At 66.8% G+C, this 56,945-nt stretch carries 50 protein-coding genes (2 of these 50 cut by a window edge); 24 read left to right on the top strand and 26 right to left on the bottom strand.

Annotation, left to right across the window (positions count from 1 at the left end):
* Window positions 1-649: the 3' portion of a ChbG/HpnK family deacetylase gene (locus BLR29_RS21505; RefSeq protein ID WP_092139365.1), read on the top strand. 113 nt of this gene lie to the left of the window's left edge; only the last 649 of its 762 coding nucleotides appear in the window; the start codon falls outside the window, past its left edge; the stop codon is at window positions 647-649.
* Window positions 650-711: 62 nt separating this feature from the next.
* Here BLR29_RS21505 and BLR29_RS21500 read toward each other — a convergent pair whose 3' ends face one another.
* The 4 genes from BLR29_RS21500 to BLR29_RS21485 all read right to left on the bottom strand — a co-directional run bounded on the left by BLR29_RS21500 (window position 712) and on the right by BLR29_RS21485 (window position 5,132).
* Window positions 712-1,866 carry a glycosyltransferase family 4 protein gene (locus BLR29_RS21500; RefSeq protein ID WP_255371351.1) on the bottom strand — a complete coding sequence of 385 codons (1,155 nt, stop codon included), beginning with the start codon at window positions 1,864-1,866 and terminating at the stop codon, window positions 712-714.
* A gap of 38 nt (window positions 1,867-1,904) precedes the next feature.
* On the bottom strand, window positions 1,905-3,050 hold the full coding sequence (locus tag BLR29_RS21495) for a glycosyltransferase (protein WP_092139361.1): 1,146 nt from the start codon (window positions 3,048-3,050) through the stop codon (window positions 1,905-1,907).
* A gap of 37 nt (window positions 3,051-3,087) precedes the next feature.
* Entirely contained in the window at window positions 3,088-3,726 is a 639-nt protein-coding gene (locus tag BLR29_RS21490; RefSeq protein ID WP_092139359.1) for a putative colanic acid biosynthesis acetyltransferase, read from the bottom strand.
* A gap of 143 nt (window positions 3,727-3,869) precedes the next feature.
* Window positions 3,870-5,132 (bottom strand): glycosyltransferase WbuB, encoded by a 1,263-nt coding sequence (locus BLR29_RS21485; RefSeq protein ID WP_092139667.1) that lies wholly within the window; start codon window positions 5,130-5,132, stop codon window positions 3,870-3,872.
* 306 nt (window positions 5,133-5,438) lie between these two features.
* Here BLR29_RS21485 and BLR29_RS21480 point away from each other — a divergent pair, with 306 nt between their 5' ends.
* Window positions 5,439-6,857: a polysaccharide biosynthesis protein gene (locus BLR29_RS21480; protein ID WP_092139357.1), complete on the top strand. Its 1,419-nt coding sequence runs from the start codon at window positions 5,439-5,441 to the stop codon at window positions 6,855-6,857.
* Window positions 6,858-7,434: 577 nt separating this feature from the next.
* Here the strand turns inward: BLR29_RS21480 and BLR29_RS21475 are convergent.
* The 5 genes from BLR29_RS21475 to BLR29_RS21455 all read right to left on the bottom strand — a co-directional run bounded on the left by BLR29_RS21475 (window position 7,435) and on the right by BLR29_RS21455 (window position 13,568).
* Window positions 7,435-8,889, bottom strand: coding sequence for a hypothetical protein (locus BLR29_RS21475; protein ID WP_092139355.1), 1,455 nt, complete (start codon window positions 8,887-8,889; stop codon window positions 7,435-7,437).
* A 9-nt stretch (window positions 8,890-8,898) separates the two neighbouring features.
* Window positions 8,899-9,897, bottom strand: a complete 999-nt coding sequence (locus BLR29_RS21470) for a GDP-L-fucose synthase family protein (protein ID WP_092139353.1) — start codon at window positions 9,895-9,897, stop codon at window positions 8,899-8,901.
* Entirely contained in the window at window positions 9,890-11,098 is a 1,209-nt protein-coding gene (gene gmd / locus BLR29_RS21465; RefSeq protein WP_092139351.1) for a GDP-mannose 4,6-dehydratase, read from the bottom strand. The genes BLR29_RS21470 and gmd overlap by 8 nt, the downstream gene beginning before the upstream one ends.
* A gap of 263 nt (window positions 11,099-11,361) precedes the next feature.
* Entirely contained in the window at window positions 11,362-12,306 is a 945-nt protein-coding gene (locus BLR29_RS21460) for a helix-turn-helix transcriptional regulator (protein ID WP_092139349.1), read from the bottom strand.
* A 956-nt stretch (window positions 12,307-13,262) separates the two neighbouring features.
* Window positions 13,263-13,568: a hypothetical protein gene (locus tag BLR29_RS21455; protein ID WP_092139347.1), complete on the bottom strand. Its 306-nt coding sequence runs from the start codon at window positions 13,566-13,568 to the stop codon at window positions 13,263-13,265.
* 792 nt (window positions 13,569-14,360) lie between these two features.
* On the opposite strand from BLR29_RS21455, the gene BLR29_RS32520 reads away from it, so the two are divergent.
* From BLR29_RS32520 to BLR29_RS21445, 3 genes are all read left to right on the top strand, one after another.
* Window positions 14,361-14,501, top strand: coding sequence for a hypothetical protein (locus BLR29_RS32520; RefSeq protein WP_176861019.1), 141 nt, complete (start codon window positions 14,361-14,363; stop codon window positions 14,499-14,501).
* Window positions 14,502-14,549: 48 nt separating this feature from the next.
* A complete protein-coding gene (gene cynS, locus BLR29_RS21450) occupies window positions 14,550-14,993 on the top strand; it encodes a cyanase (RefSeq protein ID WP_092139345.1) in 444 nt (147 codons plus the stop codon).
* Between the two features lie 160 nt (window positions 14,994-15,153).
* Complete coding sequence (locus BLR29_RS21445; protein WP_255371350.1) at window positions 15,154-15,855, top strand: class I SAM-dependent methyltransferase; 702 nt, start codon at window positions 15,154-15,156, stop codon at window positions 15,853-15,855.
* Between the two features lie 60 nt (window positions 15,856-15,915).
* Here the strand turns inward: BLR29_RS21445 and BLR29_RS32515 are convergent, their stop codons facing one another.
* The gene (locus tag BLR29_RS32515; RefSeq protein WP_176861018.1) at window positions 15,916-16,080 is read right to left on the bottom strand and encodes a hypothetical protein; all 165 of its coding nucleotides are present in this window, start codon (window positions 16,078-16,080) and stop codon (window positions 15,916-15,918) included.
* Window positions 16,081-16,427: 347 nt separating this feature from the next.
* On the opposite strand from BLR29_RS32515, the gene BLR29_RS21440 reads away from it, so the two are divergent.
* On the top strand, window positions 16,428-17,180 hold the full coding sequence (locus BLR29_RS21440; RefSeq protein WP_092139343.1) for a phosphoribosyltransferase: 753 nt from the start codon (window positions 16,428-16,430) through the stop codon (window positions 17,178-17,180).
* On the opposite strand, the gene BLR29_RS21435 is transcribed toward BLR29_RS21440, so the two are convergent.
* From BLR29_RS21435 to BLR29_RS21420, 4 genes are all read right to left on the bottom strand, one after another.
* On the bottom strand, window positions 17,155-17,667 hold the full coding sequence (locus BLR29_RS21435) for a LeuD/DmdB family oxidoreductase small subunit (protein WP_092139341.1): 513 nt from the start codon (window positions 17,665-17,667) through the stop codon (window positions 17,155-17,157). The genes BLR29_RS21440 and BLR29_RS21435 overlap by 26 nt on opposite strands.
* A complete protein-coding gene (locus BLR29_RS21430) occupies window positions 17,664-18,983 on the bottom strand; it encodes a 3-isopropylmalate dehydratase large subunit (protein ID WP_092139339.1) in 1,320 nt (439 codons plus the stop codon). Before BLR29_RS21430 ends, BLR29_RS21435 begins: the two co-directional genes overlap by 4 nt.
* Window positions 18,980-20,020 carry a tripartite tricarboxylate transporter substrate binding protein gene (locus tag BLR29_RS21425; protein WP_092139337.1) on the bottom strand — a complete coding sequence of 347 codons (1,041 nt, stop codon included), beginning with the start codon at window positions 20,018-20,020 and terminating at the stop codon, window positions 18,980-18,982. Before BLR29_RS21425 ends, BLR29_RS21430 begins: the two co-directional genes overlap by 4 nt.
* A gap of 74 nt (window positions 20,021-20,094) precedes the next feature.
* Window positions 20,095-20,874, bottom strand: a complete 780-nt coding sequence (locus BLR29_RS21420; protein ID WP_092139335.1) for a GntR family transcriptional regulator — start codon at window positions 20,872-20,874, stop codon at window positions 20,095-20,097.
* Between the two features lie 707 nt (window positions 20,875-21,581).
* Between BLR29_RS21420 and BLR29_RS21415 the strand changes: the two genes are divergently transcribed.
* The 8 genes from BLR29_RS21415 (at window position 21,582) to BLR29_RS21380 (ending at window position 29,917) form a co-directional block, all read left to right on the top strand.
* Window positions 21,582-22,751 (top strand): hypothetical protein, encoded by a 1,170-nt coding sequence (locus BLR29_RS21415; protein WP_092139333.1) that lies wholly within the window; start codon window positions 21,582-21,584, stop codon window positions 22,749-22,751.
* Between the two features lie 184 nt (window positions 22,752-22,935).
* Window positions 22,936-23,370, top strand: coding sequence for a hypothetical protein (locus tag BLR29_RS21410; RefSeq protein ID WP_092139331.1), 435 nt, complete (start codon window positions 22,936-22,938; stop codon window positions 23,368-23,370).
* Window positions 23,367-24,062 carry a C39 family peptidase gene (locus tag BLR29_RS21405; protein ID WP_092139329.1) on the top strand — a complete coding sequence of 232 codons (696 nt, stop codon included), beginning with the start codon at window positions 23,367-23,369 and terminating at the stop codon, window positions 24,060-24,062. Before BLR29_RS21410 ends, BLR29_RS21405 begins: the two co-directional genes overlap by 4 nt.
* A 9-nt stretch (window positions 24,063-24,071) precedes the next feature.
* Complete coding sequence (locus tag BLR29_RS21400) at window positions 24,072-25,358, top strand: hypothetical protein (protein ID WP_143018494.1); 1,287 nt, start codon at window positions 24,072-24,074, stop codon at window positions 25,356-25,358.
* A gap of 78 nt (window positions 25,359-25,436) precedes the next feature.
* A complete protein-coding gene (locus BLR29_RS21395) occupies window positions 25,437-26,870 on the top strand; it encodes a coiled-coil domain-containing protein (RefSeq protein ID WP_092139325.1) in 1,434 nt (477 codons plus the stop codon).
* Between the two features lie 155 nt (window positions 26,871-27,025).
* A complete protein-coding gene (locus BLR29_RS21390; RefSeq protein ID WP_092139323.1) occupies window positions 27,026-27,538 on the top strand; it encodes a DUF1269 domain-containing protein in 513 nt (170 codons plus the stop codon).
* 308 nt (window positions 27,539-27,846) lie between these two features.
* Window positions 27,847-28,986 carry an ABC transporter substrate-binding protein gene (locus BLR29_RS21385; RefSeq protein ID WP_092139321.1) on the top strand — a complete coding sequence of 380 codons (1,140 nt, stop codon included), beginning with the start codon at window positions 27,847-27,849 and terminating at the stop codon, window positions 28,984-28,986.
* Window positions 28,987-29,131: 145 nt separating this feature from the next.
* Window positions 29,132-29,917 carry an SDR family oxidoreductase gene (locus BLR29_RS21380; protein WP_092139319.1) on the top strand — a complete coding sequence of 262 codons (786 nt, stop codon included), beginning with the start codon at window positions 29,132-29,134 and terminating at the stop codon, window positions 29,915-29,917.
* Between the two features lie 14 nt (window positions 29,918-29,931).
* On the opposite strand, the gene BLR29_RS21375 is transcribed toward BLR29_RS21380, so the two are convergent.
* Window positions 29,932-30,855, bottom strand: a complete 924-nt coding sequence (locus BLR29_RS21375) for a LysR family transcriptional regulator (RefSeq protein WP_092139317.1) — start codon at window positions 30,853-30,855, stop codon at window positions 29,932-29,934.
* A gap of 130 nt (window positions 30,856-30,985) precedes the next feature.
* On the opposite strand from BLR29_RS21375, the gene BLR29_RS21370 reads away from it, so the two are divergent.
* The 3 genes from BLR29_RS21370 to BLR29_RS21360 are packed head-to-tail and all read left to right on the top strand — an operon-like array spanning window position 30,986 to window position 33,739.
* A complete protein-coding gene (locus BLR29_RS21370; RefSeq protein ID WP_092139315.1) occupies window positions 30,986-32,347 on the top strand; it encodes an acyclic terpene utilization AtuA family protein in 1,362 nt (453 codons plus the stop codon).
* Between the two features lie 19 nt (window positions 32,348-32,366).
* Window positions 32,367-32,711, top strand: a complete 345-nt coding sequence (locus tag BLR29_RS21365; RefSeq protein ID WP_092139663.1) for an AtuA-related protein — start codon at window positions 32,367-32,369, stop codon at window positions 32,709-32,711.
* A gap of 50 nt (window positions 32,712-32,761) precedes the next feature.
* Window positions 32,762-33,739 carry a Bug family tripartite tricarboxylate transporter substrate binding protein gene (locus BLR29_RS21360; protein ID WP_092139313.1) on the top strand — a complete coding sequence of 326 codons (978 nt, stop codon included), beginning with the start codon at window positions 32,762-32,764 and terminating at the stop codon, window positions 33,737-33,739.
* 110 nt (window positions 33,740-33,849) lie between these two features.
* Here the strand turns inward: BLR29_RS21360 and BLR29_RS21355 are convergent, their stop codons facing one another.
* A complete protein-coding gene (locus tag BLR29_RS21355; RefSeq protein WP_092139311.1) occupies window positions 33,850-35,925 on the bottom strand; it encodes a ParB/Srx family N-terminal domain-containing protein in 2,076 nt (691 codons plus the stop codon).
* Window positions 35,926-36,152: 227 nt separating this feature from the next.
* Between BLR29_RS21355 and BLR29_RS21350 the strand changes: the two genes are divergently transcribed.
* Window positions 36,153-36,896 (top strand): NADPH-dependent F420 reductase, encoded by a 744-nt coding sequence (locus BLR29_RS21350; protein ID WP_176861017.1) that lies wholly within the window; start codon window positions 36,153-36,155, stop codon window positions 36,894-36,896.
* A 58-nt stretch (window positions 36,897-36,954) separates the two neighbouring features.
* Here the strand turns inward: BLR29_RS21350 and BLR29_RS21345 are convergent, their stop codons facing one another.
* Complete coding sequence (locus tag BLR29_RS21345; RefSeq protein WP_092139309.1) at window positions 36,955-37,344, bottom strand: GNAT family N-acetyltransferase; 390 nt, start codon at window positions 37,342-37,344, stop codon at window positions 36,955-36,957.
* 245 nt (window positions 37,345-37,589) lie between these two features.
* Between BLR29_RS21345 and BLR29_RS21340 the strand changes: the two genes are divergently transcribed.
* Together BLR29_RS21340 and BLR29_RS21335 are read left to right on the top strand one after the other, a co-directional pair.
* Complete coding sequence (locus BLR29_RS21340) at window positions 37,590-39,080, top strand: AMP nucleosidase (protein ID WP_092139307.1); 1,491 nt, start codon at window positions 37,590-37,592, stop codon at window positions 39,078-39,080.
* A gap of 161 nt (window positions 39,081-39,241) precedes the next feature.
* Window positions 39,242-39,961 (top strand): 2OG-Fe(II) oxygenase, encoded by a 720-nt coding sequence (locus BLR29_RS21335; protein WP_255371362.1) that lies wholly within the window; start codon window positions 39,242-39,244, stop codon window positions 39,959-39,961.
* A 178-nt stretch (window positions 39,962-40,139) separates the two neighbouring features.
* Here BLR29_RS21335 and BLR29_RS21330 read toward each other — a convergent pair whose 3' ends face one another.
* Together BLR29_RS21330 and leuA are read right to left on the bottom strand one after the other, a co-directional pair.
* Complete coding sequence (locus BLR29_RS21330) at window positions 40,140-40,871, bottom strand: OmpW/AlkL family protein (RefSeq protein ID WP_092139303.1); 732 nt, start codon at window positions 40,869-40,871, stop codon at window positions 40,140-40,142.
* Window positions 40,872-41,191: 320 nt separating this feature from the next.
* A complete protein-coding gene (gene leuA / locus BLR29_RS21325) occupies window positions 41,192-42,889 on the bottom strand; it encodes a 2-isopropylmalate synthase (protein WP_092139301.1) in 1,698 nt (565 codons plus the stop codon).
* A 524-nt stretch (window positions 42,890-43,413) separates the two neighbouring features.
* Here leuA and BLR29_RS21320 point away from each other — a divergent pair.
* Complete coding sequence (locus BLR29_RS21320; RefSeq protein ID WP_255371349.1) at window positions 43,414-44,781, top strand: hypothetical protein; 1,368 nt, start codon at window positions 43,414-43,416, stop codon at window positions 44,779-44,781.
* 288 nt (window positions 44,782-45,069) lie between these two features.
* On the opposite strand, the gene BLR29_RS21315 is transcribed toward BLR29_RS21320, so the two are convergent.
* From BLR29_RS21315 to BLR29_RS21300, 4 genes are all read right to left on the bottom strand, one after another.
* Entirely contained in the window at window positions 45,070-45,393 is a 324-nt protein-coding gene (locus tag BLR29_RS21315; RefSeq protein WP_092139299.1) for a DUF6587 family protein, read from the bottom strand.
* Between the two features lie 31 nt (window positions 45,394-45,424).
* Window positions 45,425-47,284, bottom strand: a complete 1,860-nt coding sequence (feoB, locus tag BLR29_RS21310) for a ferrous iron transport protein B (protein WP_092139297.1) — start codon at window positions 47,282-47,284, stop codon at window positions 45,425-45,427.
* A 38-nt stretch (window positions 47,285-47,322) separates the two neighbouring features.
* A complete protein-coding gene (locus tag BLR29_RS21305; protein ID WP_092139295.1) occupies window positions 47,323-47,625 on the bottom strand; it encodes a FeoA family protein in 303 nt (100 codons plus the stop codon).
* A gap of 401 nt (window positions 47,626-48,026) precedes the next feature.
* Window positions 48,027-48,920: a LysR family transcriptional regulator gene (locus BLR29_RS21300; RefSeq protein WP_092139294.1), complete on the bottom strand. Its 894-nt coding sequence runs from the start codon at window positions 48,918-48,920 to the stop codon at window positions 48,027-48,029.
* 124 nt (window positions 48,921-49,044) lie between these two features.
* Here BLR29_RS21300 and BLR29_RS21295 point away from each other — a divergent pair, with 124 nt between their 5' ends.
* From BLR29_RS21295 to BLR29_RS21285, 3 genes are all read left to right on the top strand, one after another.
* Window positions 49,045-50,856, top strand: coding sequence for an acyl-CoA dehydrogenase family protein (locus BLR29_RS21295; protein ID WP_092139292.1), 1,812 nt, complete (start codon window positions 49,045-49,047; stop codon window positions 50,854-50,856).
* 127 nt (window positions 50,857-50,983) lie between these two features.
* Entirely contained in the window at window positions 50,984-51,973 is a 990-nt protein-coding gene (locus BLR29_RS21290) for a Bug family tripartite tricarboxylate transporter substrate binding protein (RefSeq protein ID WP_092139290.1), read from the top strand.
* A 35-nt stretch (window positions 51,974-52,008) separates the two neighbouring features.
* Window positions 52,009-53,151 (top strand): CaiB/BaiF CoA transferase family protein, encoded by a 1,143-nt coding sequence (locus BLR29_RS21285; RefSeq protein WP_092139288.1) that lies wholly within the window; start codon window positions 52,009-52,011, stop codon window positions 53,149-53,151.
* On the opposite strand, the gene BLR29_RS21280 is transcribed toward BLR29_RS21285, so the two are convergent.
* The 3 genes from BLR29_RS21280 to BLR29_RS21270 form a co-directional block, all read right to left on the bottom strand.
* Window positions 53,152-54,852 carry a lactate permease LctP family transporter gene (locus BLR29_RS21280; RefSeq protein WP_092139287.1) on the bottom strand — a complete coding sequence of 567 codons (1,701 nt, stop codon included), beginning with the start codon at window positions 54,850-54,852 and terminating at the stop codon, window positions 53,152-53,154. It abuts the gene before it with no gap.
* 61 nt (window positions 54,853-54,913) lie between these two features.
* Window positions 54,914-56,359, bottom strand: coding sequence for a LutB/LldF family L-lactate oxidation iron-sulfur protein (locus BLR29_RS21275; protein WP_092139285.1), 1,446 nt, complete (start codon window positions 56,357-56,359; stop codon window positions 54,914-54,916).
* Window positions 56,356-56,945: the 3' portion of a LutC/YkgG family protein gene (locus BLR29_RS21270; RefSeq protein ID WP_092139283.1), read on the bottom strand. 124 nt of this gene lie beyond the right edge of the window; only the last 590 of its 714 coding nucleotides appear in the window; the start codon falls outside the window, past its right edge — the gene reads right to left on this strand; the stop codon is at window positions 56,356-56,358. Before BLR29_RS21270 ends, BLR29_RS21275 begins: the two co-directional genes overlap by 4 nt.

Genomic DNA, 56,945 nt, shown 5'->3' with positions numbered 1-56,945 from the left:
CATGCCGGCGACGGCAAGGGCCTGCCGTTTCGCGCGGGAAAACCGCGAGCGGTTCTCGTTCGGCCTGCACTTCAATATCGTCGAAGGATGGCGGCCGGCCGGCAAGTCGTCGACGCTGTGCCGCAAGGACGGGGAATTCTTTCCGCCCCGGATGCAGCGTGCCCGCGCGATGGCCGGCCTGATCGACGCCGCCGATATCCGGCGCGAGTTCCGCGAGCAGCTCGCCGAGCTGCGCGACCACGGCGTGGAGGTCACCCACGTGGATGGCCACGGGCATATGCACAAGTACCCCGCCATCATGCGCGTGGTCCGCGAGGAGATGGTGCGCGCGGGCATCACCCGTGTGCGGCGCCCGCAGAATTGCTACGCCGAGAAGCACAACGTGCGCGGTTTCCTGAATGAGCGGCTCCTGCGGCATTTCGGCGACCTGCGCAGCACCGATTACTACGTCGGCGTGGATGCACTGGAGCCCGGCTGGGCGCAGCAGCTTCCCGCCATCCTGCCCGAGGGCATCACCGAGATCTCGGTGCATCCCGGTTATACCGAGCCCTGGCGCAAGGTGGAGGGCGGCCCGCTGATGGAGCCGGCCGCGCTCGGCATGGCGCTGGAACAGGCGGGGATTGTCCTGCGGCGCTATCACGACATCTGACACGGCATCTGAAGGGTTGCGGCGCATGTGGCGCCGCGGCATCGCGTGCCGCGGCGTCATGCTCAAACGGTGGGGCTCTGGCTGATCAGCGCGATGGTTTGCGCCAGCGTGGCTTCCGCCTGGCCGCGATCGATATGGAACTGCGCCAGCAGCGCTTGCCGCTCGGCACCGGCACGCTCCCGGGCCAGATCGAGGTTCTGCAGATACGGAATGGCCAGCGCCGCGAAATCCGCATCGCGTGGCACCAGCAGGCCGCTGTGCGCGTCGATCATGGAGCCGATGCAGCCGCGATCGTGGGCCACGACTGGGATGCCATAGCTGTGCGCTTCCAGCACGATCAGCGGCGAGGCTTCGTTGTGGTACGTCGTGGGGAACAGCAGCACGTCGATATCGTGGAAGAACTGCTCCTTGTCCGTGCCGCTGACCGGGCCGAGATAGCGGACGCACGGCGTGCGGGCCAGTTCGGCATCGAACTCGGCGCGGATGTCGGCCGCCACGGGCCCGGCGATGCGCGCGCAAATCGGCATGCCGAGATCCTGCGCCTGCCGTACCACGGCAAAGAAGGTAAAGATGCCCTTGGCGGCGGTGATATTCGACAGGAAGCCGACCGTCAGCGCCTCGCCGACGCTATCCCGCTGGTGTGCCGTCGACGACAGGTCGATCAGGCTGAGGTTCGGCAGCACCTGCACGTTGGCCGACGGCAGGCGATAGATTCGGGCGAGCTCGGTGCGCATCATCTCGCACAGCACCAGATGCTTCGCACGCGGCGCGCACCGCATGATCAGGCGCGAGTACCAGGTTGGCCGGTTGATATACGCGAAGCTGTGATGGTGGAAATAGATATCCAGGCCGAACCATTGCGCGAGCGCCACGAAAGGCACGTCCAGCAGTTGCCCGAAGCCGCCCGATAGCCCGAGGTACAGCGTGTGCGGGCGATCCCGCACGCAAAGGCCGGCCATCCGCGCGAACTGGCGCAGACGGTTCCCCAGCGCGGCCACGGCGGCGCGCCTGCCGGTGCCACGCTTCGCCACGTCGAGCTCCACGACCCGCGTGCGCTCGCGAAGCAGTTCCAGCATGCGCTGGCAGGCGGCCGAAAAGCCATTGTGAGGCGGCGGCAGCGGTCCGAGAAAGACCACGGGCCTGGCCAGGCCCACGGACGCAGCGTCCGTGCCGCTGGCCGGTTGTTGTGCGGGGGTGCGCGTGGGTCCTGTATCCACTGGATTTTCCCGTTTGAGGCCGGAGGCGATGGGCATGGCTAAGCCTGGTTTTCTTCGAGAATCTTCACGCAGCCATCCATGATGGAGCGGCCTGCGCAGGCGGGGGTGTACTCGCCCGCCACGTGCAGGCAGTTGCGCATGGTGGCTTCCACATCGGAGAACGCGTCGACGGCGAGTGACAGCTTGTCGGCGAGGTCGCCGGCGTTGCGGGTGGCGAAGGTGAGCCCCGTGGCGCCTTCCTGCACCAGCTCGGGAATGCAGCCGCAGCAGTCGCTGACCACCACGGGGCAGCCGTAGCTGAGCGCTTCGTTGACGACCAGTCCCCACGCTTCGGTGTGGCTTGGCAGCACGAGGCAGGTGGCGCTGGCGTATTGCCGCGCGAGCTGTTCGATATCCATCGCGCCGAGGAACGTCGTGGCGCCTGCAATGCCCAGCGACTCCGCCAGCTGCGGCAGCCCTTCCGACTCCACGACGGGGCCCGCCAGCGCCAGCGTTGCCTGCGGATGCAGCCGGCGGACGCTGGCGAACGCGCGCAGCAGGTCCTCGATGCCCTTGGCGCGGCAGACCAGCCCGACGAACAGGAACCTCGGCGCGGCGGATGATGGCGCGCTGGCGAGGCGATGCCGCGCGGCGTCTTCCGCGCGGTAGGTATGGGGCAGCGCGGCGGCCTGGCAGCGGTCGATGATGCGGGCCGGGTCGGCGCCCATCGCCACGACGTACTCCGCGCTGCGTCGTCCGTAGACGAAGATGCCATCGCAGCGGCGGAAGAAGAAGCGCTTGAGGCGGCGCTTCATCGGATGATCGGCCTGGTCGCGCATGGTGGAATCGCAAAACACCCCGCGCCGCTTGCCCCGCAGCATGCAGGCCACCAGCATGGCCCAGAACTCCACGCGGTGATAGCCAGGGATCAGGATCAGACGGCTCTTCGAACGCCAGACTTCGTACGCCAGCCGGATCGAGATTTTCCACTGCGGGATGCGGTCGTAGGGCGCGTCGAACAGGATCTGGTAGGGATACTGGTGATAGCTGGTGTCAACGCTGCTGAAGGACGACCGTCCGTAGCCCGTGGCGGCGATATGGAAGAAGCGCACATCGCGGCCGATGCCACGCGCATGCGAGAAGGCCTCGCTGAACACGGCGCCCTTGTACTTGGCCCATAGCATGTTGTGATAGATGTCGATCATCGTCGTCAGCCCTTGCTGCAGTCGCGGTGCATGGGATCTAGATCGCGTGCGCGTCTTCCGCGAGCTCTTCGCGGCCCGGCGCCGATGCATCGGCATAGGACGCCTGCCGGGCTGCCTCGCGGCCGGGGACGTCGCGGAGACGGGGTTTCAGCGGCCGGCACGGGCTGCCCATGCAGACCATGCCGGCGGGCATGTCGCGGAAGACCGCGCTGCAGGCGCCAATGACGGCGCCCTCGCCGATGGTGACGCCCGGTGCGATGAAGGTGTGGCTGGCCACCCACGCTTCGTCCGCGACCCGAATGGGTCTGCCACGGATCAGGAAGTCGCTGCGCTGGTAGTCGTGATCGCCGGCGCACAGGTAGCAGTACTGCGAGACCACGGCGTTGTTGCCAATCACGATCTCGGCAAGGCTGTACAGCTCGGCGCCGTCGCCGATCCATGCGTGATCGCCGATGGTGACCTTCCACGGATACGTCACCTTGACGCTTGGCCGGATGACGACGCCGCGGCCGACGCGCGCGCCGAAGCAGCGCAGGAGCCAGCGCCGGAAGCCATTCGCGAACTGCGGCGAAGTCCGGAAGAACAGGCTCTGGACACACCACCAGCACTGCACGGCGATGGCGGAGCGGCCCCGGAAGCCGGGGGGCATCCTGAATGACGACAAGTCCTGGATCATGTCGGGTTCCTTTCCGTCTTTTCCCGAGGGATATGCGGAGAATCGTGCCGCCGCGCCACCGTGCGCACCGTACGCCAACCCACACAGGCCGGGCCCCCCGGTAGCGCGCGCCGGATGGGCTGGCGGGTGGGCTACTCCCCGGGCTACTCCCCGGCCAGGTCGGTCTCGGTGCGGGCGGCCGCATCGCGTGGGGCCGCCAGTTTCAGCAGGGTTTCCTCCAGCCGCAACAACACCGGTTCGCGGTCGAGATGGCGTTCGGCCCAGGCCTTGCCGATCTCGCCCAGGGCCCGCCGGCGTTCCGGGTCGTCGGCCAGTTCCGCGATGGCGTTGGCCACCGCGACGCTGTCGCCGGGGTCGACGACGATGCCGCAGGACGCCACCAGCCGCGCGAGCTCCGTGCCCTCCTGTGCGGTGGCGACGACCGGGCGCCCGCTGGCAAGCATGGCCGCGAGCTTGGAGGGCAGCACAAGATCCGCGGCGTCGGCGCGCTGCGGCATCAGGTGCAAGTCCGCGGTGGCCAGCAGCGAGGGGAAGTCCTTCACGGGCTGCAGCGGCAGGAAATGGACGCGGGCGAGGCCGGCACATCGCTCGCGCAACCCCTCCAGCCCGGCGCCGGCGCCGCAGATAATGAAGTGGAGGTTCTCGCGCGCCAGCAACAGGCGCGCCGCGTCCGCCAGGATCTCGATGCCCTGCTTGTTGCCGATGTTGCCGGAGTACAGGGCGACGATGGCATCCGCGGGGATGCCGAGCTGCTGGCGGAAGTCGGTATCGCTGCGCTGCGCCAGCCCGGCGAGGTCCACCCAGTTGGTGACCAGTGTCAGGCGCTTGTCGTCGGCACCCTTGCGCCTGGCCAGCGCCACCATCGGGATCGAGATGGACGAGACGTGGTCGAAGCGCTTCAGCAGCCACCGTTCGGCGGCCTCCGCCATGCGGCGCAGCAGGCGGCCCTTGAGCAGGCCAAGCTCGAACGCGGCATCGATCTCGTAGTCATGGATGTGGAGCCACGCGTTGGCGCCCGTGAGCCGCGCGAACGCCAGCACGGCGGGGCTGCAGAAGAGCGGCGGTTCCACCACGAAGACGACGTCGGGTCGCCAGGCCGCCTGCGCCACGAGCACCGGCAGGCTGGAGAGGGCGAACGACGCCAGGTGCACCACGCGCTTGAGCCCGGACGGGCGGCCCGGTACCCAGAGGGGCGCACGCATCACGCGGACCCCGTTGCGCATCTCCCGGCTGTAACCCCACGCGCGATAGCCTTCCTCCACCCGCCATGCAGGATAGTAGGGCGGTGCGGTAATCACCCGCACGTCATGTCCGCGCGCGGCCAGCCATTCGGCTTGCTCGCCCGTGTACTTGCCAATGCCGGTCAGCTCCGGAGCGTAGTTGAGGCAATAGAGCAGGATCTTCATCTTTCTCTTTTCATCCTGGCGCCGCATGGGCGCACGTTTCCGCCGGGCAGCCGCACGCTGGCCGCTGGGGCAGCAGTCGACTGAGAGGTCGAGGAGCAGTCTACGGCCCGGGTTCGTGACCGAATGTTCGTGCCCGCACGCAATCGCCCGGCCCGGAAACCTGTGCGCGAGCGAACAGAACCGGGCCGGCGGCGGACGTATGCTGCATTGCGGCGTAGTGACTGCGCCCTCCGCTCCGTCCGCGTTCCGATGCGTGCGAGGGGCGGGCCAATGCGGGGGCCGCCGATATCGGCGAAGGAGGCTTGCGTGAGTACTTTGAAGGGCGAGTTGCTTGGCAACGAGGCCGAAGACGTCGCCAATGCGGCCAGTGGCGGCGGCGGCGCGCCGGATGCCGGGGCGGCCGCGGTGCGGGCAGACCAGGGCGCAAGGGCCTTGCGGCTGGCGGTGGCGAGCTCGATGGTGTCGAAGGCGTGCAGCATGGCCTTCCAGGTGGTGAGCATCCCCCTGTTCGCGAAAGTCCTCGACGTGGAGGACTTCAGCGCCCTGATGGTGTACTACGGCATCTCCGCGTGGCTCTCGCTCGTGGCGATTGGGGTCTGGCCGACGATCACGTCCATTGCCGCCGACGATCGCAAGAAATCATTGTTGTCCGGCGTGCTGGCCGTCTCGCTCGTCGCGCTGTCCGCGGTATTCCTCGCCCTCATCGCGCTGGTGTTGCTGTCGCGGCCGGTGCTCGAGGGCAGCGGGATCAATCTGTTCTCCGCGAAATACTTCAACCTCTTCACGACGGCACTTGCGTGCTATGCCATGCTGACCGTGCTGTCGGTGGGCGAGGCCGTCAATCAGGGGCAGCACCGGCAGCATGTCAACAACCTGATCACGGCGGGCGGCAGCGTCCTGAACGTGGTGTTCATCGTGCTGGCCAGCTCCTACGCGCCAGCCGACGCGCAAGGGCATGTCAACGTCACGCTGCTGTTCCTGGCCAGCCAGCTCGGCTTCATCATCGTGCGACTGATCAACATCGTCTTCGTGGTGCTGCGCGTCGGCCGGCCGCAGGAATTGCCCGGCAAGGCGTTTGCCCGGGACCTGGCCCGCAACACGAAGTCGCTGGTGCTGGCGCAACTGGCGCTGGCATTCATCCAGCAGGGCACCGTGCTGCTTTGCTACGAGATGGGGCAGTCCCGCGACGCGGCGCTGCTGGCGCTGCTCTTTCGCGCCAACATGCTGCTGCACAGCCTGGTCTTCATGATCAACCAGCCGCTCTGGCCGATCATCCATCGCCATATGCTGGCTGGCGACTGGGCCTGGGTCACGCGCACTTACCGGAAGCTCGCCGCCGCCTACGTGACCTACGGGCTGCTGGCGATTGCGGGGGCGTCGGTGTTCGGCGCTGCTGCAGTATCGCTATGGACGGCCTCCGAGTATCCGATTTCCAACGGCATGGCGATGCTTGGCGCCGCCTACTTTGCCGTGCTGGTGACATCCGCTTCGAGCATGCCGGTGCTGATGGGCGCGCAGGCCTTCAGCAGCCTCGGCAATATCGGCCTGCTGGAATTCCTGGCCGCCGCCGTGGTGTGTGCCGGGCTGTACCTGGCCAATGCGGTCAGCTTCGCGCACATCGTGGCGGCGCTGATTGTGGCCAACGCCGCGACGGCGTTGTGGATGATGCCCGCACGGGCCATCGGGCTGCTGCGGCGCGGCGGCATGCTGCCGCACACCGCGTGACAGCGCGCTGAGGCGCCGGAGCTTTGTCGACGCGGGGCGCACGCCCCGGCGGCTTTCCGGCGCAAGCCTTGCACGTCGACGGGCAAAAGGCAGTCAGCGGATCGTCAGTCTTGCGAGGCGGCCTTGCGCGTCAATCCCGAGTGTCAATCCCGTTCCTCAATCCCGCTCCTCGATCCCGTTCCTTGATCCCGCGCGTCATGCGTTTCAGCAATGCGCAATCGGAACGCCTCGGTGCATAGGGGCATGTGCCCAGTGCGTCCCCTTGAGTTGAGTCTTTCCGAAGCACGTCGCACGCGCAGACCGTTTCGTGAAGCCGTCAGCGGATCGACAGGTGTGCTGGTGAGGTGAGCGAGTCAGGAGAGCGCCAGGAATCCCGCCGGAAAAGCGCGTAAGGAGCGCGCTTAAAGGACGCGCGAAAGGCAAACAGATCAGCGACAGGAAGGCGCGCAGGCAAGCGCAGAAGGGAAGTGCAGAAGGGAAGTGCAGAAAGGAAGTGCAGAAAGGAAGTGCAGAAAGGAAGTGCAGAAAGGAAGTGCAGAAAGGAAGCGACCGTGGCGGCATGCCGCCACGGTCCGGACTACAGCGGCTGGCGCGCGGGGGCGGCCCGTGGCATGCGGCGCACGCCCTGTGCATGCCGTGCGCGCCGCCGGCTCACGAACCAGTTGATCGTCAGGAAGGCCACCGCGGTGGCGGTGCCGTAGGCGATCGCGATCATCAGTGCGCCGCGCAGCAGGAAGACAAGGAAGACGGAGAAGTAGATGCCGGCGGGCTTGCCGACAGGGCTTGCCGAGACGCACAACCGGTCGAGGAAGCGCGTCAGCATGGCGAGGGCGACGGCGGCCATCGCCACGCCGGCCACCGAGAAATCGATATATCCCTCGGCGATCAGCGGTGCGGAGAGGTTGTCGAAGTCCAGCTTGTGAAACGCCATCAGGAACTGGCCGATCTCGATACCCGTCGCATGGGGTTTGGCTTCCCAGAGCAAATGCGGCACGAAGAAGAGCACGCTGCCGAGCAACTGCTCGCCGAGCCGCAGGCCGTCGCGATTCACCATCTCGATGACGGTATGGATGTTGGCCCAGGCGTCGTAATGCAGGTCCAGGAAGTGCGAGAAGTACAGCCACGGGTCGAGGACTTCGGTGACATTCCACGAAGCCAGGTCCGCGTGTGTGAACACCGACGCGAGCGGGAAGCACACACCGATGAGCAGCAGCAGCGTGGTGGCCTGACGGCGCGACGTGCGGGAGAACCAGGGCAGCGCCAGAAGCAGCAGGCTGAGGTAGACCGGCCCGATGGTGTTGCGTTTCTCGATCAGCGGATTCTGCGACACGAACACGCACACCAGGAAGAACACGGCCAGCAGCAGCCAGAGCGGCTGCCGGAACAGCTGCCGGCCTTTCACGTTGACCAGCATCAGCAGCATCGGCACCGGCAGGAAGCACAGGTACTTCTGCTGGATCAGGTACTGCGGCGTCGCTTCGATCATTTCGGACTGCGTGCGGATGTCGATCGCCTGTAGCGACAGCACCACGGCCACGCATGCCACGCCCACGAGCACCAGGGCGCGCGGGGTGGTCAGGCGGTGTTGCACGACGACCGCCGGCGGCGGCCCGCGGCGCGCGGCATATGCGGCATACGGCCCGCGCCGGTTCCGCCGGTCGCGGCGGGCACCGTAGCATCGTGTGCCGACGTAGACCAGCACGAACAGCGTGCACAGCAGGTTTGTCGCGACGGCGAAGCCTTCGTTCAGCGTCGAGGTGTTGACCAGTTCCAGGTCGAAGTACGCGCGCTGCACGGCCGGCGCGACGACCAGAAACAGGATCTCGAAGAGCAGGACGGAGGCGTCCGCCAGCGAAGGAAAACGCTCCCGCGTGTGGAGGCACCAGTGCATGATGACCACCGTCGCGAGGACGAGCGTCGAGATCAGCAGCAGCGGCGAGCCAACGAACGAAATCGCATGGCAGTAGCCGACGATCAGCAGCAGCGACGCGGCCAGCATCACGTCCCACACGAAGTTGCGCGACAGACCCATGATGATCTCCTAGGCGGGACTTTCCAGGGCGTGCGCCTCGCCGCAGGCTGCCAGCCGCCCCGACGCCAGCGCGTCCTGGTAGGCGAGCTGCAGGCCGGCCTGCAGGCCGATGACGGGCTTCCAGCCGGTTTCGCGGATCGCGGTGGAGTCCAGCTGCTTGCGCGGCGTGCCGTCCGGCCGGGTGGTATCGAACGAGATGCTGCCGCGAAAGCCGACTGCTTGCGCGATCAGCGTCGCGAGCTGGCGGATGGTGACTTCGTCGCCCGTGCCGACGTTGAAGAAGCCGGCCGGCGCCGTGTGCGTCCGGTACGTCAGCGTGGGCAACGCCATCACGTGCATGCAGGCCTGCGCCAGGTCGTCCGCGTAGAGGAACTCGCGCATCGGCGTGCCGGACCCCCAGATGGACACGTCTGACGCGCCGGCGATCCGCGCCTCGTGGAAGCGCCGGATCAGGGCGGGAATCACATGGCTGTTTTCAGGGTGATAGTTGTCGCCCGGCCCGTACAGGTTGGTGGGCATCACGCAGCGGTAGTCGGTGCCGTACTGGCGGTTGTAGCTCTCGCACAGCATCATCCCGGCGATCTTGGCGATGGCGTATGGCGCATTGGTGGGCTCCAGCGCGCCGCTCAGCAATGACGACTCGTGGATGGGCTGTGGCGCGAGCTTCGGATAGATGCAGCTGGAGCCGAGGAACAGCAACTGCTGCACGCCACTGCACCAGGCCTCGTGAATGACATTGGCCGCGATCATCAGGTTCTGCTGGATGAACTCGGCCGGATAGGTGTCGTTCGCATGGATGCCGCCCACGCGGGCCGCAGCCAGGTAGACCAGCGAGATCTTCTCCCTGGCGAAGAAGTCGCGCACCTGCTGCTGATTGCTCAGGTCGAGCTCGGCGTGGGTGCGCGTGACGATGTCGGCGTTGCCCCTGGCACGCAGGGCCCGCGTGATGGCCGAGCCCACCATGCCACGGTGCCCGGCGACGAAGATACGGGGAAGAGGTTTATTCATGATGGTTGTACGCACGGAAACCTGCCATTTTCACCAGGGCGTCACGCCGAGCCGAAGCGAAGTCCGCACGGACCATCTCGCTCACGAGTTCGGCAAAGCTGATGCGTGGCGTCCACCCGAGCCGCTCGCGTGCGCGCGTGGCGTCGCCGAGCAGTGTTTCGACCTCCGTTGGCCGGAAGTAGCGCGGATCGACGCGCACAATCACGTCGCCCGGCTTGCAGCGGCCCGATACTTCGCGATGGCTGCTATCCACATGGGCGATGACGCCCACTTCGTCCACGCCGGTGCCCTCGAATTCCACCGTGATGCCCAGCTCCAGCGCCGCGCGCTCGACGAACTCGCGCACGCTGTGCTGTTCGCCGGTGGCGATGACGAAGTCCTCCGCCTGCGTCTGCTGCAGCATCAGCCATTGCATCTCGACGTAGTCGCGCGCATGGCCCCAGTCACGCAGCGCGGACAGGTTGCCGAGATAGAGCGTGTCCTGCAGTCCGAGTGCGATGCGTGCGATGGCGCGAGTGATCTTGCGGGTGACGAAGGTCTCGCCGCGCACCGGGCTTTCGTGATTGAACAGGATGCCGTTGCACGCGTACATCCCGTAGGCCTCGCGGTAGTTCACCGTGATCCAGTACGCATACAGCTTGGCCGCTGCGTAGGGGCTGCGCGGGTAAAACGGCGTGGTTTCCTTTTGCGGGATCTCCTGCACCAAGCCGTACAGTTCTGACGTCGATGCCTGGTAGAAGCGCGTGGTGCGCTCCATGCCGAGAATCCGCATGGCTTCCAGCAGCCGCAGCGTGCCCACCGCATCGGTGTTGGCGGTGTACTCCGGCTCTTCGAACGACACCTGCACGTGGCTCTGTGCCGCGAGGTTGTAGATCTCGTCCGGCTGCGACTGCTGCACCACGCGCACGAGGCTCGCCGTGTCGGTCATGTCGCCGTGATGCAGGATCAGGCTTCGGTCCTTGGCCTGGGGGTCCTGGTAGAGGTGGTCGATACGCTCGGTGTTGAACAGCGAGCTGCGGCGCTTGATGCCATGAACCTCATAGCCCTTGTCCAGCAGGAACTCGCACAGATAGGACCCGTCCTGTCCCGTGATCCCGGTAATCAGCGCCCGCCGGGTACCGTTGCGGCCGCGCGGCGCCGGAGCGTCTGCCGCGCGGTTTGCAGGGGAATTTCCGAGGATTTCCAGGTCGTTTGCGCCCATGACAGTCACGTGTTGGTTACGGATGAATTGGACTGTATGGCGGGCGCATGGGGGGTACTGTCTGCTAGCCCACACTCGCGATGGCGGTCACCGGCAGGGGCACGGGGGGCAGATGCGGCGCGGCAACGCAGCAGCGTGGTTGCGCATCCGTGCTGTGTGGCGTCGTCGCAATGCAGCAACGCCGACGTGCCGACGCGGCAACGCCTAAATGACAACAGGGCGCCGGCCGGTCTGGCGGGCGCCCTGCTGCGGGACGGCTGGATTCAAAGCGTGATGCTGCTGCCTTCGTAGGGCGAATCGCCACGCCGGGCGAGGACTGGGGTGGTGTTGCCATCGCGCGCGATGCGTTCATCGCCACTGACCCACTCCAGCGTGGCGCCGCGTTGCAGGGCGGCGTAGACCGCCTCCCCCTTGTTGCGGACCTTGAGTCGCTGGTAGAGCGTGCAGGCGTGGCTCTTCACGGTCGCCACGGAGATATTGAGCATGCGGCTGACGGTCTTGATGGGATAGCCGCGGGCCAGCAGCACCAGCACTTCATACTGGCGCGGCGTGATCTTGAGCATCTCCGCTTCGTCGTAGCTCGGCTCCTCTTCGACCGGGGCGGCGGGCGCGGCCGTCACCATGGCGGAGGGCGCCATCGGCTGGCCGGGGCGCAGGCTGGTGAGATCGCGCACGGCCACGGCTGCGCGCATGGCGCTGGCACAGGCCGCAGGCGACAGCGATTCAGCCGGCATCGCCGCGGACAGCGGCAATGGCGCGGCCGAGGCCAGCGATGGTGTGGCCGGCATCGCCGAGCGTGATGCGGATGGCGTCGCGGTGCCTTCGCCGGAGAACATCAGGCCCTGCGCGCTCGAGATCGCCAGCCGGATAGCGGCCTCGATCACGGCCAGCGATGCGGACTTGGGCAGGCAGCCACAGATGCCGCGTGCGGCGTCCACGCTGGGCGCGTGCAGGGGCAGCATGTCCGCGAGCACCAGGATGCGTTGCGGTGCCAGGCGCTCACGCGCCAGTTCCAGCTGTTCCCAGCCGGCGGCCTCGTCTGGCGGCATGCCGAAGACCAGCAGGTCTGCGTTGCGGTGTGGTGATTCCAGTCGTCCGATGTCCGCGGGCGCAAGCGCCAATACGTGTCCGGAATCCTGGATGGTTTCGAGCATCTGCAAAAGCCCGAGCCGGAGCAGCGGATGCTCCTCGATCAGCAAGGCGTTCATTGTTCTTCACTCCCCGTTTGGCGGGCGAGTTGCGGGCGTTTTGCGTGCAGGGAATTTGTTGCGGCAGGGCGGACACCGGTAACGGCACCGCGAATACAGCCTTAACCCCCGTGCTTCCGTGTCAGTCGATGTCCATTGTAAGGATGGACTTGTCCGCGCGACCGGAAGTATGACCCGAACCCAATCCCAAAAAAATCTCGCTCCTAAATCGGCTTAAATTCATCTTATGGGCTGGTGGTTCTGAAAGCAAGCAGGCGACTTTGTGGCGGACGGGAGTTGGAATGAAGCGAAACTCATAATCCCTGACCGAAATAGTGCAGATGGTTGCCAATGTATGCGCGACGCCATCTGGCAAGGGGTGGCCAGCCAGTTTCAGTATTGCAACAAGGGGCTCCGCAAAAGTTTCACGGCTGCAACCATTTTGAATAAAACGCGCTGGATAAATAACGAAAATTCACCCGGTTGGGGGGTGTGGGATTAACGAAAACCGTGTCGGGTGACGCACGCATGAAACCATTACAAAATGACTGTCGGGCCATCGGAAGTCGCTCGACCATTCGAGGGGAGTCTCGTGGCCTAGTTCAAAAGGATGAGACCGGTATCCCACATCAGGATGAATAAAAAACGGGCTGTACCGCCCGGGTCGCACGCTCTGCAACCGACCATCGTCGGAGGCCGTTGCCATCCCGATAATGACTGCGGGCCGGACCACATGCCCGCGGTCCGGCCCGTTCTCAGCCATCGGTCGGCTTGCCAGCGCGAGACGTGACGTCCTCGGCCCGACAAGCGTGCACTGACTTAGAGGTCGCTTCAAAACGATCCTGGCGTCGTTGCGCGGCCTTGCCGTACCACTTGTACTGTCTGCGGCCGCGCGTCTAGCCAGGACCGCTTCGCTTCATTTTGAAGCAACCTCTTACTACATCCGGCCCTTTGTCCGGCCTCCAATCTGGTTGTCTTTAGCGAACCCAATAACCGGGGCGCTTGACCCAGCCGTGGGGGCCGTGGACCCACCTGTCGGGGACATAGCGATGTCCCGGACGTGCGGCCTGGTAGTAGCCGCCGCGCCAGGCATAGCCGGACCGTGCGCGATCATAGTGGCCAGGCACCCACGCCTGGCCCGGGCGCGGGGCCGGGCGGACTTCGTGGCGCGGCGGGGGCGGCGGGTTGTCGTAGTAGCCGTGGGCCTGGGCGGCCGGCGAGATCAGTCCGAAAGCACTGCCGGCGGCAAGAATGGCGGCGGCGAGCAACAGTTGGCGTTTCATGGGTTTTCTCCTTGTCATCCGGCTGGATCGGAAATGTCTGTTTGACTGTTTGTCTGTTTGTCGATGGCGCGCGCGTTCGGCTTAGTAGCGGTCGTGGTAGCGCTGGTAGTGCGGACCGCGCGGCGGCACCACGATGCAAGCGGAAAGCAGGGCGGTGGTGGTGGCCAGCAGGATGACCAGGGTGAGGGCGCGTTTCATGTGGGGCTCCGTTTCGGTTCGCGTTGAACACGGCTTGAATGTAGCGACGCGGCCCCGGCTCGCGTGGTTGCACTTGTAAGACCGTCTCTCACGCCCGCGCACGGCGGCAGGTCATTTTTCTGACCTCGCAGAGATCCCGCCAAGCCTTGTGCAGCAAGGCCTGGACGGAAAGTGACGTTGCCGCGCGCAGGCCCTTCCGGCGCGGTGCCGCGGGTAATGTGGCGTTACATCGGAAATGACTTGCGCAAAGATTTGCCAGGGCGGGGGCGCTGTCCGGGCCATTGCAAGCCGGTATCCGGGCGGGTGGCAGGGGCTGACGATGGTGGCCGGCGAGTGGCCGAGTGGAGGGCGCGGCGTCGTGTCATCGCAAAACCGGCCGCCAGCGTTCTCGCAGAAACGGGTACGCTATGGATGTTCGCGCAAGCGCTCCCCGTTCCCCGAGCCGGTGCGTCGGGCGCGCCCGGATCATGGTCGGCCGCCTCCGTCACGCCCCACGATGCGGCACGAAGTGCCACGGACAGGCCCCGAGCACCGCCTGGCCGATGGCACGAAGCTTGCGCCAAACCGTTCGCCGTATTCCCGAGGGAGGACGTCATGCCGGTCATGCTTATCGTGCTGGTCCTGCAGGCGCTGGAAGGCCTGAGTCCGCTAACGGTGCCGCAGTTTGCGCGCGCCCGGTTCGACGATGGCGGCGGTGACGCCGTGGCTCGCCTGGAACGCACGCAGTCGCCGTGAGCCGCTGTGCCGTCCTCTCCGGATCATCCAACGACGAACGGAGAGACCATGAACCGCAGTGACGTGACCGACCTCATTATCGAAGCCAAGGTGAGGCGAGGCATCTCTTGGGCCCAGGTGGCAGAGCGGGTCGGCAAGAGCAAGGAATGGACGACGGCCGCGTGCCTCGGCCAGATGGTGTTTGACGAAGCCGGCGCGCGCGCCGTGATGGAGATCTTCGACCTGCCCGCGGAGGCCGAGCCCTGGCTGCGCACCGTGCCATACAAGGGGTCCCTGCCGACGCAAGTGCCCACTGACCCGCTGATCTACCGCTTCTACGAGCTGATCAGCGTATATGGCACCACGTTCAAGGCATTGATCCACGAAGAGTTCGGCGACGGTATCATGAGCGCCATCGACTTCCGCATGGACCTGCAGCGCGAACCCGATCCCAACGGGGACCGCGTGCGCATCGAAATGTCCGGCAAGTTTTTGCCCTACAAGACGTACTGAAGGGCGCCGAGGTGGCCGGCATGCGGCCGGCCGCCTTGGAAATTTCCGCACACGGTGGCCTCATCGGCTGCGCCGTGCCGCAATGTGGAAAATCGCACAGATGCCGGGCTCCCGGCTCGCGACAATGCGCGTCACCGCTACCTCCCGGAGACGCGGCGCCATGTCTATCGACGACGCCAGGCAATGCCCCGATGCGTCCAGTCCGCTGGCGCGGTTTGCGCAGCGCAGCCGCATTGCGCTGGGTTTGGACATGGTGGCTGCACGCTGCCCCCAGGGCGGCACCGTCGTGGATGTTGGCGCGGGCCCGGGACAGTTTCTGCACTGGCTGGGCGAGGCGCGCCCGGACCTGACACTGGCCGGGCTGGATCCGGGCAAGGCGCCCGATTATCCGGAGATCCGCCACGTCTCCAGCATGTCGGAGCTGGCCAATGCCTCCGTCGACGTGCTGACGGCCTTCGAGGTCTGCGAACACCTGTACCCGAACGAGATCGCCGCGTTCCTGAACGATAGCGCCCGCATCCTGCGGCCTGGTGGGTCGCTGGTGATATCGGTGCCCGTCATGTACGGCATGGCGATCGTGCCGAGGCTGCTGGACGGCATGGTCAGCAACCGTTCGCTGCGCATGGACCATACGCCGGTCGAGGCGCTACGGGCGCTGCTCGGGCTGCCGGTGACGCGGCCCGACAACCCCAGGCAAACGCACAAGGGTTTCGATTTCCGCAAGCTGCGCGCCCATGTGTGTACTCGCTTTGCAGTCGAATTCGCCTGCAACAGCCCGCTGCCTCAGCTGCCGTGGTGGCTGAGTTCGCAATACTTCATGGTTTGCCGGACCCGCCCGGCGGTGCGCCATGCGCGCCGCTGAGACGGATGGTGGCGCCCGCCCGGGGCAGCCAAAGAATCAGCCAAAGAGTCGGCCGAAAAATCAGCCGAAAAACTCGTTGTAGTAGCGCGTGCAGGTGCCGGATTGGCTGAAGGTGTACGGCAGTTCGGCCATGGCGGCGGCGTCGAGCGAGCCGAAGGGAATATCGAGGTCCAGTTCGTGGTTGGCGGCCTCGTCGTTGGTGCGGGAGATATGTTGCGGATTCACGGTAACACTCACTCAGTCGATGGCGGGGCCTCTTGGGCTCCGGAAGGGTCGGTGGGCGGGGATCTCCGCCACGCAGTCATGCTACTCAAGCAAGCCGATCCGAACAGCGGGGCAAGCCAGAAAACACTGTTTCAGATTGGCCATCAATCGCCGTGGCCTATCGCCCTCATAGGGTCGAATACGCAACAATGACCCCATATTCCTCAGGGCCATGTGGGCGACGCGCGACGTTGCCGACAAAGCACCGCCACCCCGCCGCGACAGGACTATAGTGGCTGTGGACCCGCGCCACGCCAGTGGCCCCGACGGTCCCTTCCCTTCCCTGCATTCGTCTGCGGGAGCGCACCATGAGCCTGCCGCCTTGTTTTGCCGACCGCCGCGAGGCCGGCCAGTTTCTCGGCCGCCGTCTGGTCGAACTCGGATTTGCGCGATCGCACGACGGCGAGCCGCCGCTGGTGCTGGCCCTGCCGCGCGGTGGCGTACCCGTCGCCTATGAAGTGACGCGCGCACTCGATGGCACGCTCGATGTGCTGCTGGTGCGCAAGATCGGCGCGCCGGGCTATCCGGAACTGGCGTTGGGTGCGGTGGTGGAGGGCGATGCGGACGGCCGCGGACCGCATACCGTGGCCAATGACGATTCCTGGACGCGCCGCGCCGTGGAGTCCGGCGCCTTCGATGCGGAGCGCGGCCGGCAACTCAATGAGATCTGCCGGCGGCAGCAACGCTATCGTCAGGGTCGTCCGGTGACGGCCATGGCGGGCCGGCAGGTGATCGTGGTGGATGACGGCGTGGCCACCGGGGCGACCATGCGCGCCGCGCTGGATGCCGCGCGGATGGCCGGTGCCGCGCAGGTGGTGGCGGCCGTGCCGGTAGGTTCGGCGGAGGGCCTGGATACGCTGCGCGCCGTGGCGGACCAGATCGTGTGCCTGAACATACCGCCCAGCTTCGGCGCGGTGGGTGCTTTCTATCTCGATTTCACGCAGACCAGCGACGACGAGGCGATGTCCCTGCTGCGCGACGCCGCGTGTCCGCCGATGTCGGCTACCGCCGCGTGGCCGCGCTCCGGCGATCCACTCAGGGCCGGGCCATTCGCATCCTGAGGTGCGGGATCAACCCGCCAGCCCGCAGCAATGCACGCAGGAAGTCGGGCACGGGCTCGCACGCCACGCGCGATCCGTCCTGCAACCGTAGCTGCGCGGCCTCCAGGTCGAACACGGCGCGCGCGCCGTCGGCCAGTGCATCCGTGTGCGCGCAAACCAGTACCGGAAGTCCGAGGTTGATCGCGTTGCGATAGAACAGGCCCGCGAACGATGGCGCGATCACCGCCGCCACGCCAAGGTGGCGCAGCGCCTGCGCGGCCTGCTCGCGCGACGATCCCATGCCGAAGTTGCTGCCGCCGACGACGATGTCGCCCGGGCGGACGGCGGTCGGAAACTCGGGTCGCAGGTTCTCCAGGCAATGGCGCGCCAGCACGTCGATCGCGGCTTTCATATAGACGCCCGGCGCCATCGCATCGGTATCGACGTTGTCGCCAAATCGCCAGATGCGTCCGGCCGGCATGTTGCGGAAATCGGGGGCAGGGGTCATGCCAACAGCGTGCGGGGATCGGTGATGCGTCCGGTCACGGCACTGGCCGCCACCGTGAGCGGAGACGCCAGCCACACCGCGCTGCCGGCATCGCCCATGCGGCCGGCAAAGTTGCGCGCGGTGGAGGCAATGGCGCGGCTGCCGGCGGGGAAGCGCGAGGCGCCGTAGCCCGCGCACGCGTTGCAGGCGTTGGGCAGCAGTTCGGCGCCGGCGGCGACGAGCACTTCGAGCGTGCCTTCGCGCGCGGCCTGTTGCTGGTCGCGCAAGGAGGCGGGCGCCACGCGCAGCGACACGCCGGCAGCCACCTTGCGCCCGCGCAGCATGCGCGCGGCCATGCGCAGGTCTTCGAGCTTGGCGCCCGTGCAAGCGCCCAGGTAGGCGATGTCCACCGCCTGCCCGGCCGCGGCATCCACCGGCGCGCTGTTGGCGGGCGAGTGCGGGGCCGCCACCTGCGGCGCCAGCGTGCCGGCGTCGAAGCGATGGGTCTCCAGCACCTGCGCGTCGGCATCGCTGCGCCATTGGCGCGGATCGATGGCGGCCAGCGTGGCGGCATCCACGCCGGCATCGGCCAGCCACGCCATGGTGGTGGCGTCCGGCGCGATGAGCCCCGTCTGCGCACCCAGTTCCGCACTCATGTTGGTGAGCGTCATGCGCTCCTGCATCGGCAGCGCGGTGACCGCGGCGCCCGTGTATTCGATGGCTTCGTAGCGCCCCCCGGCCAGTCCCAGCGTGGCGCACAGGAACAGCATCATGTCCTTGGCGCATACCCCGTCGGCCAGCGTGCCCTGCCAGTCCAGCCGGATGGTTTGCGGCACGCGCAGCCAGATTTCGCCGGTGGCCAGCACGCCCGCCATCTCGGTGGCGCCGATGCCGAACATATAGGCGCCGAATGCGCCGCCGGTCGGACTGTGGCTGTCGCCGCCCACGATGAAGCGGCCCGGCAGCACGTGGCCGCGCTCGGGCAGCACGACGTGGCAGATGCCCTCGCCGTCGATGAAATGGGAGATGCCGGCATCGCGCACCCAGTCGCGCGTGAAGCGGACGATCGCCTCGGCATCGGGGTCCGCAGCCGGCACGAAGTGGTCCGTCACCACCACGAAACGCGAGGGATCCCAGACCTTTGCGCCGAGTTCGCGCAGCAGCGGCGCCACGCGCCGCGGGCCGCTGGAATCGTGCGACATCGCCAGGTCGACCTTGCACATCACTACCGTGCCCGGCGTGACATGCGCCACGCCGGCCGCGCGTGCCACGAGTTTCTGGGCGAGCGTCGCGGGCAGCTGAACAGGGTCGACGGCGTTGCCGCTGGACAGGGTCATTCGGGCTGCGCTCCGGAATATCTGACCACCGTCGCCCAGCGCTTGACGTCCTGCTTCACGAATGTGGCAAACGCTTCAGGCGGCATCGCGCTGGGCTGGGCCCCATCGTTTTCCAGCCGCTTGCGCACGGCGGGCGATTCCAGCCCGTGGCGCGCAGCCTGGAACAGCGCCTGGGTGATCTCCGGCGGCAGGTTGGCCGGGCCGAACAGGCCGAACCATGCGCTCGACTCGAAGCCCTTCACCGTGGCCCCGATCGGCAGTGCGCCCGGGAACTGCGGCAGCGGCGTGGGGCTGGTCACGCCCAGCACCTTGAGCTTGCCGGCCTTCACGTGCGGCGCCACGTTGATGGTGCTGGCGAACATCAGGTCGACCTGGCCCGCCAGCAGGTCCGTGATGGCCGGCGTGGTGCCCTTGTAGGGGATGTTGACGATGTAGGTGCCCGTCATCATCTTGAACATGTCGCCGGCCAGATGGACCGACGATCCGACCGATCCGATGCCGAAGTTCAGCTTGCCGGGTTCGGACTTGGCCAGACGGATCAGTTCGGGGATGTTGTTCGCGGGTAGTTTGGGCGTGGCCACCAGCACGCTGGGCACGGTGGCCACCAGCGTGATCGGGGTGAAATCCTGGATGGGATCGAACGGCAGCTTCTTGTAGAGCGTGGCGTTGATCGTATGGCTGGTGAAACTCATCAACAGCGTGGTGCCATCGGCGGGGCTCTTGGCAACCAGGTCCGCGGCGATGTTGCCACCGGCCCCGGGACGGTTCTCGACCAACACCGGTTGATCCAGCGCCTGCGACATTTCCTGCGCGATGGTACGTGCCAGCGTGTCGGTGGTCCCGCCGGCGGGCGCGCCGACCAGGATGCGGATCGGCTTGCCGCCCGCCACCGCGGCATGGGCGCCGGAGGGTGCGGACAACAAGGACACCAGGGACAGGACCACGGCGCCTGACACTCGGGTCAGGCAGGACATCAGCGCGCGGACGCGGGCAGGCTTGCGGGCGTGCAGGTGCGCACCCGGGCGAACAACTGGCATGACGTGGGCTCCTCGACAAGTGTGATCAGGAGTGCGCAGTATCGCCCGGATCGACCGGGAGGGGCAGTCCGACCCTAGTCGCGCAGGCCCGTGCGCGTTTCGTTTTCCACCCACACGTTGGCGCTGTCGCCGCCCATCGGGGACAGTTCCATGCGGTACTCGTAGCGGTCCGGCCGATACTGACCCATCAGGAACTGCACCGGGCGGCCCGCCTTGTCCAGCACCACGCGGCGCACCGCCAGCAGGGCACCGCCAACCGGCACGTCGAGCAGCGGCGCCACGACGACATCGGCCAGGCGCGCGGTCAGCACCTGCGTCGCGCGGCCCAGTTCCACGCCTGCGGATTCCAGCAGGCGGAGCATGGGCTTTTCCTCCAGGTCCTTGCGGGACAGCGGGCGGCCCAGGTCCGCGGGCAGGTACGCAGTGATGTGCGACAGCGGACGGTTGCGATAGTGGCGCACGCGGACAATCTTGATCACGGGATCGCCCACCTGCAGATTGAGGGCTTCGGCGACGTCGGGCGTGGCGTGGACCTCGTCGATCGAGATGACCTTGACCGCGGTCTTCTCACCCATGTCGATGATGTTGCCGAGCAGGCTGGCTGCACGTTCTTCCGACACGGCGGGCTTGACCGGATGGGGATTGACGAAGGTGCCCAGGCCGCGATGGCGGCGCACCAGTCCTTCCTGTACCAGGCGGTCAAACACGCGACGCATCGTCACGCGGGAGGCATGGAATTGCTTGGCAAGATCAATCTCGCCCGGCAGCGGGCCCTGGCCAAACCGGCCTTCCACGATCTGCTGGCGGAGGACCACGTAAATCTGGTGATACAGGGGAACGACGGCTTCACTCATGGCTTCCCTTGCGAATGCGCTGACAAGTCCTTGACGGGACTAATGTACTGTAGATCAGACATAGAGCCTAGCATGAAACGCATTGGGGGCGCTTGGTGCACCCCGGCCCGGAACATTTTGTTGCGAGACCGCACCGAGCGCTTTCTGTCCGCAAGAAAGGGGACGAATTCGGGGCGATTCATACCGCGCCGCGCGTCCGCGGCGCCAATAATGCACTTGCGCCCGCCTTCGTCATCGCACCCGCAACATGGTGCCGCAGAGACTGACCTGACAAGCAGCGCCCCCGATGAATGCGTGGTGGATGTGGCATGGCAGGATCGCTGTTTCACCGCCGTTACGGGTGTGGCGCCCTCCGGCCTGCTCCGGGATGAATGCTAACTCCTTGAAAATGCGGTGGATTTTGTTGGCGTGAAGCGGGGCGCACGACGGCAGGCCGGAACCCGTGTCACAGCCCTGTGACATGTCTACTGCGGTTCACAGCCTGCCGCTGCGTGACGCGCAGAAAACCCGCGGAAAAGTTCCCGTGTGATGGCTGGGCAGCCCTTGTATTTCAACGGCTTGTCTCCCGGAGAGGCGCTGCTGGCACCGATTATGCGGAAGAAGCGACTGGTTTGGCGGAGCCGCCGGACCGTCGCCTGAGTGCTAACCGATCTTCCGATCGCCGGCTCCCAGACGAAGACGCTGTGAAATCCTCCTGGGAGCTTTCTATGAATAAGACCCTTCTTGCGACAGCTGCAGTCCTGGCCTTCGGGTTCAGCGGTGTCGCACTAGCAAACCCATGCGGTGACGGGAAGGTTTCCTGTAACCAGAAATCAACTACTGGAGCCAATTCGCTGACTGCCACGGCAACCAACACCCAAACAACCACTGGGGGTCCGGCAGCGAACGAAATTACGGGCTATGCGAAGGTCTTCCAGAATTCGTTCAACACAAGCAAGGCTGTAGCAGTCAGCAAGCTTGAAGGCTCGGTCAGCCATATCAAGGTCTTTGGCCTTGGGAATTCCGCGAGCGCCTACGGCGTAGGCAATGGCGGTGATGGTGGCAAGGGCGGCTCGGCCTATGGCGGCAAGGCCATTGGCGGCGACGGCGCCAAGGGTGGCAGCGGCGGCGACGGCGCCAGGGGTGGCAGTGGCGGCGATGCTTATGCCAAGGCCTACTCTGACGATGCGAAGTCGGGCAAGGCTGTTGCTGGCGATGGTGGCAAGGGCGGCAGCGCCTACGCCTCTGGCGGCAAGGGCGGCTCGGCCTACACCGAAGCAGAAAAGGCAGCAGCGGGTAGCGCTGGTCTCGGCGGCAAGTCCTCGGCCAAGGGCGGCTGGGGTGGCGACACCTGGGCTGGCAACAAGTCCAAGGCGTTCAACGACGGCGCTGGTCCCGCATCGGCCACTGGCACGGCAACAGCCGGCGCCGGAGGCGCAGGCGGTGCAGGCACGTCCACGGGCGGTGCAGGCACAGGTGGCGCGGCCACAGCGACCAATACCGCAGGTGCTGCAACTGGCGGGGCCGGTGCTGCCGGGACTGCCACGGGTGGTGCGGGCGGAGCCGGCGGAGCCGCGAACAGCGGCGCGGCTACCAGCACGGCTAGCACTGGGCCGAATAACGCCGGTGCTGGCGGGGCTGGTGGGTCTGGCGCTGCAGGTGGCGCTGGCGGTAGCGGTGCTGCTGCAACTGGCGGTGCTGCAACGGCTGGCTATGGCGGCGCTGGCGGCGCTGGCGGCACGACGACTGTCGATGCTGGCACGTTCAACATGTCGAACACGATGACCGGCACCGCTCAAAGCGCGGCTGGTGTTCTGAACATCGTGCAGAACTCCGGCATGGCCTCACTGGCGCAACAGGCTGTCACCGTTCAGGCTAACGTGAACGTCGGCCACTAAGCCCTCGAAGGTGGCGCGTGGCGCGGGTGGGATGGCCCGCCCGCGCGCCGAGCTTCAACGGGTAGAAAAGTAGACGATACGTACGGGTATCCGCGGCTGCGCCAGGCCACTGGTGGATCTGTCACGCCGCGGGCTACCCGGACGCAAGCCATGTCAGTCGCCGTCCGCTGAAGGAGATCTCACCATGGGATCGGTCCGCACTACTGTCGGCATCCTGTCGACGGCTATTCTGTTCTGGCCGGGCGTGCATGCCCGTGCAGAACCCCAGCAGCCCTCCGGGCCACCAGTGATGGCCGCCGCGGCTGTATCCACACCGCAATCAGCCCAGGAGGAACCTGTGGCACGCAGCCATGCGGGTGGTGCGTTTGGCTCGCTTGGCAAGCCGGTTGGCGAAAGCAAGCTGGATTCGCTCCGAGGGGGCGCTGAAGTGGTGGTAAACGACATGCGTCTGCACGGGACGGTTGCCGACAACCGGGCAATCAATTCCCCGACCGGAGACAACATCATTACCGCCTCGTCGTTCGCCAATGCGATCGGCATCCCGACCGTGATCCAGAACACAGGTTCCAACGTGCTGATCCAGACCGGGACCATCGTCAACGTCCAGTTCGCGCCATGAGATTGCGACCGTTGACGGCCTTGCTGGCGTTGATCCTGTTATCCGCCGGCGCGCGCATCGCGTGTGCCGATAGCGCCATAGTGCCCGACAACACGGGCCACCTATACAGCGTCAAGGTAACGAGCTTCAAGGAGGCGCGCTTCAAGACCACGATACGGCAGCAATACGACTTCAGCTGCGGCTCAGCCGCCGTGGCGACCCTGCTGACTTATCAGTACGGCTATCCCGTCAGTGAACAGGTCGTGTTCCGGGACATGTATGTGCACGGCGACCAGCAGAAGATCCAGAACGAGGGATTTTCGCTGCTGGACATGAAGCGGTTCCTCGAGTCGCGCGGCTTCCTGGCCGACGGCTACGAACTGCCGCTGTCCAAGCTGGAAGAGGCGAAGGTGCCGGCCATCGTGCTGATCGTGGAAAACGGCTATCACCACTTCGTGGTGGTCAAGGGGATACAAGGCAATCGCGTGCTGGTGGGCGATCCCGCCATGGGTACACGCGCCCTGACGCGCGAGCATTTCGAACGCATCTGGGACAGCCAGCTGCTCTTCGTGATTCACAACCGGGAAGAGCAGGCACGATTCAATCAATATGCCGACTGGCGCGTATCGCCGAGTGGGCCTTACTGGATGGGAGTCAATCGGGACAGCTTGTTCTTCACCGTCATGCCACCGCATGGCGTTCCTGATTTCTAAGGAATAACAATGCGCAAGACATCCTTGAGGCCCCCGCAGACCTCGCGCGTTGCAAACCGGTCCGCTGCCACGGCAATGCTCGTGGGCGCCGGACTGGTCTGCGCGGCGGGTTCGGCCTGGGGCAGCGAGTTGTCAACGGAGGAGGCTGCCGGCGTCTCGGGTCTGACGCTGCCGCCAGCCGCTCGTGCCGGTCCGGATGAACGCCTGGCCCCCGTGACCGGGGGAACGGAGACAATGGCCGGGTGGAAGCCGGTCGACCAGGAAGACCTTGCTGCATTGCGGGGTGGCTTCGACGAGAACGCCTGCCCCGTGGTTGTCTCGGCAGTGCGTGCCCGCGTGACCGGGCAGGTGATGCCGTCCGCCAATGCCGGTGCCACCGTGCCTGCCGAATCGGTCGAAGCGGCCGAAGCGTCCAGCGCGCCGGCTGGCAAAGAAACTCCCGCCACCGATGCATACGTGCAGCAGGCGGGCGATGTCGGAGCGGAGACCGGTGCGCAGGCGCCGGCGGACTTGCGTTCCGATGCCACGGAGGCGGTGCCCACGGCCATCCGCCTCGATCAGGTGAGTGCCGTCACGCTGCCGGACCCCGATGTCATTGTCGCCAGTGCGGCGCCGGTCGCGCATGAGCGTCTTGCTGTCATGCGCGGCGGCTTCGATCCCTCGCTGACCCGGTCGACCGGGACGGCCAGCACAGCCATGCCGGTGGATGCCGTCGTCGCCGTGCAACCGGCAAGCGAGCTCGTACGGCCTGCCGCCAGTGCGGCCGCTGACATCCCTCCGGCAGCCCCTGGCGGTCGTGTCGGCCGTATGGCCGCATGGAAGCCCGTCGTCGAGGACCGGCTGGACGAGTTGCGCGGCGGTTTCGATGTGGGCGGATTGCAGGCTTCGTTCGGTATCGAACGCGCCGTGTATATCAACGGTGACCTGGTCGTGGCGACGAGGGTTATGATCCCCGACATCGGCAAGATCACGCCGGCGCAGGCAAGCCAGTTGTCGGCAGTGCTGGCCCCGTTGAATGTCAATGGGGCTGCGGGTGCTGCCGGCCAGTTGGCGAATAGTCCCGCGCTGGGCAACGGCAATGGCGCCCTTGTGGTGCAGAGCGGGATGAACAATGCGTTCGCCGCGGGTGCACAGGTGAATTCGGCACCGACAGTTATACAAAACTCGCTTAACGGCCAGACGATTCAAAGCCTGATGAAGCTGGACGCAGGGGTCAATACCTTGCAGTCGTATCGCTCGGCCGTGGCGACTTCCGCATTGAGCAATACGCTGCTGAATTCGGCCGGAAGGAGGTAGTGCCAGGGTGCCATGGCAGTAGAGCAGGTTGCGGGCTCCTGCAATACCAGTCCGCCGTCCCGGGGGGAGGAAGACGCCATGAAGAACACGTCGCTGCATGGATTCCGGCACGCTGCCGGTTGCTCGACGCTAGTGTTGTTGAGTGGGCTGACGCAGGCCCAGTCGCTGCCCGATGAAGGCCCCACGGCGGCGCGGCTGGATGCACTGAAGAAAGAACTCGCCGCGCAGGCCGCGGCACTTGAATCGATGAAGCGGGCGATGGCCGAGCAGGAAGCCACGATCCGCGAGCTGCGCAGCGTGGTCGGCGCCGAGGCGCTGGCCAGAAAGCGTGGCGGCCAGCGCCCGCCAGGCACCGGGCCCGCACCCGGAGAATCCGCGCCGGCCGTGGCGGCTGGCACCTCCGACGCTCCCAACGCTCCCAATTCCCCTGACGCCCCGCAGAACGCCCAGCAGGGCGCGCCCGAGCCGGGCTCCGCGCCCCCGCAGATGGTTGAACCCGCGGTGGCGCAGGCCGGCGAGCAGGAGCCGGTCGGCAAGCCACCTCAGGCCGAGACGCGCCCCCCCGAGATCGCGCCGATCACCGATCAGCCCGGTGTGCTGACGGCGAAAGGCAAGGTCGTGATCGAGCCGGGATTCCAATACGGCTACTCGTCCAGCAACCGCGTCGCCCTGGTGGGCTTCACCGTCATCCCGGCCGTGCTGATCGGGCTGATCGATGTGCGCGAGGTCAAGACGACCTCGTACGTCGGCACGTTCACGATGCGCTACGGCCTGACCGACCGGATGGAGATCGAAGCCAAGGTGCCCTACGTGCACACCTCGGGCTCCACCATCAGCCGCGAGGTGTTCACGGGGACCGCGACCGACAACGTCTTCAACTCCAGCGGCAGCGGCCTGGGGGACGTGGAAGCGACCCTGCGATACCAGCTCAACAACGGCAACGAGAGGATGCCGTTCTTCATCGGCTGGCTGCGCTACAAGTCGAATACCGGCAAGGACCCGTTCGAGGTGGTCACCGATTGCGTGACGCGTTGCGTCGGCAATACCACGGGCACGGGGCTGCCGCTGGGGTTGCCTACCGGCACCGGCTTCCAGGCGATCCAGCCGGGTGTCACGTGGCTGCTGCCGAGCGATCCCGCGGTGTTCTTCGGCACCTTCAGCTACCTGCATAACTTCGCGCGTGACAACGTCAGCCGCACCGTGTTGAACGGCGAGAAGGAGAACCTCGGCAAGATCGCGCCGGGAGACATCTTTGGCTTCAGCCTGGGCATCGGCCTCTCGCTCAACGAGCACGCCTCGTTCAGTATTGGCTACGATCAGAGCATCATCTGGCCGATCAAGCAGAACGGCCAGACGGTGCCGGGCTCGGTCCGGGTCACGCAGGGCACGCTGCTGGTCGGCTATTCATACCGGTTCAGCCCGCGCTACACGCTTAACGTTTCGGTCGGTGCCGGGCTCACCCGGGACACGCCCGATCTGCAGGTCAATGTGCGCCTGCCAATCACATTCTGATGGGATGGCGGCCAGCCCGGGTGACGCGCGGTCTGCTTGAAACCTGTTGCCGGCGCCGCCGCCTTGCACTCGTGCCACGAACAGAGTAGAAAGAACCTAACCCGTCCCGCAGACGGATGACCCATACCGGGGCGGCCTGACAGAGGAGACAAGTCATGCGCAAACGCATCTTCTGGTTGTTGCCCGACCTGGCGAGCGCCCAACGCACCATGGACGACTTGCTGCTGGCTCGCATCGAGAACAGTCACATCCACTTCGTGGCACGCGACGGTTCCGACATGACCGGATTGCATGAAGCCAACCTGTTCCAGACCTCGGACATCGTCCACGCCGCCGAAATGGGGCTGATGGTGGGCGGTGGCGTCGGGATCGTGGCGGGGGTGGTCGTTGCGATGTTCCCGATTGTCAGCGACACGCCGCAGTGGGGTTTGGTCGGCGTGCTGGCCGTGCTCGGCGCGGTATTTGGCGCATGGGCATCGAGCATGATCGGCAGCTCGGCCCCCAACAGCCGATTGCGAGGATTCGAGAAGGACATCGAGGCGGGCAAGCTGCTGCTGATGGTGGATGTGCCGCGTGGCCGGTGCGAAGAGATCGAAGCCCTGCTGCAGAAGGCCCATCCGGAAGCCAGGTTTGCCGGCATGGATCCGGCGGTGCCGGCGTTCCCCTGAGCGCTGGCTGGAATTGGCCGCGATCGGCCAGGACTGCCCCGCCTGTTCTGCTTTTCCCTGACGCGCCCTTATGGCGCGCTCCGGCGCACGTGCTATCGCGCGCCTTGCTGCGGCCACACCAGGCCATAACCGGAGCCTTCTGGCCACGGTGTGCTGCCGCAGCAACACCCCTCCCCCGCCATGGTTTGAACAAATACCTCTGATGAGGTACCTTCCGAAACGTCGCACGGGCATCTTCCGGACGCTCTGGCGCGGCACGCAGCGGAAAAAAATTACTAGTCACGCGGGCGCTTCTGGAGGGGTCAACAATGAACGCAAGACGATTTGCGTGGGGCATGATTGCTGCCACGCTGGGGTTTGTCACGCCGATGGCGGCGCACGCTGACCCGGGCATCAGCAAGAGCACCATCCGCATCGGCCAGTCGGCCGGCGTCACCGGTCCGGTGGCGGGTTCCGTCAAGGAGCAGATCGCCGGCGCGCAGGTCTACCTGAAGACGATCAATGCCAACGGCGGCGTCGGCGGCCGCCGCATCGAGCTGGTGACCTACGACGACGGCTTCGACGCCAAGCGCACGCCGGACAATGTGCGCAAGCTCATCCACGAAGACAAGGTGTTCGCGCTGTTCATGGTGCGCGGCACGCCGCAGAACGAAAGCATCCTGCCGATCATCGCGACGGAGAAGGTGCCGCTGATCGCGCCGCTCACGGGTGCCATCACGCTGCACCGTCCGGTCAATCGCTACGTGTTCAACGTCCGCGCGAAGTACCAGGACGAGGTGGCGCGTGCGATCAACCACCTGGCGACGTCCGGCATGAGCCGGATTGCCATCTTCTATGCCAACGACGGTTTCGGGCAGGATGTGTTCGAAGGCTTCACCACCGCGCTGCAGGCACGCGGCGTGCAGCCAGCGGCGGCGGCGTCGTTCAACCGGCCGATGGGCGACATCAGCCAGGGCGTGGCCAACGTCAACAAGTCCAGCCCGCAGGCCGTGATGGTGATCGGGTCCGGCTCCGAAGCGGCCAGGATCATCAAGGAAATGAAGAAGGCGGGTAGCCAGGCGCAGTTCGTCACGCTCTCCAACAACGCGGCGGATTCCTTCATCAAGGAACTGGCGGACGACGGCCGTGGCCTGATCATCACGCAGGTGGTGCCCGGCATGAACTCCAGCCAGATGAGCATCGCCAGCGAATATCGCAGCATGGCCAAGGCGCAGAACGTGGAAGCCAGCAACGCGGGCATGGAAGGCTTCATGTCGGCCAAGGTGCTGGTGGAGGGATTGCGCCGCGCCGGACCGGAGCCCACGCGCGAGAGGCTGATCGCCGCGCTGGAAGGCCTGCGCGACTACGACCTCGGCGGCATCCTGATCAGCTACAGCGCCACGCGCCACACGGGCTCGTCATTCGTGGAAATGTCGATCGTCTCGTCGACGGGCAAGCTGATCCGCTGAGTTGATCCGCTGAGTTGATTCACTGAGCTGATCCGCCGGGTCGATTCACCACGCGCAATCGAACCTGGCAAGCGGCCCACCCCAAGGGGCCGCCTCACCTTCGGCGGGCGTCTTTCCCGCTGGTGCGCTGCGGTATAGTTGCCGGATGGCAATTCCTACCGCAGCGTCCCCTTCCCCGTTTTCCCTCGCAGGCCGCGTCGCACTGGTGACTGGCGGTGCGCAGGGCCTTGGCCTGGCGATCGCCGCAGGGCTGGCCGATGCCGGCGCGCACGTGCTGGTCTGTGCGCGCAACGGCCAGCGCGTTGCCGACGCCGTCACGCAACTTGTCGCCCGTGGCGGCAGTGCCGAAGCGATTCCGCTCGACATCACCGACGAGGGCGCCGTAACCGAGGCGTTTGCCGGCATCGCGGCGCGTCATGGCCGGCTCGATATCCTCGTCAACAATGCCGGCGCGCGTAACCGGAATTCGATGGCACACCTCGATGCCGGCGACCTGCGCGCGATGCTCGAAACCAATCTCGTCGCGCCCTATGCGCTGTGCCGGCACGCCGCGCAGCTGATGCAGCGCGGCCAGTATGGACGCATCGTCAACGTGACCTCGATCGCCGGACAGGTGGCGCGCGCCAATGACGTGCTGTATCCCGCCACCAAGGGCGGCCTGGATGCGCTGACGCGGGCCATGGCAGCCGACCTCGGGCGGCAGGGCATCACCGTCAACGCGGTGGCACCGGGTTACTTCGCCACCGAACCCAACCAGTCGATGGTCGCCGACGAGACCGTGGCCGAGTGGCTGCGCAACCGGACCTCGCTGGGCCGATGGGGCCAGCCGGATGAGGTGGCGGGCGCCGTCGTGTTCCTCGCCTCGCCTGCCGCGTCCTACGTCACGGGCCAGGTGCTGGCGGTCGACGGCGGCTATCTGGGCCATTTCTAGGCCGGGCGATCAGGTCAGGACGATGCCGTCGCCGGCGCGCGGCCCTTTGCGGGCTTGAAGTGCGCGCGCACGCATTCGATCATGGCCACCGCGGCGGCCGAGTCGCTTCGCTCGCGCAGCCGCACCAGGCAGATGTCGCGCACCAGCGATGGCATTTGCATGGGCCGTATCGCCAGCCCCTCGCGGCGAAACTGGAACAAGGCCAGCGCCGGCACCACGGACACACCCAACCCCGCCTCCACCAGCGCCGCCACGGTGGCCAGGTGCTCCACCTCCATCACCCCATGCAGTCTGAGCGGATGCAGCGCCGCATCCAGGTGCTGCCGCACGCTGCTGGTCCGCGATAGCTGGATGAACGGCAACCCCGCCAGCGCCTGTGGCGCGATGCGGCGGCGGTTGGCCAGCGGGTGGTCGGCGGGGCAGACCAGATGGAAGTTGTCATGCACGAGCGCTTCGACGCGCAGGTCGGCGTCCTGTGCCGGGGCCGGCGCCAGCGCGAAATCCGCTTGCCCGCGGCGGACCATATCGATGCAGCCATCGGCGAGCTGGTCGTGGAGCTCCAGCGAAATGCCGGGATAGCGGCGGTGGAAGTCGGCCAGCAATGGCGGCAGGTCGCCTCCGGCCAGCGAGGGCAGCGCGGCGATGGCCACGCGGCCCTTGCGGCGTTCCGCGTGGTCGCGCAAGTCCTCGAAGGCTGCCTCGAAATCCGCGAGCAACCGCCGCGCCACTTCCTCGAAGCGGCGTCCGTCCGCGCTCAGCTCCACGTGCCGCGTGGTGCGTTCGAACAGGCGGATGCCGGCCTGCTCCTCCAGGGTCTGCACCACCGTGCTGAAGGCCGACTGGGACAAATGGCACGCCCGCGCCGCGCGGGTGAAGTTGCGGTGCGTGGCCAGCGCCACGAAGGCGCGCAAGTGCTTGACCGACAGGTTCGTGATCATGGGGGGCGCCGTCCTGCGGGCGGCTTTGATTGATCCGGATTGTCGATAGATTAATCCAAATAATCCGTTTTTTGACTGGAGCGTGGCGACCTAGAATGAGATCGCCGTTATCTCTCCCATGCGAACGCCCATGACCGTCCCCCTGCTGATCGGATCTGGCGCCGGATTTTCCGGCGACCGCATCGACGCCGCCTTGCCGGTGGTGCGTACGCTGATCGCCGCTGGCGGGCCTGCGGCGCTGATTTTCGAGACGTTGGCCGAGCGCACGCTGGCGCTGGCGCAGCTGGCGCGCCGCAGCGACCCCGAGCACGGCTACGAGCCACTGCTGGACCAATTGCTGACGCCGGTGCTGGGGCTGTGCCTGGCCAACGGCATTCCCATCATCGGCAACTTTGGCGCGGCCAATCCGCGCGCCGCGGCTCGCCGCATTGCCGCGCTGGCGGCCGAACTGGGTCTGCCCGCGCCGCGCGTGGCGGTGGTGGAGGGCGATGACCTGTCGCACGACGCGGGTCGCGCCCTGCTGCGAGGCATCGTCGGCGAATCCTTTCCCGAGTCGCGCTTTGTCTGCGCCAACGCCTATATCGGCGCACGCGGCATTGCCGAGGCGATCCGCGACGGCGCGCAGGTGGTGGTCTGCGGCCGTGTGGCCGATCCCGCGCTGGCCGTCGGTCCCGCCATGGCGCATTTCGACTGGGCGTGGGACGACTGGGATCGCCTTGCGGCGGCCACCATGGCCGGTCACTTGCTGGAGTGCGGCGCCCAGGTCAGCGGCGGCTATTTCGCGGACCCGGGCATGAAGGACGTACCGGATCTGCACGCGGTGGGTTTCCCGATCGCGCGACTCGACGCCGATGGCGGCATCGAAATCTTCAAGGCCGCCAACACCGGCGGCTGCGTGGACCTGCGCACGGTGAAAGAGCAGTTGCTGTACGAGGTGCACGATCCCTCCGCCTACCTGACGCCCGACGTGGTGGCCGACATCGGCAATGTGACCGTGGAGCAGATCGGCCCGGACCGCGTGGCCGTGCGCAACATCCGCGGCCACGCGCGGCCGGATCAGCTCAAGGCCAACCTGTTCTACCAGGGTGGATGGTTCGCGGAGGGCGAGATCTCCTACGCCGGCCCCAACGCCGCCGCGCGGGCCCGTCTGGCCGCGGACATCCTTCTGAAGCGGATGCAGGGCCTGGGTCACGATGTGCCGATTCGCTTCGACCTGATCGGCGTGTTGAGCGTATTCGCCGACGATGGCGGCGCGATGCTGGCCGCGCCGCAACCGGGCGAGGCCGATGCCCGGGACGTGCGTCTGCGCGCCGCGCTGGCGCACGAGGACAAGGCGGTGGCCCAGGCGCTGCTGCGCGAAGTCAATGCGCTCTATACCTGTGGCCCGGCCGGCGGCGGCGGCGTGCGCACCGCGCTGCGCACGCGGCTCAATGCGATGTCGTGCCTCGTGCCGCGCGACGCCGTATCGCCCGGCCACACCTTGATTGCCTGACCGAATGCCCGAGGACGCCATGACCGACATCGCGCCGCTGTACCAGTTTGCCCATGGCCGCACCGGCGACAAGGGTGACCGCTCCAACATCAGCGTGATTGCCTATGACGCACGCGACTTCGACCACCTGGTCGCGCACGTCACCGAGGACGCCGTGCGCGCGCTGTTCGCTCATCGCCGGCCACGGGCGGTCACGCGCTATGTCGTGCCGTCGATCCAGGCCATGAATTTCGTTATCGACGGCGTGCTGGATGGCGGCGTCAACGATGCACTGAATCTCGACACGCACGGCAAGGCGCTTGCGTTCCTGCTGCTGGGCATGACGATTCCCCTGCCTCCCCGGCTTGCCGGCGGCACCCCCTGATTGCCGGGCCATTTCACTCTCACAACGATCAACGATTCCAGGAGACAACGATGTACGGATTCCGCAGGCCGCTCGCCATCGCCGCCCTTGCCACGTTCGCGTGCCTTGCCTTGCCCGCCGGCAGCGCGTGGGCCGAGTATCCAGACAAGCCGATTCGCTTTGTCGTGCCGTTTGCGGCCGGCAGTGCGACGGACCAGCTGGCGCGTGCCATCGGCCAGGCGGTGACGCTGGACACCAAGGTCACGGTGGTGGTGGACAACAAGCCGGGCGCAAACGGTTTCATCGCGGCCAGCGACGTCGCGAAGGCCAGCCCGGATGGCTATACGGTGCTGATCACCACCAACACCACGCATGCGGCCAACGAGCATCTGTTCAAGAAGCTGCCGTACGACCCGGTGAAGGACTACACGCCCGTGACGGCGCTGGGTCGTGGGGGCCAGATCATGGTGGTCAACCCGCAATTGCCGGCGAAGACGGTGGGCGAGTTCATCGCGCTGGCCAAGAAGGACCCGGGCAAGCTGAGCTTCGGCAGTGGCAGCTCGTCGTCGCGCATTGCTGGCGAACTGTTCCAGCAGATGGCCCACGTGCAGCTGCTGCACGTGCCGTACAAGAGCAATCCGCTGGCGATCACCGACCTGCTGGGCAACCAGATCCAGATGATGATCACGGACACCGCCACCGGTCTGCCGCAGGTCAAGACGGGCAAGCTGCGCGCGCTGGGCGTGTCGGGCAAGTCGCGTTCCCCGCTGGCGCCGGATGTGCCGACGATCGACGAGTCGGGCGTGAAGGGCTACGAGATGAGCTACTGGTTCGCGGCGTACGCGCCGGCCAACACGCCAGCAGCTGTCGTCAACAAGCTCAACCAGATGCTGGTGAAGGCAGCGAAGAGCGATACCGCAGCCAACTTCTACCAGTCCACCGGCACCGAGGTGTTCACCAGCACGCCTGCCGAACTGGCGAAATTCCAGGGACAGGAATCGGCCAAATGGGGCCGCATCATCAAGGCGGCGAATATCCAGCCGGAGTAAATCGCAGTCCAGCTTGTTACGCATGAATGGAAAAAGGAGCACCACGGTGCTCCTTTTTCGTTTTCAGCCACGCAGAAACGGGTACGCCCGCGCGCTGGCGGGCGCCATGGCTATGGCTTTAGCGCCAATCGGTATGCCACCGCATAGGGCAGCTTGCCGGGCTTGGCGGTGCCGACCGGTTGGGACAGCGCCGTGAACTCGGTCTCGTTCAGCGTTTCGAGCCTGCCGAGCGCGGCAGCGGTCTTGCCGTTGCTGACGGTCGCATCCGGTGCCAGCGTCACCATCGCGCCAGCGGCCGTGTGCACGGCAGCCAGATAGCTGGCGTTGTCATCCAGGTTTACGGTCTTCAGGTCGACCACCGTACGCAGCCAGTCGCCCCAGTAGAACTCCGTAAACTCGGTGGCGTCCGCCAGCTGCGTGTAGCCGATATCGCGCGTGAAGTACACCAGCGCACGGTACGGGTCGTTGCCCAGGCCGTTCTTCAGGCCAAGGGAGCGCGGCAGGTCGGCCGGATAGGCCGGGCGATTGTCGCCATCCCGGGACCAGATCAGCTTGCGCTCGCGCAGCGTGCGGAAGAACGTGGCGCGGTTCAGATTGGACAGGTTGTCCTGCACGCGTACCCACATCTTCGCCTGCGGGCCGCCGCTGCTGGCTTCCCAGATCGACGTGAACGTGTGGTGCCCATCGGTCAGGTACGGCTCGCCGTAGGGGCCCACCACCAGCGTCTTCATGTCCGCGGGTTTTTCGGCGACGGCCTTCGTGCACGTGAATGTGGAAAGGTCGTCCAGGCGGGAGTTGGCATCCGATGTCTTGGTCTTGTTCTGACCGTTCGCCTCGCAGGCATCGTCGAAGCGCTTGGCCGGATCGGCGGCATAGCGGCCCAGCTTGTAGTAGATCTGGTCGCGGCCGATGGCCGGCTGCGTCGGGCGCAGGTCCGCCAGCGTGACCAGAATGTTCTGGCCGGCAGCGGCCGACAGGTAGGTCGTGACCGGCGTCGGTGCGGGCAAGGGCGTGCAGACGGCCGGCAGGACGCGCGTGCTGCCCGGCACCTGGCGTACCTGGTAGGCGAGCTTGCCGCTGACCGGCAGCCATGCCAGCGCGGCCGTTTGCGAGGAGCCGTTGGCCGTGGCCTGCCAGGCGCCCGATACCAGGCCATTGGCGGCGCTGCCCGCGGCGGTGTTGTAGGCGAGTGCCACATCCACGGGGATGTTGTCCGCGGCCAGCGTGGTGCGGGCCACGGAGACCATGTTGCGGCGGGTACGGCCCGTCGATGCGTTCTTGTCGTCGAGCTCGGGTTCCGCGCAGATCCAGTCGCCGTCCATGGCGTTCGCCGCCACGGACGTTGCCGGACGCACCACCCAGTTGCCGGTGGCCGCGTCGGCGCTGGCGCCGGTTTCATCGACGAAGAGCGCGGTCTGGTTCTGTTGCTTGCCGATGAAGACGCGGCCCACCTTGTTGCCCGCCAGCGTCAATGCAAAGGCGCCGGGGTATCGTGCCTGGTCGGCGTCCGCGACCAGCTGCCCGACCTGGCCGCCCGCGCAGGTCGCGCTGTAGCCCAGGCCCGCGCAGACGCGCACGGTGCCATCGGCGGCAATGCCGAGCTGGCCAGCGCTGGCGGCATCGCCGGTCTGGCGCAGGTAGCTGTAGGTGCCGGCGATGTCCGCCAGCTGGGCGCCGCGGTTGGCGGCGGAGATATAGCCTTGCAGCAGCGCGCCGTTGCCAGCCTTGACGTTGGGCACCTGGCCCAGCGCGCCGGACAGCACGCCGTCATCGAGCGTGAACGTGAACGTGATGGCCGAAGCCGCGGCGGCAAGCGAGGCGGGTACGCCCGTGCCGGTGGCGGCAAGGCCCGTTACCCGATAGGTGCTGCCGTCCATCGCGTACTGGCCGACCAGCGTGCCCGCCAGGCCGAAACGCGAATCGAGGAAACGCAGCGTCAGTTGCCCCGCGGCAGGCTTGTCGAGTTCGACGGAAACCGTGTCGCCAAAGCTCACGGCGCCGACGTAGAGCGCCCCGCCTGACAGCGGGGTCACGGCCGCGGGCTGCGAGGCGTTGCCCCCGTTGCCGGTGCTGGCCGACGTGTCATCGCCACCGCATGCGACCAGCGTCGTCGTCATCAACGCCAATGCGGCCATGCGCATGACGCGTTGCCCTTCACCCGTGATGTTCCTCGTCCTGCTTCCCATATTTCCCTCGCGCGTTGTTGTTGTCTGGCGTGCGCCGTACGCGGCACTTGGCCGCGCGCCAGTCTAGGCAGGGTCCATGACCGGTCTGTGACAACCTGCTTGCGATGCGACCCCGCTGAAGCGGGGCGGGGGAGTGGGAGGGTGGGGCCAGGAAGGAGGCGCCGGGTGGCCGCCGTGCGTGCGGATTTCGCCTAGAGTGACTAGATCGGAACCGTTGGAGGCAGACCATGGCGCAGATACGCGATGACTTTCGCATTTGCCAGGCTCGGCGTCGGGTGCTGGTGATGGGGGCCGTTGGCGCCCTGGGAGCGATGGCCGGGATGCCGGCGCTGGCGCAGAAGGCTGGCGGGGGCAAATCCAGAATCGGCGTGATCGGGTCGGGGCGCATCGGTGGCACGATCGGCGGCCTGTGGGTGAAGGCGGGTCATCCGGTGATGTTCTCGTCGCGCCATCCGGAATCCCTCAAGCCGATGATCGACCCGCTCGGCCCGCTGGCGCAGGCAGGCACCGTGGCACAGGCGCTGGCATTTGCCGATGTGCTGTTGCTGGCCGTGCCCTATGGCGCGGTGCCCGACGTCGGCAAGCAAGGCACGTGGCAGGGCAAGATCGTGCTCGATGCCACCAATGCGGTGTCACCGCGCGATGGCGCGATCGTCGAAGAGGTCAAGGCCAATGGCATCGGTGCCACCACGGCCAAGTACCTGCCGGGCGCGCGCATCGTGCGTGTGTTCAATTTCACCAGCGCCGGGGATTTTGCGCGCGAGAGCCATCGCAAGGGTGCGCCGATGGCCGTGCCAATGGCAGGTAATGACGCCGCCGCGCTGACGGTGGCCGCGCAACTGGTGCGCGATGCGGGGTTCGAACCGGTGGTGGTGGGTGGGCTGTCCAGCGCGGAGCGCTTCGCGCCCGGTGGCAAGCTGTTCCATCAGGTCGGCACGGCCGACGAGTTCCGGCGCGCCATGGCGCAGTAGCCGCATCGGGGTCGTCGTCGTTCGTTGTCGACGCCCTTTGTCGCCACCTGTTGCCGCGCTATCTGCGGCGCCACTCCATCGCCACCATCGATGGCGTGAAGCCAAGCTGGCCGAAGAACGCGGCCTCGGAAGACCGGGTTGCGCGGAGCACCCAGGTGATGTCGGGGTCGTTGCCCATGACGTGGCGCAGCAGCGCGCGGCCAATGCCTCGGCGCCGGTGCATCGGCGCGACGGCGACCACGGAGATGTAGCCGTTGGAGATATCGTCGCAGAGCGCGCGTGCAAAACCGATGACTTCACCGTTTTCCACCGCTACCGCCACGCGTTGCGAGTTGGCAATCAGTTGCGCGAAGCGTTCCGGATTGCCGACCCGTTGTTCCCACCCGTTGGCGGCCAACAGACGCCTGGCCGCCTCGATGTCTGCGGGCAACGGGTTACGGATTTCCATCGACGACTCCTCCTGCCAATTCCAGGGGCGCATGTCGGCGACCCCCGCCGAAAGTGGGGGATACGCGACGACTACGCCACGAATACGCGATGTGCCGCGCGATTGGCGACAGAGTGTAGCGAAGCCGATGCAGCGGCGTCAAACAATCGTGCCTGTTCACCATGAGCGTGAGCCCGCGCACACTGCATCGTGCTCATCGCCGCAACATCGCAATCGGGAAACGCCACGCGCAGGGAGCGCGCGGTATGATGACTGCCATGAACGCCTCGATCTTCTCTTCCGCCCACCCGGCCGATCAGTTGGCCGAGTTCTCCGACGCGGACAGCGCGCTGGCCCGCATTCGCGAGATTTACGACAGCTCGGTTGCCGCCATACGTACGCGCTTCGATGCGTTTGCGAAAGGCAAACCGCTGCCTTCCGCGGCGCATGCGTGCTACCCGTACCTTGGCATTTCGGTCAACCTGGAAACCATGGTGACGGACAGCCGGCCTTCCTGGGGCACGGTGGCCTATCCCGGTGTCTATGGCACCACCGTCACGCGACCGGACCTGCTGTGGGACTACTACCGCGATCAGATCGAACGCCTGATGCGTTATCACCGCGTGCCTGTCGTAGTGGGACTCTCGCGCCGGCCGATTCCGCTGCCGTTCGTGATCGAAGCCTCGACGACGGACATCAGCTACACGCAGGCCCGCGAGCTCGAGGCATCGTTCGTGTTGCCGGAGCTGAGCCGCATCGACGACTCCATCGCCAACGGCACCTACGAGCCTACGCCCGGCGAGGCGTGGCCGCTCTCGCTGTTCTCGGCGGAGCGCGTGGACCTGGCGCTGCAGCGGCTCTACCACTACACCGGCACGGCGCCGCAGCACTTCCAGCGTTTCGTGTTGTTCACGAACTATCAGCGTTATGTCGATGAGTTCGTCACGCTGGGCCGGTCGCTGATGGCGGCCGATGGTGGCGACGGCTACGTGCAGTTTGTCGAGCCCGGCGACGTGACGCAGGAAGTCGGCGGGCCCGAACCCGACGAGGGCGCCCATCCGCGTGCGCTGCCGCAGATGCCGGCCTATCACCTGGTACGCGAGGACAAGCTTGGCGTGACGCTGGTCAACATCGGCGTGGGGCCGTCCAACGCCAAGACGATGACGGACCACCTGGCCGTGCTGCGGCCGCATTGCTGGCTGATGGTGGGCCACTGCGGTGGTCTGCGCCGGTCCCAGCAACTGGGCGACTATGTGCTGGCGCACGCCTATGTGCGGGACGATCACGTGCTCGACCACGACTTGCCGCCATGGGTGCCCGTGCCGCCGATCGCCGAAATCCAGGTGGCGCTGCAAGAGGCCGTGGCGCGCGTGACCGGACTGTCCGGCAACGAAATGAAGACCCGCATGCGCACCGGCACCGTGGTGTCGACGGACGACCGCAACTGGGAGCTGAAATCCAAGGCGCTGTATGCGCGCTTCAACCAGTCGCGCGCCATCGCCATCGATATGGAAAGCGCGGCGGTGGCCGCCAACGGGTTCCGGCTGCGGGTGCCATACGGGACGCTGCTTTGCGTATCGGACAAGCCGCTACACGGCGAGCTCAAGCTGCGCGGCATGGCCAATGCCTTCTATCGGCAGCGCGTCAGCCAGCATATGACGATCGGCCTCGAGGCGATACGCATCCTGCGTGAGAACGGGGTGGAGGAGCTGCATTCGCGCAAGCTGCGCAGCTTCGACGAGCCCGCGTTCCGCTGAGCAGAATTCAAAAGCAAGCGGCGGAGTGCGCGGACCGCGAGGCGGCGCTACCGTGAAGGCCAGATCAAGCCAACAAGGAGCCCGCCGTGAAGACGCCGGAAGCCGCCGCCCGCCCCGCAGTTCAGCCCGCCCCTCACACCACGCGTGTCGCCGTTGCCGGCGTGGCCGCCCGTATCGAGCGGATTGACTGGCGCGCCGTCGGCCGGGAACTCGACGCGCACGGATGCGCCATCCTGGATCGCCTGCTGGAGCCGTCCGAGTGCGACCGGCTGGCCAGTCTCTACGGGGAACCGGGAGAGGCCGTGCCCAACGCGCGGTTTCGCAGCCGCGTGGTGATGTCTCGCCACGGCTTCGGTCAGGGCGAGTATCAATACTTCGCCTATCCGCTGCCGCCGATGATCGAGGCGCTGCGCACGACGTTGTATCCGATGCTGGCCCCGGTAGCCAATCGCTGGAGCATGGCGATGGGCATCGACGTCCGCTATCCGCCATCGCACGATGCCTACCTGTCGCGCTGCCACGCCGCCGGCCAGATCCGGCCGACGCCGCTGATGCTGCGCTATGGCAAGGACGACTACAACTGCCTGCACCAGGATCTTTACGGCGAGCACGTGTTTCCGCTGCAGGTAGCCATCCTGCTGTCGGAGCCGGGGCGCGACTTCAGGGGCGGAGAGTTTGTGATGACGGAGCAGCGCCCGCGCATGCAGTCGCGTGCGGAGGTGGTGCCGTTGCGGCAAGGAGATGCGGTGGTCTTCGCGGTTCACCATCGACCCGTGCAGGGCACGCGAGGTGTCTATCGCGTCAACATGCGTCATGGCGTCAGCCGCTTGCGTTCAGGCCGGCGCTATACGTTGGGGGTGATCTTTCACGATGCGGCGTGATGCCGGGGCTGCGCACTGGAACGATACCCGCATCGTCCTGTTGCGCTCCCTGCGTTCTCTGCGTTCAACGCCGCCACGCTCCTCCAGACGCTGCTGATCCGCCCATAAAAAAACGCGCGGCATTGCCGCGCGAAACAAGAGCGCAAAGAGAGGTGGAGCTTCGCGACTTGCGAGTGAATCAGAAGCGGTAGCCGACGCCCGCGCTGAACAGCCACGGATCAAGCTTGGCCGTCGATACCTTGGTGCCGTTGGCGTAGACGTTGCTGGTAAGCCAGACCTTCTTGGCGTCGATATTCAGGAACCAGTTCCTGGTGATCCTGTAGTCCATGCCGATCTGCAGTGCCGGCCCCACGCTCCATCGATCCAGGTTCAGCGTGTTGCCAGCCAGGTCGGTGCCATAGATGCGGGTAGCGTTGACGCCCGCGCCGACATACGGACGGAACGTGCCGTTGGGAAGGAAGTGGTATTGCAGCAGCAGGCTGGGCGGCAGGTGCTTGAACGAGCCGATGTTCTGGCCATCGAGCGTGACATTCTGCTTTTGCGGAATCGTCAGCACCAGCTCGGCGGCGATGTGCGGCACGATGAAGTAGGTAATGTCGACTTCCGGAATCCACTTGTTGTTGACGTGGATACGGTCCGATGCGCCGACGCCGCCGATCGGGTCCGATTTGTTGGCCATGTCGAGGAAGGTGCCGCGCAGGCGGATCATCCAGTCGCCCTGGGTATCGTCGGCGGCCATGGCCGGTGCCGAAAACGCGCCGGCGGCTGCGATGGTCGCGAGCGCGCCGCAGAGCGTGGCAGCGACGGGTTTGCGGCGCGGCGCGGCGCGGCGGGCGGAGATGTGGGTGGCGGAGATTTGGGGGGCGGATGCAGAGCGAGTGAAGCGCTTGGAGAGAGTGGGAGTGGTCATGTCGATCGCACATCAACTAAGAAATTTGTGCGACCAGTGTGTCGTGCACACTGCACCTCGGCCTTGACTCAACGCAAGCCCATGCCAGCCACGCGGATATTCGAGCGGAGCCGTCGCACGTGTGCCACAGCGGCTCCGGCCTGCGTCGCGCGGACGTGTCTATCTTCATGCGGATTTATTCGTGGCGCCGCGACGGCTCGGCCCGTACGCTGTGCGCACGTGGTTTGTGAACCGCGCATGTCGTGGGCGTCCGCAAGGACGTCTTTCCGGGTGTGCCCCGTGGGGGCGGGGCACACCGGTTTTCTCCCGGCAGCGCGGGGTCAGGCCGCCTCAGCCTCTCCCGTCGCCGCCGTGGCCATCGCCTGCAGGTGGCGGTTGACGCCGGACACCACCGCGCGCAGCGACGCCGTCACGATGCTGGCATCCACGCCAGCGCCGAAGCCCGTGCCGGAGTCTCCCACGCGGACCTCGACATAGCAGGCCGCGCGCGCATCGGCGCCGGCCGACAGCGCGTGCTCGTGGTAGTCCATGACCCGTACCGGTACGCCCAGCCCGCGAGAGAACGCGTCCACCACCGCGTCGATCGGTCCGTTCCCCGCGCCTCGCACGCGCACGGCGCGGCCTTCGCGTACGACTTCCATCTCGATCTCCACCGCGTCATCGGCGGTCGATACCATGCGATGCGAGACATAGCGCAGCGGCGCATCGACATCCAGATATTCGCGGCGGAACAGCGCGTAGAGATCGTCGGCGCTGGCCTCCAGGCCGGTGTCGTCGGTCATGGTCTGCACCGCACGGCTGAACTCGATCTGCAGCCGGCGCGGCATGTAGATGCCGTGGGCCTGTTCCAGCAGGTAAGCCATGCCGCCCTTGCCGGACTGGCTGTTGACGCGGATGACGGCGTCGTAGCTGCGACCGAGGTCGGCCGGGTCGATCGGCAGGTACGGCACCTCCCAGATGGCATCGGCCCGCTGCTGCGCGAAGCCCTTGCGGATGGCATCCTGGTGAGAGCCCGAGAACGCCGTGAACACGAGGTCGCCCACATACGGGTGGCGCGGATGCACTGGCAACTGGTTGCAGTGCTCCACGCACTGGCGCACTTCGTCGATATCGGAAAAGTCCAGCTCCGGCGCCACGCCTTGCGTGTAGAGATTGAGTGCCAGCGTGACCAGGTCCACGTTGCCGGTGCGTTCGCCGTTGCCGAACAGGCAGCCTTCCACGCGATCGGCACCGGCCATCACGGCCAGCTCCGCCGCCGCCACCGCGGTGCCGCGATCGTTGTGCGGATGCACCGACAGCACGATGTGTTCGCGCCGGGCCAGATGACGATGCATCCATTCGATCTGGTCGGCGAACACATTGGGCGTGCTGCACTCCACCGTGGTCGGCAGGTTCAGGATCATCGGCCGCGTGGCGTCGGGTTGCCATACGGCCGAGACGGCGTCGGACACTTCCAGCGAGAAATCGAGCTCGGCCAGGCTGAACGTCTCGGGCGAGTATTCGTAGGACCAGGCTGTCTCCGGCATGGCATCGGTCAGTTCGCGGATCAGGCGCGTGCCCGACACGGCCACTTCCCGGATCTCTTCGCGCGAGGCGTTGAATACGATGCGACGCCACGCGGGCGCGATGGGATTGTAGAGATGCACCGTCGCGCGCCGCGCGCCACGCACCGATTCCACCGTCCGGCGAATCAGGTCGTCGCGCGCCTGCGTCAGCACGACGATGTTCACGTCGTCGGGAATGCGGTCCTCCTCGATCAGCATGCGGACGAAGTCGAAGTCGGTCTGCGATGCGGACGGGAACGCGACTTCGATCTCCTTCAGGCCGATCTTCACCAGCTGTTCGAAGAAGCGCAGCTTGCGCGCGGGGTTCATCGGCTCGATCAGGGCCTGGTTGCCATCGCGCAGGTCGGTGCTCATCCAGCGCGGGGCGCGGGTGATCTGGCGCGACGGCCAGGTGCGGTCAGGCAAGTTGACGGGGGTGGCGGGGCGGTACTTGGCGGCGGGATTGCGCAACATGGGTGATCTCCTTCCTCGCGGGAAGATGCGTCAAACAGAAAAACACGGAAAAGGGTGGCGAGACGGCTGCCGAACTGCCACGGGGCCCTAGGCCCGGCAACCGGTCGGTAGGTCTGGCAGTAGCGAGGAAGCGCGCAGGGCGCGGCACGACAGCAGGCCAGCCCGTGCAACGCACGCGCGCACGTCGGCGGCGATGCGGATGGCATCGGCGGCGTGGCGGAGGTTGAGGGTCGTGGCGGTCATCGGGCTGAGAGGGATATCGCCCGCGAGATATCGGGCGACCGGAGGAGCGTAGACCACAACGCGGTGGCGCGTCAACCGCGCCAGCCGGGAAAAACCGTCGTCGCATCGCCCGAAAGCCCGGTGAAACCGGCTCGTCGCTGGCCGGCGACATACGGCGAAGGGATGACCTCCACCTGTTGTGTGGTGTGCCGCTCAGTCGTCTGGCTGGTACAGCGTGCACCGCATCGCGCCTAGGCTGGTTGGCAGGGGAAGCGGGGCGATAACGAAGGGGGAGACAAACCATGCGCACACGTCGATGGATGACCTGGCTCGCGTGCACGGCGAGCGTGATGCTGATGGTGGCTTGTGGCGGCGGGGGGAGCGGCTCGGGTTCGGGGGGCGCATCGCCGGCCGATACCACGGGAGGCAACGCCAGTACGCCTGCGGCCAAGACATACAGCGTGGTGCTGAACCAGATCTCCGGCGAGGTGACGGTGGGCGGCACGATGCCGCTGTCGGCCTCGGTTGTCGACAACGACGGCAATGACGTCACCGCGTCCGCTGCATTCTCCTGGACTACATCGAGCGCATCGGTGGCGGCGGTCGGCGCTGGCAGCGCGGCGGGCAGCGCCGTGGTGACGGGCGTGGGCACCGGCACCGCCACGATCGGCGTGCGGGCCACCGTCGTGAGCACCAACAATGTGACGATCGTGCTCCCGCAGGTCACGGCCGCGATCACCGTGGTGGCGGCGGGCACCACGACCTACACATTGGCGCTGCCGTATCCAGTCTTGTCGATGACGGACGGCCAGACGCTGCCGGTAAAGGCGTCGCTGATCGACAGCGACGGCGCCGACCGCTCCGCGGCCGCCAGCGGCTGGACCTGGGCCAGCAGCACGTCGGCGGTGCAGGTCACCGGCGCGGCCAACGTGGGCACGCTGCGCGGCGTGAACGCGACCGATACCGTCGCGCAATCGGTGGTCAGCGTGTCCGTCACCGCGCCCAACAACAGCGTGCTGAAGGGCTCGTTCCTGGTGTCGGTGGTCAAGGCCAGCGTGGCGAGCTATCGCCTGGTGCTGTCGCAGAACGGTGCGCAGATCAACGCGCTGAATGTCCTCAACGGCTTTCCGCAGACCTATGCCTCGCGCGTGGTCCGCAATGACGAAGCGGATGCGACGGCTGACTTCACGGGGCTCTGGACCTTCACGACGACCTCGCCTTCGCTGACCGTGTCGCCGGATACGGCAAGCCGGCTCACCACGCTCAGCACCAGCCGCGCGAATGGTGTGTCGCCGCTGCAAGGCATCCTTTCGGAGATGGCGAGCAGCCTGACGCTGACGCCGAAGCCGCGCGCCAACCTGCTGGTGACCGAGCAGCCGACCTGGGCCTTGATCTACAGCGGTCCGAATCCGCTGGTAGTGCCAGGTGTGGGCGCCACGATTGCGGTGCGCCTGATGCATCGCGGGATCGACGAGGGCATCACGGCGTGCGGGGGAAGCTGGGCATGGACGTCGCCGAGCAGCAACGTCGTCGTGAGTCAGTCGCCGATCGCGCCCAACTCCGTGTCGATCATGCCGATCAGCGCCGGGCCGTTCACGGTTACCGCAAGCTGCACGGCGGGAACCGAGGCCATGCCGCTATCGATCACGATCCCGGGCACTGCCCACTAGCCGTACGGCCTCAGGCCAAAGCCCGCCGCGTGTCATGCGCGGCGGGCTTTTTCATTGCCGCGCGGGACAGGGCGTACCCGTTTCTGCGTGCCTCGATGCGCCGGCAGCGGACAGGGCAAAGTCGCTGTGGAGCGCGCAGACAGCCGGGTACCGAAGCAAGAAGCGGAGAGCCCAGGGCTACCCGAAATCGGCAAAGCGTACCCGTTTCTGCGTGAGCCAGAATGCCGATACCAAAGAAAAACGGCAGCCATTCAGGCCGCCGTTTTTCATGATTCCGCAGTGAGTTCCTCAGGGCTTTCGCACCAGCCGGACGATGTGTTCGTTGGCCGGGCCATCGTTGCCACCGGCCGACGGGCTCGAGGTGTTCGACCCGCAGGTGCTGCATCCGCTGTTGGTGTCACAGCCCGTGGCGCAGCCCGCCGCCTCTTGCGGCGCCAGCCGTTTGGCCAGCCAGCCGCGCCAGCCCGTGGCCGATACGCCGCCCAGCGATGCCGCCAGCCTCGCCTTCACCCGCTCGCGCGTGCGCGGCATGTAGCGGGCCGCCACGTGTATGGCACAGGCCACCACGATCAGGGGGACCACCAGGGTTTCGAAGGCGTGATAGAGCGTCATGGCCGTTTGACTGCGAGGGATGCCGCCGGTTTCAACTGAACGCCAGGGCCACGCGGTACGTGATGAGCGACGCCACGTAGGCCAGTCCCGTCAGGTATGCGGCGGACGCCGCCATCACCTTCCAGGAGTTGGTCTCGCGCCGGATCACGGCCAGCGTGGAAATGCACTGCGGCGCAAACACGTACCAGGCCAGCAGCGACAGCGCCGTGGCCAGCGGCCATTGCGCGGCGATCATCGGTGCGAGCTGCGTGGCCACCGCGTCGTCGCTGCCAGAGAGCGCATACACGGTCGCCAGTGCGCCCACCGCCACCTCGCGCGCGGCCAGGCCCGGCACCAGCGCGATGCAGATCTGCCAGTTGAAGCCGATCGGCGCGAAGACGTGTTCGAGCGCGCGGCCGATCATGCCGGCAAAGCTGTAGTCGATCGGGGGCATCGTCGCACCTGCCGGCGGCGACGGGAACGTGGCCAGGAACCAGAGCAGCACGGTCAGCGTCAGGATCACCTTGCCCACGCGCGAAAGGAAGATCCGGGCACGCTCCCACAGGCCGATGGCGATGTCGCGCGGATTCGGGATGCGGTACGACGGCAGTTCCATCAGCAGCGGATGGTCGGTGCGGTCGCGGCGGAAGAACTTCAGCACATAGGCGACGACCAGCGCGCTGACGATGCCGGCCACGTACAGCGTGAACAGCACCAGCCCCTGCAGATTGAACAGGCCAGCCACGGTGCGTTCGGGGATAAATGCGCCGATCAGCAGCGCATAGACCGGCAGGCGGGCCGAGCAGGTCATCAGCGGCGCCACCAGGATCGTGGTGAGGCGGTCGCGCGGATCCTGGATCGTGCGCGTGGCCATGATGCCGGGAATCGCGCAGGCAAAGCTGGACAGCAGCGGAATGAACGACCGGCCGGAGAGCCCCGCGCCCATCATCAGTCGGTCCAGCAGGAACGCCGCGCGCGGCAGGTAGCCCGATTCCTCGAGCGTCAGGATGAACAGGAACAGGATCAGGATCTGCGGCAGGAATACCACCACGCTGCCCAGGCCCGCGATCATGCCGTCGACGATCAGGCTCTTGAGCATGCCGTCGGGCATCCAGGTGCCGACGACCTCGCCGGCCCAGTGCACGCCTGCCTCGATGCCGTCCATCGCCGGAGCGGCCCACGAAAACACCGCCTGGAACATCAGGAACAGCAGCACGGCCAGGATGGCCAGGCCGAACACCGGATGCAGGACCACACGATCGAGGCGGTCGTCGAGCCGCGCGGTGCGGGCCGGCATGGTGACGGCGGCGTCCAGCAGGCGCTTGACCTCGGCGTGGGTGTCAAGCTCGGATACCGACTCGACGGGCACCGCGGGCGGGGCTGGCGGCAGGGCGCCGTCGAGCAGGCCGATCAGGTCCGCGGCGCCATTGCGCTTCACGGCCACGGTCTGCACCACCGGCACGCCCAGCGCCTGCGACAGCGCCTCGCGGTCGATCAGGATGCCGCGGCGCGCGGCCGCATCGCTCATATTGAGCACGACCACCATCGGCAGGCCCAGCCGGCGCAGTTCCAGGACGAAACGCAGGTGCAGGCGCAGATTGGTGGCGTCCACCACGGAGACGATCAGGTCCGGGCGGGCCTCGCCCGGGCGCTGGCCCATGCAGACCTCGCGCGTGATGGCCTCGTCCAGGCTGGCCGCGTGCAGGCTATAGGCGCCCGGCAGGTCCAGGATGCGGACCACGCGGCCGGCCGGCGACGTGAACTGGCCTTCCTTGCGCTCGACGGTCACGCCGGCGTAGTTGGCCACCTTCTGGCGACTGCCAGTCAGGCGGTTGAACAGCGCGGTCTTGCCGCAATTGGGGTTGCCTACCAGCGCAATGCGCAGGGCGGAGGGAGTCTGTGCGACGGACATGATATGCAGAGGATCCTGGGCGGCAGCGGGCGACGCCCTCAGGCGGTACGCTGGGCTGCGGGCGCGTCGGGCTGGCTGGCCGGCGCGATGCTGGAGACGGTGGCGGTGGCCACTTCCACGGTGATGCGTGCCGCTTCCGAGCGGCGCAGCGCAAAGCGCGTATAGCCAACCTGCGCGACAAGCGGATCCTTGCCGAACGGACCGAACGCGATGATCTGCACCGCCTCGCCCGGCACGAAGCCGAGATCGCGCAGGCGGCGCGCGACGGGGTCGTTCGGGGTGGCATCGTCCACCGATTTCACAACGGCGGCCGTGCGCCGGGGCAGTTCAGACAACCGCATATGCTTCCAGTCCGGGGGGCGGGATCACCGCCGCGCGACAAGCGGCAAGGCAACGAACCCTGCCGGCTACGTAAATAAAAATCGTTCTCGATTGTATAGCATTCGCGCCACTTCGGTGCCGTAGCCGGGGGGCATCGGCGCCGAAGCTGGCCGTTTCATGCGTCTGGCATCGAAGCAGGGCTTCCCGGCTATTCAGGGAATACACCGATATTGGCATTAATCGGTGCGTTCCATGCCGCGTTTCTATTGATTAACACATTTGTGGTATTGGTCCGGCGAGGCTTCCGGCGATAAGCTCCAAGCACGCTGAACACCCCGTTCCACGCGTACTTCACAAGCCACATGCCCCTGGGCAGGTGGCTTTTTCTTCTGGCGCGCGGGGATGTCCGTCGGGCCACATTCTAGTAGTCAGCCTGGGCTGCCGCCAGCCGGATGGTCTCGACGAAATGGTCGCGTGCCGGATGGTCGGGCGCCTGCTTCCAGACGCAATACACCTCGGATGGCACGGTGGAATCCGCCAGCGGCCGGAATGCGGCCCCGGCCATGCCGGACCGGGCCAGCGCGGCCGGCACCACGGCCACCCCCATGCCCTGCGAGACCAGCGACACCACGGACAGCCAGTGCCGCATCTCGTGCCGGACCTGGGGATAAAAGCCGTGCGCGGCGCACATGTCGAAGATGCGGCTGTAGTAGTCAGGCGACGCCTTGCGCGAGAACAGCACGAAGGGCTCGCCGCGCAGATCGGTGAGCGCCACCACCTCCCGGGCCGTCAGCGGATGATCGGCCGGCATGCAGCACACAAAGGCCTCGCGATGTGCCAGCGTGGCCGCCAGTTCGTCCGGCACGCGGCTGGTGTGGACAAAGCCGGCGTCCAGTTCGCCGTGGAGCAGGGCGTCGATCTGCTCCTGGGAATTGAGTTCGGTCAGCGCCACCTGGATGCCCGGATAGCGCGCCTGGAATTCCCGCAGGCGCTGCGGCAGCCCCCGGTACAGCATCGATCCGACAAAGCCCACGCGCAGGCGCCCCACGGCGCCGGCTTCGATCTCGCGCGCCAGCAGCCGTGCCGATTCGGCCTGCGCCAGCAGCGCCGTGGCTGACTCCCGGAAGGCCCGCCCGGCGGCGGTCAGCCGCACGCCACGGCTATCGCGCTCGAACAGCCGGGCCCCAACGGATGCCTCGAGCTGCTGGATATTGAGCGACAGCGGGGGCTGCGAGATCGACAGCCGCCGCGCCGCACGGCCGAAATGCAGTTCCTCGGCAAGTACCAGGAAGTAGCGCAGGTGACGGAATTCCATGGCGATATGAATTTTGTATGGATCGAGCCAATTTTAGAATTAGACACGAATCGCCGGGGTTTGAATAATGGATCCCAAACCGCCCCACCTGATGTCCACCACAGGGGCCGACAGGAGACGATTCATGCCCACCAGCGCCGCGCGCCACACCGCGCCTGCCACCGCCGCCCACCCCGCCGCTCACCCTGAAATCGCCGCGCACCCGGTCCCCGATCGCCACGGCGCCAGCCTGTTTGCCGCCGACCCGGACCTGCGCGCGCTGCTGCCGCTCTATCTGTCGGCGGACCTGTTCAACCACCTGCTGCCGCACCTGGAGCGCATGGGCGCGCTGGCCGGCGGCGTGCTGGACGAGCTGGCCAATGTGGCCGATCACGAGCCGCCCACGCTGTCGCACCGCACCCGCACCGGATTGGACGCCCAGCGTATCCACAAGCATCCGGCCTACGTCGAACTGGAGCGCGTGGCGTTTTCCGAATTTGGCCTGGCTGCGGCGTCGCACCGCGCCGGCGTGCTCGGCTGGGACAAGCCGATGCCGCCCGCCGCCAAGTACGCGCTGACCTACCTGTTCGTGCAGGCCGAGTTCGGCCTGTGCTGCCCGCTGTCGATGACGGACTCGCTGACGCGCACGCTGCGCAAGTTCGGCGATCCGGCACTGGTCGATCGCTTCCTGCCCAACCTGACCACGCAAGTCTTCGACGACCTCTACCAGGGCGCGATGTTCATGACCGAGCAAGGCGCCGGTTCCGACGTCGCCGCCACGGCCACGCGCGCAATCCGCGACGAGCGTGCCGAAGGTGGCTGGCGCCTGGTTGGCGACAAGTGGTTCTGCTCCAACCCCGATGCCGCGCTGGCGATGGTGCTGGCGCGCATGGAAGAGGCCGATGGCACGGCCGTGGCCGGCATCAAGGGCGTGTCGCTGTTCCTGCTGCCGCGCACGCTGGCGGACGGCAGCGCCAACCACTACCGGATCATCCGGCTCAAGGACAAGCTCGGCACGCGGTCGATGGCCAGCGGCGAGATCCGGCTTGAAGGCGCGCATGCCTGGCTCGTCGGTGAACCGGGTCGCGGCTTCGTGCAGATGGCCGACATGATCAACAACTCGCGGCTCTCCAACGGCGTCCGCGCGGCCGGGCTGATGCGCCGCGCGCTGACCGAAGGCCAGTTCATCGCCCGCGAGCGCCAGGCTTTCGGCAAGCGGCTGGTCGACATGCCGCTGATGCGTCGCCAGTTGCTCAAGCTGACGCTGCCCACCGAGCAGGCGCGCACGATGGTGTTCCAGACCGCCGAGGCACTGCGTCGCGCGGACGCGGGCGAGGCCGATGCCTACCCGCTGATGCGCATCCTGACGCCGCTGATCAAGTTCCGCGCGTGCCGCGACGCCCGCAAGGTGACCGGCGATGCCATGGAAATCCGCGGCGGCTGCGGCTATATCGAGGAATGGAGCGATCCGCGACTGGTGCGCGATGCGCACCTGGGGTCGATCTGGGAAGGCACGAGCAATATCGTCGCGCTGGATGTGCTGCGTGCGATCCGCCGCGAGGGCTCGCTGCCCGTGCTTCAAGGTCACCTGCAGGCGTTGTTGCAGGACACGCCGATGCATGCCACCGCGCGCGCCACATTTGATCTGGCCATCGCCAATGCCGTGGCCCTTGCCGGTCGTGCCGCCGAGGCGGGTGCCGATGGCGACGTGCTGGCCCGCCAGGCTGCGTCGGCGCTGTATCACGTCACCAGCGCAGTGGCGATGGCGTGGGAGGCGGGCCGGATCGGTTCCGTCCGCCGCATGCGCCTGGCGCAACTGGTGCTCGTGCATCGCGTGCTGCCGCAGGACCCGCTGGCCGGCAACGCCGAGCCCGCGTGGCTTGCCGATGCCGTGACGCCGCCCGCCGATGGCGCCGTGCGTCCCGCCGGCGACGTCGATCAGGTCAACGTGTTCTGACGCCACCCGGATCGCCAACGTTTTTCCCCTTCTCCCGCACGCGGGAGCTGGGCCGGAGGAGAGGGCCGGCGCATCAGACAGCCGTCTTCTCCTTCCATGACTACAAGATTCATCGGAGACAACCATCATGCCCCAATGGCACCGCCGCGCGGCCCTTGCCGCCATCGCCGCCTGCTCGTTCTGCGTCGCCACCGCACCCGCCTTCGCCCAGAAGGAATTCCCCAGCAAGCCGATCATGCTGGTGGTGACCTACCCGCCGGGCGGCCCCACCGATGCGATGGCCCGCACGCTGGCCGCCGCGCTCAAGACCAGCCTGGGCCAGCCCGTGGTCGTGGAGAACCGCGCCGGCGCGGGCGGCAATATCGGGGCCGAAGTCGTCGCGCGCGCGGAGCCCGACGGCTACACGCTGATGTTCGGCACGTCCGCGCCGCTGGCGATCAACGTCAGCCTGTATCGCAAGATCAACTACGACCCGGTCAAGAGCTTTGCGCCGGTGATCCAGATCGGCCAGCTGCCGAACGTGCTCGTGGTCAATCCGAGCGTGCCGGCCAAGAACGTGCAGGAGCTGATCGCCTACGGTCGTGCCCATCCGGGCAAGCTGAGCTATGCGTCATCCGGCAATGGTGCGTCGTCGCATCTGGCTGGCGTGCTGTTCAACAACCTGGCCGGCACGGATTTCCAGCACGTGCCCTACAAGGGCACTGGCCCGGCGCTCAACGATCTGCTGGGCGGGCAGGTCAGCATGACCTTCACCGACGTGCTCACCGCGCTGCCGTTCATCAAGAGCGGCAAGGTGCGCGCGCTGGGCGTGACCACGCGCAGCCGGTCGCAGGCGCTGCCTGACGTGCCGACCGTCGCCGAGCAGGGTGTCGCGGGGTTCGATGTTTCGGTATTCTTTGGCGTGGTCGCGCCGGCCGGTACGCCGCCGGAAGTCATCCGCAAGCTCAACCGTGCGTTTGCCGATGCGCTGCAGCAGCCCGAGGTCCGCAAGACGCTGCTGGGCCAGGGCCTGGAATTCGCGCCCGCCACCACGCCCGAGCAGCTTGGCGGCTTCGTGAAGTCCGAGGTCAGCAAGTGGCGTAGCGTGGTGCAGAAGTCCGGCGCGCAGCTCGACTGACCCGTACACAAGAACAGAGAAGCGAGGTAGACAACATGACGTCATCCCACCCCGGCGCGCTGGCCGGCATCCGCGTGGTCGATTTGTCCCGAATCCTGGGCGGTCCGTTCTGCGGCCAGATCCTGGGCGACCACGGTGCCGATGTGCTCAAGATCGAACCGCCGCAGGGCGACGACACCCGCACCTGGGGCCCTCCGTTCCGCGATGGCGTGGCGTCGTACTACTTCGGCCTGAACCGCAACAAGCGCGTGATGCGGCTGGACCTGACCGCCGACGCGGACCGCGAGGTCCTGCTCTCGCTGCTGGCGGAAGCCGATGTGATGGTCGAGAACTTCAAGACCGGCACGCTCGAAAAATGGGGCCTGGGCTACGACGTGCTGTCGCAGCGGTTTCCGCGCCTCATACACTGCCGCGTGTCGGGGTTTGGCGCCGATGGTCCGCTCGGTGGCCTGCCCGGCTACGACGCGGCGATCCAGGCCATGGCCGGCATCATGAGCATCAATGGCGAGGCCGACGGCGATCCGCTGCGCGCGGGGCTGCCGGTGGTCGACATGGTGACGGGCCTGAACGCGGCGCTCGGCGTGCTGCTGGCGCTGCAGGAGCGCGAGCGCAGCGGGCGCGGCCAGTTCGTCGAGGCGGCGTTGTATGACTCGGGCCTGTCGCTGCTGCATCCGCATGCGGCCAACTGGTTCATGAGCGGCAAGACGCCCACGCGCACCGGCAACGCGCACCCGAACATCTATCCCTACGACACCGTGGCCACTGCCACCGACCCGATCTTCCTGGCCGTCGGCAACGATCGCCAGTTCCGCATCCTGTGCGAACACCTGGGCGCGCCGGCACTGGCCGACGATGAACGCTACGCCACGGCGGGCGGGCGCTCGGTCAACCGGGCATTGCTGAAGGGGGAACTCGAGTCGCGCATGGCGCGGCACGACGGCAAGGTGCTGGCCGATGCGCTGATCGCCGCCGGAGTGCCGTGCGCGCCGGTGCTGTCGGTGCCGGACGCGCTCAACCATCCGCACACCGCGCATCGCGAGATGGTGGTGGAGATGCCGGGCGGCTACAAGGGGCTCGGCGCGCCGGTCAAGCTGAGCCGCACGCCGGCCACCTATCGGTACGCGCCCCTCGCGGAAGGCAACCAGTTCCTGCCGCGAGAGGCCGCGAACGAGGGCTGATCAGCCCGGGATCATTCCCGTGAAGACGTAGGCCTGCAGCATCGTGATGACGCCCACGATGGCGGCAAACAGCAGGCTGTGCTTCACGGTGAAGCGGAACAGCTCCGATTCCTTGCCGACGAGACCGGTGGCGGCACATGCCACCGCGATCGACTGCGGCGAGATCATCTTGCCCGTCACGCCGCCGGTGGTGTTGGCGGCCACCAGCAGCGTGTCCGACACGCCGATCTGATGCGCGGTGGTGTGCTGCAGCGAGCAGAATAGCGCATTGGACGACGTGTCCGAACCCGTCAGGAACACCCCCAGCCAGCCCAGCAGCGGCGAGAAGAACGGGAACGCAGCACCGGTGCCGGCCAGCAGCAGCGCCAGCGTCGACGACATGCCCGAGTAGTTGGCCACGAACGCGAAGGCCAGCACCAGGCCGATGGAGAGGATCGGCCGGCGCAGTTCCAGCAGCGTCTCGCCGAACGTCACGAGAGCATCGCGCGGCTTCATGCGCAGCAGCGCCATCGAGATCAGCGCTGTCAGCAGGATGGCGGTCCCCACGGCGGACAGCAGGTCCAGCTTCAACACGGCCTCATACGGCTTGGGCGACGCGACGATCGGCGCGGCCTTGATGACCAGCTGGTCCAGCAGCGGCACCTTGAACTTCAGCACCGTGCCCGCCAGCGCGCCTTTGGCGGCAAACAGGGCCTTGAACGGCGGCAGGCTCCACACGGTGACGATGGCCGTCAGGATGCCGAAGGGCGCCCATGCGCGAACGGTCTGGCCCAGCGTGTACGGCGAAGGCTTGCGGCGTACCGGCGCACCCATGCCGCCGCCAAAGCCGGCCATCGCGATCGTGCCGCCAGCGGCCACCGCGCCGCCGGCAGGCCGCGAGGCGGTGCGCGGCTGCCACACGCGCAGGAATGCGGAGAGCGAGATCAGGCTGACCAGCGCCGACGTGATGTCCGGCAGTTCCGGTCCGATGTGGTTGGCGGTGAAGTACTGCGTCACGGCAAAGCTGCCGCCCGTGACCAGCGCGGCCGGCCACGTTTCGCGCACGCCCTTGGCGCCATCCATCATGAACACGAGCCAGAACGGCACCGCCAGCGACAGCAGCGGCAGCTGCCGGCCGGCCATCGCGCCGATGTGCATGGGGTCGATGCCCGTGACCTGCCCGGCCACGATGATGGGAATGCCCATGGCACCGAAGGCTACCGGCGCGGTGTTGGCGATCAGGCAGAGCCCGGCCGCGTAGAGCGGATTGAAACCCAGGCCCACCAGCAGCGCGGCGGTGATGGCCACCGGCGCGCCAAAGCCGGCGGCGCCCTCCAGGAAGGCACCGAATGCAAAGCCGATCAGCAGCATCTGCAGGCGCTGGTCGTCCGTGATCGACAGCACGGAGGCGCGAATGATGTCGAACTGGCCGGTCTTCACGACGATCTTGTAGAGGAACACCGCGGTCACGATGATCCACGCGATCGGCCACAGGCCATAGGCAAAGCCGAAGCCGGCAGCGGCCAGCGCCTGCGGCGCGGGCATGCCATACGCAAAGATGGCCACGACGAGCGACAGGATGAGCGTGACGGCGGCGGCCGCATGGCCCTTCATGCGCAGCACGGCCAGCGCGACGAAGAAGAACAGGATGGGTACGGCCGCCGCGAGCGCGGACAGCCACAGGCTGCCGAGCGGCGTGTAGATCTGGGTCCAGGGTTGCACTGGGAGTCTCCTAGTTGATGTGTTGTTGAATAGTTGTTGTCGTCGGCGATGTGCCGTGGCGCTATTCCGGCTGCCCGCGCGCGTTCAGCAGATCCGTCAGGCTTTTCGGCGCGGGGGTCAGCGGCTTGCGGTGTTGCGTCCAGCCCATCTGCCGCGATGGCGTCAGCGCACGCAGGCGCGTGGCAGCCCAGCGGAACAGCCGGTACGTCGCCGGATGCGCGAATGCGCCGCTCCAGAAACGCCAGACCAGGTGCTCGCGCCGGCTGAACTTCGCGCCCTGCCCCTTCAGGGGATGCGGCACGGCTTCATCGGGATCGCGATTGGCCTCGGTACGCAGGCGCACCAGCAGTTGCGGGATGGGGATGCGTACCGGGCAGACTTCGCCACACGCACCGCACAGGCTAGAGGCCGTGGCGAGGTCCGCGGTGGCGTCGAGCCCCAGCAGATGCGGCGAGATGATCTTGCCGATCGGCCCCGGGTAGGTCGTGCCGTAGGCGTGGCCGCCGATGCGCGTGTAGACCGGGCAGTGGTTCATGCACGCGCCGCAGCGGATGCACTGCAACGTGGCGCGCAGCTGCTCGTCGGCATAGGCCTGACTGCGGCCGTTGTCGAGCAGCACCAGGTGCACTTCGCGCGGACCGTCTTGCTCGTCGCCCTTGCGCGGTCCGGAGATCAGGTTGAAGTAGGTGGTGATGGCCTGGCCCGTGGCGGAGCGCGTCAGCAGGCTGGAAAGCGGCACGATGTGCGACAGCTTTGCCACCACCTTTTCCATGCCCATCACCGCGATGTGCACGTCCGGCACCGTGGTGGAAAGTCGCCCGTTGCCCTCGTTTTCCACGAGCCACAGCGTGCCCGTGTCGGCCGCCGCGAAGTTCACGCCGGAGAGCCCGATGTCGGCGTCCACGAACGCCTGCCGCAGCGCCCGGCGGCCAGTCTGGATCAGGCTGTCGACATCTTCCGTGTACGTCGTGTCGGGGATGTGCGCCTCGAACAGCGCGCCGATGTCGGCCTTGGTCTTGTGGATGGCGGGCATCACGATATGGGACGGCTTCTCCCCGGCCAGCTGGACGATGTATTCGCCCATGTCCGATTCGATGCAGTCCACGCCGCGCGCCGCGAGGTAATGGTTCAGCTCCATTTCCTCGCTGGCCATCGACTTACCCTTGATGACCCGCGTCGCGGCATGGGCCTGCGCGATGCCGTGGATGACCGCGTTGGCCTCGTCGGCGGTCTCCGCCCAGTGCACGTGCACGCCGGCCGCGGTGAGGCGCGCCTCGAGCTGCACCAGCAGGTCCGGCAGGTTGGCCAGTGCATGCTGGCGGGCCGCTTCGCCGAGGTCGCGCAGGTGCTCCAGCTCGTCGCCGTCCGGAAACTGGACCGCACGTTTCTGCTGGAGGAAATCCATCGCACCGCGAAAGCTCTTGCGCAACTTGGGATCGTCCAGCGCCGCGCGAGCGCGCGCGCGAAAGTCCTCGGTCGGGACGAAATGCAGGGTCTGCTGGCTCATTGCGCGGCGTCTCCGGTGTCGGTCACGATCACGACCCACAGGCGGCGCGGACCATGTGCGCCGTAGGCCAGCGTTTGCTGGATGTCAGAAGTTTTGGAGGGGCCCGACACCATCACGAGGTTGGTAGGCATGCCGTCTCTCCAGCGTTCCGCGCGTGCGGCGCTGTGCAGGTCGGGGTGCAGTGTCCGGGCATGGACCAGGGCGATGTGCGTTGGCGGCACCAGGGACATCGTGCGCGGCGAGCCCCTGTCCGGCGCCAGCACCAGCGTGCCGGTGGCCGCCAGGCCGGAGCGCGCCACCGTGAAGCCGGCATCGACGGTATCGAACAATTCGGCCTTCCAGGTTTCGAGGGGGCGATCAAAGCCCACCATGGCGACGCTTGCGGGCAGCGCGGCGGCCAGCGCCGCCCCTTCGGGACGATTGCGATCCAGCAGCAGCCGGCGCACGCCTTCGGCGGCCAGCCGGTCCGCGATCAGCGCCGGCCAGGTGGCGGCATCGGTGCACCACACCTCGGCGTGGGAGGCGGTGAGCGCGGCCTGCATCGACGCCACCATCGCGGCGATGTCGGGTGGGCTGCCACGGCGGC

Origin of the sequence: Cupriavidus sp. YR651 (assembly GCF_900101625.1) — a bacterium.
Lineage (GTDB): Bacteria > Pseudomonadota > Gammaproteobacteria > Burkholderiales > Burkholderiaceae > Cupriavidus.
Note: the sequence above shows the minus strand (reverse complement) of the source record. Positions and strands in the feature narration are given on the sequence as shown.

Excerpts from the sequence above, each read along its gene's own strand:
- BLR29_RS21370 (WP_092139315.1), top strand. The coding sequence starts at position 30,986 with ATGACCGTCCCCCTGCTGATCGGATCTGGCGCCGGATTTTCCGGCGAC.
- BLR29_RS21415 (WP_092139333.1), top strand. The coding sequence starts at position 21,582 with ATGAATAAGACCCTTCTTGCGACAGCTGCAGTCCTGGCCTTCGGGTTC.
- BLR29_RS21455 (WP_092139347.1), bottom strand. The coding sequence starts at position 13,568 with ATGAAACGCCAACTGTTGCTCGCCGCCGCCATTCTTGCCGCCGGCAGT.
- BLR29_RS21425 (WP_092139337.1), bottom strand. The coding sequence starts at position 20,020 with ATGCCAGTTGTTCGCCCGGGTGCGCACCTGCACGCCCGCAAGCCTGCC.
- BLR29_RS21300 (WP_092139294.1), bottom strand. The coding sequence starts at position 48,920 with ATGGAATTCCGTCACCTGCGCTACTTCCTGGTACTTGCCGAGGAACTG.
- BLR29_RS21320 (WP_255371349.1), top strand. The coding sequence starts at position 43,414 with ATGCGCACACGTCGATGGATGACCTGGCTCGCGTGCACGGCGAGCGTG.
- leuA (WP_092139301.1), bottom strand. The coding sequence starts at position 42,889 with ATGTTGCGCAATCCCGCCGCCAAGTACCGCCCCGCCACCCCCGTCAAC.
- BLR29_RS21365 (WP_092139663.1), top strand. The coding sequence starts at position 32,367 with ATGACCGACATCGCGCCGCTGTACCAGTTTGCCCATGGCCGCACCGGC.
- BLR29_RS21345 (WP_092139309.1), bottom strand. The coding sequence starts at position 37,344 with ATGGAAATCCGTAACCCGTTGCCCGCAGACATCGAGGCGGCCAGGCGT.
- BLR29_RS21475 (WP_092139355.1), bottom strand. The coding sequence starts at position 8,889 with ATGGGTCTGTCGCGCAACTTCGTGTGGGACGTGATGCTGGCCGCGTCG.
- BLR29_RS21400 (WP_143018494.1), top strand. The coding sequence starts at position 24,072 with ATGCGCAAGACATCCTTGAGGCCCCCGCAGACCTCGCGCGTTGCAAAC.
- BLR29_RS21330 (WP_092139303.1), bottom strand. The coding sequence starts at position 40,871 with ATGACCACTCCCACTCTCTCCAAGCGCTTCACTCGCTCTGCATCCGCC.
- BLR29_RS21490 (WP_092139359.1), bottom strand. The coding sequence starts at position 3,726 with ATGATCCAGGACTTGTCGTCATTCAGGATGCCCCCCGGCTTCCGGGGC.
- BLR29_RS21440 (WP_092139343.1), top strand. The coding sequence starts at position 16,428 with ATGAGCCTGCCGCCTTGTTTTGCCGACCGCCGCGAGGCCGGCCAGTTT.
- BLR29_RS21470 (WP_092139353.1), bottom strand. The coding sequence starts at position 9,897 with ATGAATAAACCTCTTCCCCGTATCTTCGTCGCCGGGCACCGTGGCATG.
- BLR29_RS21410 (WP_092139331.1), top strand. The coding sequence starts at position 22,936 with ATGGGATCGGTCCGCACTACTGTCGGCATCCTGTCGACGGCTATTCTG.
- BLR29_RS21495 (WP_092139361.1), bottom strand. The coding sequence starts at position 3,050 with ATGATCGACATCTATCACAACATGCTATGGGCCAAGTACAAGGGCGCC.
- BLR29_RS21305 (WP_092139295.1), bottom strand. The coding sequence starts at position 47,625 with ATGCGGTTGTCTGAACTGCCCCGGCGCACGGCCGCCGTTGTGAAATCG.
- BLR29_RS21395 (WP_092139325.1), top strand. The coding sequence starts at position 25,437 with ATGAAGAACACGTCGCTGCATGGATTCCGGCACGCTGCCGGTTGCTCG.
- BLR29_RS21275 (WP_092139285.1), bottom strand. The coding sequence starts at position 56,359 with ATGAGCCAGCAGACCCTGCATTTCGTCCCGACCGAGGACTTTCGCGCG.
- BLR29_RS21420 (WP_092139335.1), bottom strand. The coding sequence starts at position 20,874 with ATGAGTGAAGCCGTCGTTCCCCTGTATCACCAGATTTACGTGGTCCTC.
- BLR29_RS21405 (WP_092139329.1), top strand. The coding sequence starts at position 23,367 with ATGAGATTGCGACCGTTGACGGCCTTGCTGGCGTTGATCCTGTTATCC.
- feoB (WP_092139297.1), bottom strand. The coding sequence starts at position 47,284 with ATGTCCGTCGCACAGACTCCCTCCGCCCTGCGCATTGCGCTGGTAGGC.
- BLR29_RS21385 (WP_092139321.1), top strand. The coding sequence starts at position 27,847 with ATGAACGCAAGACGATTTGCGTGGGGCATGATTGCTGCCACGCTGGGG.
- cynS (WP_092139345.1), top strand. The coding sequence starts at position 14,550 with ATGAACCGCAGTGACGTGACCGACCTCATTATCGAAGCCAAGGTGAGG.
- BLR29_RS21435 (WP_092139341.1), bottom strand. The coding sequence starts at position 17,667 with ATGACCCCTGCCCCCGATTTCCGCAACATGCCGGCCGGACGCATCTGG.
- BLR29_RS21350 (WP_176861017.1), top strand. The coding sequence starts at position 36,153 with ATGGCGCAGATACGCGATGACTTTCGCATTTGCCAGGCTCGGCGTCGG.
- BLR29_RS21290 (WP_092139290.1), top strand. The coding sequence starts at position 50,984 with ATGCCCCAATGGCACCGCCGCGCGGCCCTTGCCGCCATCGCCGCCTGC.
- BLR29_RS21315 (WP_092139299.1), bottom strand. The coding sequence starts at position 45,393 with ATGACGCTCTATCACGCCTTCGAAACCCTGGTGGTCCCCCTGATCGTG.
- BLR29_RS21285 (WP_092139288.1), top strand. The coding sequence starts at position 52,009 with ATGACGTCATCCCACCCCGGCGCGCTGGCCGGCATCCGCGTGGTCGAT.
- BLR29_RS21485 (WP_092139667.1), bottom strand. The coding sequence starts at position 5,132 with ATGAAGATCCTGCTCTATTGCCTCAACTACGCTCCGGAGCTGACCGGC.
- BLR29_RS21445 (WP_255371350.1), top strand. The coding sequence starts at position 15,154 with ATGTCTATCGACGACGCCAGGCAATGCCCCGATGCGTCCAGTCCGCTG.
- BLR29_RS21340 (WP_092139307.1), top strand. The coding sequence starts at position 37,590 with ATGATGACTGCCATGAACGCCTCGATCTTCTCTTCCGCCCACCCGGCC.
- BLR29_RS21375 (WP_092139317.1), bottom strand. The coding sequence starts at position 30,855 with ATGATCACGAACCTGTCGGTCAAGCACTTGCGCGCCTTCGTGGCGCTG.
- BLR29_RS21390 (WP_092139323.1), top strand. The coding sequence starts at position 27,026 with ATGCGCAAACGCATCTTCTGGTTGTTGCCCGACCTGGCGAGCGCCCAA.
- BLR29_RS32520 (WP_176861019.1), top strand. The coding sequence starts at position 14,361 with ATGCCGGTCATGCTTATCGTGCTGGTCCTGCAGGCGCTGGAAGGCCTG.
- BLR29_RS21295 (WP_092139292.1), top strand. The coding sequence starts at position 49,045 with ATGCCCACCAGCGCCGCGCGCCACACCGCGCCTGCCACCGCCGCCCAC.
- gmd (WP_092139351.1), bottom strand. The coding sequence starts at position 11,098 with ATGGGCGCAAACGACCTGGAAATCCTCGGAAATTCCCCTGCAAACCGC.
- BLR29_RS21460 (WP_092139349.1), bottom strand. The coding sequence starts at position 12,306 with ATGAACGCCTTGCTGATCGAGGAGCATCCGCTGCTCCGGCTCGGGCTT.
- BLR29_RS21360 (WP_092139313.1), top strand. The coding sequence starts at position 32,762 with ATGTACGGATTCCGCAGGCCGCTCGCCATCGCCGCCCTTGCCACGTTC.
- BLR29_RS21430 (WP_092139339.1), bottom strand. The coding sequence starts at position 18,983 with ATGACCCTGTCCAGCGGCAACGCCGTCGACCCTGTTCAGCTGCCCGCG.
- BLR29_RS21355 (WP_092139311.1), bottom strand. The coding sequence starts at position 35,925 with ATGGGAAGCAGGACGAGGAACATCACGGGTGAAGGGCAACGCGTCATG.
- BLR29_RS21380 (WP_092139319.1), top strand. The coding sequence starts at position 29,132 with ATGGCAATTCCTACCGCAGCGTCCCCTTCCCCGTTTTCCCTCGCAGGC.